The organism is Prevotella sp. P4-98, from assembly GCF_002251405.1.
In the GTDB taxonomy this organism is placed as follows: domain Bacteria; phylum Bacteroidota; class Bacteroidia; order Bacteroidales; family Bacteroidaceae; genus Prevotella.
This window is the reverse complement of the sequence record NZ_NPJC01000008.1, coordinates 1-57,671: the sequence shown is the minus strand read 5'-3', so window position 1 is coordinate 57,671 and position 57,671 is coordinate 1. Positions and strand designations below refer to the sequence as shown.

At 47.9% G+C, this 57,671-nt stretch carries 45 protein-coding genes, 1 tRNA gene and 3 pseudogenes (1 of these 49 running past the window's edge); 25 read left to right on the top strand and 24 right to left on the bottom strand.

What is annotated here, in order from left to right; translation table 11 throughout:
• Both CIK96_RS02145 and CIK96_RS02140 read left to right on the top strand, forming a co-directional pair.
• On the top strand, positions 1-156 hold the end of the coding sequence (locus CIK96_RS02145) for a chromate transporter (RefSeq protein ID WP_094389714.1). It extends 393 nt beyond the left edge of the window; only the last 156 of its 549 coding nucleotides appear in the window; the start codon falls outside the window, past its left edge; it ends in the stop codon at positions 154-156.
• Positions 153-728, top strand: a complete 576-nt coding sequence (locus CIK96_RS02140) for a chromate transporter (protein WP_094439369.1) — start codon at positions 153-155, stop codon at positions 726-728. Before CIK96_RS02145 ends, CIK96_RS02140 begins: the two co-directional genes overlap by 4 nt.
• A gap of 140 nt (positions 729-868) precedes the next feature.
• On the opposite strand, the gene CIK96_RS02135 is transcribed toward CIK96_RS02140, so the two are convergent.
• Entirely contained in the window at positions 869-1,252 is a 384-nt protein-coding gene (locus CIK96_RS02135; protein WP_094439367.1) for an FMN-binding protein, read from the bottom strand.
• A 277-nt stretch (positions 1,253-1,529) separates the two neighbouring features.
• Here CIK96_RS02135 and CIK96_RS13440 point away from each other — a divergent pair, with 277 nt between their 5' ends.
• The 8 genes and pseudogenes from CIK96_RS13440 (at position 1,530) to CIK96_RS02105 (ending at position 13,622) form a co-directional block, all read left to right on the top strand.
• Positions 1,530-1,730, top strand: coding sequence for a response regulator (locus CIK96_RS13440; RefSeq protein ID WP_254047056.1), 201 nt, complete (start codon positions 1,530-1,532; stop codon positions 1,728-1,730).
• A gap of 15 nt (positions 1,731-1,745) precedes the next feature.
• On the top strand, positions 1,746-2,288 hold the full coding sequence (locus tag CIK96_RS02130; RefSeq protein WP_254047055.1) for a hypothetical protein: 543 nt from the start codon (positions 1,746-1,748) through the stop codon (positions 2,286-2,288).
• Between the two features lie 229 nt (positions 2,289-2,517).
• A complete protein-coding gene (locus CIK96_RS02125; RefSeq protein WP_094439365.1) occupies positions 2,518-4,563 on the top strand; it encodes a glycoside hydrolase family 127 protein in 2,046 nt (681 codons plus the stop codon).
• Between the two features lie 239 nt (positions 4,564-4,802).
• Positions 4,803-5,441, top strand: coding sequence for a SprT-like domain-containing protein (locus tag CIK96_RS02120; protein WP_094439363.1), 639 nt, complete (start codon positions 4,803-4,805; stop codon positions 5,439-5,441).
• A gap of 238 nt (positions 5,442-5,679) precedes the next feature.
• Positions 5,680-6,039 (top strand): annotated as a pseudogene (locus CIK96_RS13665) (arabinosidase); the annotation flags it as partial.
• A gap of 507 nt (positions 6,040-6,546) precedes the next feature.
• Entirely contained in the window at positions 6,547-9,861 is a 3,315-nt protein-coding gene (locus CIK96_RS02115; RefSeq protein ID WP_094439389.1) for a glycosyl hydrolase family 65 protein, read from the top strand.
• The gene (locus CIK96_RS02110; protein ID WP_094439361.1) at positions 9,858-12,128 is read left to right on the top strand and encodes an alpha-L-rhamnosidase; all 2,271 of its coding nucleotides are present in this window, start codon (positions 9,858-9,860) and stop codon (positions 12,126-12,128) included. The genes CIK96_RS02115 and CIK96_RS02110 overlap by 4 nt, the downstream gene beginning before the upstream one ends.
• 9 nt (positions 12,129-12,137) lie before the next feature.
• The gene (locus CIK96_RS02105; protein WP_094439359.1) at positions 12,138-13,622 is read left to right on the top strand and encodes a sodium:solute symporter; all 1,485 of its coding nucleotides are present in this window, start codon (positions 12,138-12,140) and stop codon (positions 13,620-13,622) included.
• A gap of 218 nt (positions 13,623-13,840) precedes the next feature.
• Here CIK96_RS02105 and CIK96_RS02100 read toward each other — a convergent pair whose 3' ends face one another.
• The 7 genes from CIK96_RS02100 to rsmI form a co-directional block, all read right to left on the bottom strand.
• Positions 13,841-15,115, bottom strand: coding sequence for a DUF4302 domain-containing protein (locus CIK96_RS02100; protein WP_094439357.1), 1,275 nt, complete (start codon positions 15,113-15,115; stop codon positions 13,841-13,843).
• An 11-nt stretch (positions 15,116-15,126) separates the two neighbouring features.
• Positions 15,127-16,170 (bottom strand): putative zinc-binding metallopeptidase, encoded by a 1,044-nt coding sequence (locus CIK96_RS02095; RefSeq protein WP_094439387.1) that lies wholly within the window; start codon positions 16,168-16,170, stop codon positions 15,127-15,129.
• Positions 16,171-16,199: 29 nt separating this feature from the next.
• The gene (locus tag CIK96_RS02090) at positions 16,200-17,780 is read right to left on the bottom strand and encodes a RagB/SusD family nutrient uptake outer membrane protein (protein WP_094439355.1); all 1,581 of its coding nucleotides are present in this window, start codon (positions 17,778-17,780) and stop codon (positions 16,200-16,202) included.
• Between the two features lie 27 nt (positions 17,781-17,807).
• Complete coding sequence (locus tag CIK96_RS02085; RefSeq protein WP_094439353.1) at positions 17,808-21,113, bottom strand: SusC/RagA family TonB-linked outer membrane protein; 3,306 nt, start codon at positions 21,111-21,113, stop codon at positions 17,808-17,810.
• Between the two features lie 1,599 nt (positions 21,114-22,712).
• The gene (locus CIK96_RS02075; RefSeq protein ID WP_094439349.1) at positions 22,713-24,338 is read right to left on the bottom strand and encodes a C10 family peptidase; all 1,626 of its coding nucleotides are present in this window, start codon (positions 24,336-24,338) and stop codon (positions 22,713-22,715) included.
• A gap of 39 nt (positions 24,339-24,377) precedes the next feature.
• The gene (locus tag CIK96_RS02070) at positions 24,378-25,229 is read right to left on the bottom strand and encodes a lipoprotein (protein ID WP_094389703.1); all 852 of its coding nucleotides are present in this window, start codon (positions 25,227-25,229) and stop codon (positions 24,378-24,380) included.
• Positions 25,230-25,284: 55 nt separating this feature from the next.
• Positions 25,285-25,959, bottom strand: coding sequence for a 16S rRNA (cytidine(1402)-2'-O)-methyltransferase (gene rsmI, locus CIK96_RS02065; protein ID WP_094389702.1), 675 nt, complete (start codon positions 25,957-25,959; stop codon positions 25,285-25,287).
• Positions 25,960-26,290: 331 nt separating this feature from the next.
• Between rsmI and CIK96_RS02060 the strand changes: the two genes are divergently transcribed.
• The 4 genes from CIK96_RS02060 to CIK96_RS02040 all read left to right on the top strand — a co-directional run bounded on the left by CIK96_RS02060 (position 26,291) and on the right by CIK96_RS02040 (position 30,033).
• Positions 26,291-26,875: a thymidine kinase gene (locus tag CIK96_RS02060; RefSeq protein ID WP_094435283.1), complete on the top strand. Its 585-nt coding sequence runs from the start codon at positions 26,291-26,293 to the stop codon at positions 26,873-26,875.
• A gap of 41 nt (positions 26,876-26,916) precedes the next feature.
• Positions 26,917-28,326 (top strand): DUF4836 family protein, encoded by a 1,410-nt coding sequence (locus CIK96_RS02055; protein WP_094439347.1) that lies wholly within the window; start codon positions 26,917-26,919, stop codon positions 28,324-28,326.
• Positions 28,327-28,671: 345 nt separating this feature from the next.
• Positions 28,672-29,889 (top strand): ABC transporter permease, encoded by a 1,218-nt coding sequence (locus CIK96_RS02045; RefSeq protein WP_254047053.1) that lies wholly within the window; start codon positions 28,672-28,674, stop codon positions 29,887-29,889.
• A gap of 71 nt (positions 29,890-29,960) precedes the next feature.
• Positions 29,961-30,033 (top strand) — tRNA-Lys (locus CIK96_RS02040).
• 53 nt (positions 30,034-30,086) lie between these two features.
• On the opposite strand, the pseudogene CIK96_RS13435 reads toward CIK96_RS02040, so the two are convergent.
• The 3 genes and pseudogenes from CIK96_RS13435 to CIK96_RS02025 form a co-directional block, all read right to left on the bottom strand.
• A pseudogene (locus tag CIK96_RS13435) lies at positions 30,087-30,323 on the bottom strand (transposase); the annotation flags it as partial.
• A 182-nt stretch (positions 30,324-30,505) separates the two neighbouring features.
• Entirely contained in the window at positions 30,506-30,808 is a 303-nt protein-coding gene (locus CIK96_RS02030; RefSeq protein ID WP_094439341.1) for a type II toxin-antitoxin system RelE/ParE family toxin, read from the bottom strand.
• A complete protein-coding gene (locus CIK96_RS02025; RefSeq protein ID WP_254046783.1) occupies positions 30,805-31,071 on the bottom strand; it encodes a hypothetical protein in 267 nt (88 codons plus the stop codon). The genes CIK96_RS02030 and CIK96_RS02025 overlap by 4 nt, the downstream gene beginning before the upstream one ends.
• Before the next feature lie 547 nt (positions 31,072-31,618).
• Here CIK96_RS02025 and CIK96_RS02020 point away from each other — a divergent pair.
• The 7 genes and pseudogenes from CIK96_RS02020 (at position 31,619) to CIK96_RS01990 (ending at position 40,521) form a co-directional block, all read left to right on the top strand.
• On the top strand, positions 31,619-32,155 hold the full coding sequence (locus CIK96_RS02020) for a DUF4377 domain-containing protein (RefSeq protein WP_094439339.1): 537 nt from the start codon (positions 31,619-31,621) through the stop codon (positions 32,153-32,155).
• A 6-nt stretch (positions 32,156-32,161) separates the two neighbouring features.
• Complete coding sequence (gene lgt / locus CIK96_RS02015) at positions 32,162-32,998, top strand: prolipoprotein diacylglyceryl transferase (RefSeq protein WP_094439337.1); 837 nt, start codon at positions 32,162-32,164, stop codon at positions 32,996-32,998.
• A 353-nt stretch (positions 32,999-33,351) separates the two neighbouring features.
• Positions 33,352-33,558, top strand: a pseudogene (locus CIK96_RS13660) (hypothetical protein).
• A gap of 177 nt (positions 33,559-33,735) precedes the next feature.
• Positions 33,736-35,313: a glycoside hydrolase family 28 protein gene (locus CIK96_RS02005; RefSeq protein WP_094439335.1), complete on the top strand. Its 1,578-nt coding sequence runs from the start codon at positions 33,736-33,738 to the stop codon at positions 35,311-35,313.
• A gap of 251 nt (positions 35,314-35,564) precedes the next feature.
• Positions 35,565-37,631 (top strand): methionine--tRNA ligase, encoded by a 2,067-nt coding sequence (gene metG, locus CIK96_RS02000; RefSeq protein WP_094435205.1) that lies wholly within the window; start codon positions 35,565-35,567, stop codon positions 37,629-37,631.
• Positions 37,632-37,684: 53 nt separating this feature from the next.
• Positions 37,685-39,502: an aminotransferase class I/II-fold pyridoxal phosphate-dependent enzyme gene (locus CIK96_RS01995; protein WP_094389697.1), complete on the top strand. Its 1,818-nt coding sequence runs from the start codon at positions 37,685-37,687 to the stop codon at positions 39,500-39,502.
• The gene (locus tag CIK96_RS01990; RefSeq protein ID WP_094439333.1) at positions 39,499-40,521 is read left to right on the top strand and encodes an NAD/NADP-dependent octopine/nopaline dehydrogenase family protein; all 1,023 of its coding nucleotides are present in this window, start codon (positions 39,499-39,501) and stop codon (positions 40,519-40,521) included. The genes CIK96_RS01995 and CIK96_RS01990 overlap by 4 nt, the downstream gene beginning before the upstream one ends.
• Before the next feature lie 175 nt (positions 40,522-40,696).
• Here the strand turns inward: CIK96_RS01990 and CIK96_RS01985 are convergent, their stop codons facing one another.
• Positions 40,697-41,485 carry a phosphorylcholine transferase LicD gene (locus CIK96_RS01985; protein WP_094439331.1) on the bottom strand — a complete coding sequence of 263 codons (789 nt, stop codon included), beginning with the start codon at positions 41,483-41,485 and terminating at the stop codon, positions 40,697-40,699.
• Positions 41,486-41,571: 86 nt separating this feature from the next.
• Here CIK96_RS01985 and CIK96_RS01980 point away from each other — a divergent pair, with 86 nt between their 5' ends.
• Genes CIK96_RS01980 through CIK96_RS01970 form a run of 3 tightly spaced genes read left to right on the top strand, consistent with a single transcriptional unit; the run spans position 41,572 to position 44,944 of the window.
• Positions 41,572-43,017, top strand: coding sequence for a lipopolysaccharide biosynthesis protein (locus CIK96_RS01980; RefSeq protein WP_094389694.1), 1,446 nt, complete (start codon positions 41,572-41,574; stop codon positions 43,015-43,017).
• Entirely contained in the window at positions 43,014-43,931 is a 918-nt protein-coding gene (locus CIK96_RS01975) for a glycosyltransferase family 2 protein (RefSeq protein ID WP_094439329.1), read from the top strand. The genes CIK96_RS01980 and CIK96_RS01975 overlap by 4 nt, the downstream gene beginning before the upstream one ends.
• Complete coding sequence (locus CIK96_RS01970) at positions 43,928-44,944, top strand: hemolysin activation protein (RefSeq protein WP_094389692.1); 1,017 nt, start codon at positions 43,928-43,930, stop codon at positions 44,942-44,944. The genes CIK96_RS01975 and CIK96_RS01970 overlap by 4 nt, the downstream gene beginning before the upstream one ends.
• Positions 44,945-45,038: 94 nt before the next feature.
• On the opposite strand, the gene CIK96_RS01965 is transcribed toward CIK96_RS01970, so the two are convergent.
• The 10 genes from CIK96_RS01965 to CIK96_RS01920 form a co-directional block, all read right to left on the bottom strand.
• Positions 45,039-46,154 (bottom strand): glycoside hydrolase family 5 protein, encoded by a 1,116-nt coding sequence (locus tag CIK96_RS01965; RefSeq protein WP_094439327.1) that lies wholly within the window; start codon positions 46,152-46,154, stop codon positions 45,039-45,041.
• 631 nt (positions 46,155-46,785) lie between these two features.
• On the bottom strand, positions 46,786-48,201 hold the full coding sequence (locus CIK96_RS01960) for a DUF6080 domain-containing protein (RefSeq protein ID WP_094439325.1): 1,416 nt from the start codon (positions 48,199-48,201) through the stop codon (positions 46,786-46,788).
• A gap of 37 nt (positions 48,202-48,238) precedes the next feature.
• On the bottom strand, positions 48,239-49,603 hold the full coding sequence (locus CIK96_RS01955; RefSeq protein ID WP_094439323.1) for a DUF6080 domain-containing protein: 1,365 nt from the start codon (positions 49,601-49,603) through the stop codon (positions 48,239-48,241).
• Positions 49,600-50,184 (bottom strand): HAD family hydrolase, encoded by a 585-nt coding sequence (locus CIK96_RS01950; protein WP_094389877.1) that lies wholly within the window; start codon positions 50,182-50,184, stop codon positions 49,600-49,602. The genes CIK96_RS01955 and CIK96_RS01950 overlap by 4 nt, the downstream gene beginning before the upstream one ends.
• Positions 50,181-51,167, bottom strand: coding sequence for an acyltransferase (locus CIK96_RS01945; RefSeq protein WP_094439321.1), 987 nt, complete (start codon positions 51,165-51,167; stop codon positions 50,181-50,183). The genes CIK96_RS01950 and CIK96_RS01945 overlap by 4 nt, the downstream gene beginning before the upstream one ends.
• 1 nt (position 51,168) lies before the next feature.
• Positions 51,169-52,251, bottom strand: a complete 1,083-nt coding sequence (locus CIK96_RS01940; RefSeq protein WP_094439319.1) for an acyltransferase — start codon at positions 52,249-52,251, stop codon at positions 51,169-51,171.
• On the bottom strand, positions 52,251-54,065 hold the full coding sequence (locus tag CIK96_RS01935) for a phosphoethanolamine transferase (RefSeq protein ID WP_094439317.1): 1,815 nt from the start codon (positions 54,063-54,065) through the stop codon (positions 52,251-52,253). Before CIK96_RS01935 ends, CIK96_RS01940 begins: the two co-directional genes overlap by 1 nt.
• Before the next feature lie 30 nt (positions 54,066-54,095).
• The gene (nadD, locus tag CIK96_RS01930) at positions 54,096-54,677 is read right to left on the bottom strand and encodes a nicotinate (nicotinamide) nucleotide adenylyltransferase (RefSeq protein ID WP_094439315.1); all 582 of its coding nucleotides are present in this window, start codon (positions 54,675-54,677) and stop codon (positions 54,096-54,098) included.
• Positions 54,674-55,243, bottom strand: a complete 570-nt coding sequence (gene gmk, locus CIK96_RS01925; RefSeq protein WP_094389801.1) for a guanylate kinase — start codon at positions 55,241-55,243, stop codon at positions 54,674-54,676. Before gmk ends, nadD begins: the two co-directional genes overlap by 4 nt.
• A 7-nt stretch (positions 55,244-55,250) precedes the next feature.
• Complete coding sequence (locus CIK96_RS01920; RefSeq protein ID WP_094389802.1) at positions 55,251-56,126, bottom strand: YicC/YloC family endoribonuclease; 876 nt, start codon at positions 56,124-56,126, stop codon at positions 55,251-55,253.
• Between the two features lie 464 nt (positions 56,127-56,590).
• Between CIK96_RS01920 and CIK96_RS13030 the strand changes: the two genes are divergently transcribed.
• Positions 56,591-56,881, top strand: coding sequence for a hypothetical protein (locus tag CIK96_RS13030; RefSeq protein WP_144007465.1), 291 nt, complete (start codon positions 56,591-56,593; stop codon positions 56,879-56,881).
• Between the two features lie 93 nt (positions 56,882-56,974).
• Here the strand turns inward: CIK96_RS13030 and CIK96_RS01910 are convergent, their stop codons facing one another.
• Both CIK96_RS01910 and CIK96_RS01905 read right to left on the bottom strand, forming a co-directional pair.
• Positions 56,975-57,442, bottom strand: a complete 468-nt coding sequence (locus tag CIK96_RS01910; protein ID WP_094439311.1) for a nucleoside deaminase — start codon at positions 57,440-57,442, stop codon at positions 56,975-56,977.
• 137 nt (positions 57,443-57,579) lie between these two features.
• Positions 57,580-57,671: IS3 family transposase (locus CIK96_RS01905; RefSeq protein ID WP_144007349.1), on the bottom strand; the 92-nt coding region annotated here is incomplete at its 5' end.

Here is a 57,671-nt window from a genome sequence, read left to right as displayed (position 1 = left end):
GCTAAGAGTGCCCATCTCAATCGCTACACCCTATGGATTCCCATCGTGTCGGCACTGGCAATATGGCTATTGGGAGTATCGCCTATCTGGATTATCATTCTTGCGGGTGTGGGCGGCTATCTCTATGGTTTGACACAAAAGAATAAGAAAGCATGATATTCCTATACCTCTTCATCACATTCTTCGAAATTGGCCTCTTCGGATTTGGCGGTGGCTACGGCATGCTGTCACTTATCCAACATGAGACGGTGGAACATTGGCATTGGTTGTCGTCATCGGAATTTACCGATATCGTTGCCATCTCACAGATGACACCGGGACCTATCGGCATCAATTCTGCCACCTATTGCGGCTATACTGCTGTAAGCAATGCAGGCTATAGTAGCAGTATGGCAGTCTTTGGATCAGCGGTTGCCACGCTTGCTTTGGTATTGCCGTCGCTCATACTGATGATTCTCATCAGTCGTATGTTCATGCGCTACATGAACACCCATACGGTGCAATCGGTGTTTACGGGACTGCGTCCTGCTGTCGTTGGTCTTTTGGGTGCAGCTACACTCTTGCTAATGACTCCCGAAAACTTCTCAACTCCATCAGAGGATGCATGGCAGTTTTATATCAGCGTCGCCTTGTTTCTTGCCACTTTCTTTGGCACCAAGGTTGTAAAAATCAATCCTATCAAGATGATTGGATGCTGTGCCATTGCTGGCATTATCCTGTTTTATTGACCCTATTCAGACGATCTCCCACATCGTCGAATGAGGTAAATAAGCGATGGAAACAATAAGGTGCGAAACGGCTACAATGTCGTTTCGCACCTTATTGATAATACACATGTGCGAGAGAGCATTTCCCGCACGTGGTTTCGTTACTTGTGTTTCAGATAGTATGCCACGCCCCGACGCACATTTTCTTGTACGGCTTTCGACGATAACGTTGCTCCTGTCACACCATCCACTTGTGGCATTCCTTTCTTGCCCACAGGCTGTCCTGCGTATTTCGGCACCATCTGTTGGTTGACCCGTTGGAAGAATTTGGGTGTTTCCATGTTTCGCAATGGTTTCACCTGTACTATCTTGTTTTTCTTGATAGTAATCTCCAAGGGCGTAGTGCCACGATATCCCGTCACACTGGTAGCCAGCGTGGTGGTATTGATAATATAGGTGCCATTCTTTTCTTTACGCATCACCTCCTGTGCCGAAGCAGACGCCACGAGCAGAGCGATAAGGGTTGCCATATAGAGTCTTTTCATATTCTGTTGTATTGTCGTTGGTTTCTGTCTTGCAAAATTAGTGTAAAGCAGAGAAATCTCCAAATTATCAGATTGTTTTTCTGTCACATTACCTATAAATGGGGAGGACATTCTCCGGTTCTATCTATCAGCAATTTGGTGTTTTATAGGAGTAAGAATGCTGCCGCTTTATAATCTTTTGGATTTATTAAGTGTGCTTTTACAAAAGAATTGAGTAATTTTGCAGTTGCATGGTGAATACTCCATATCCTTTAGAAAAAAAGAGATAGAAAGGCGTATGATAAAGATATTGATGGTAGAAGATGATTTGGCGTTTGGAACGCTGATTCAAACATGGTTGAAGAAGAAGGGATTCGATGTGGTAAGAGCCACTTCGGTTAAGGCCGCTTTGCAATTGTTGAATGAAGACAGCAAGAAAGACTTGATATTGTCTGACCTTCGATTGCCCGATCATGATGGTCTGACGCTACTCAACTAGATTCAGAAACACAACATGCCGATTCCTTTCATTGTCATGACAAGTTATGCTGAAGTACAGAATGCGGTACTTGCTATGAAGTCGGGAGCGACGGACTATATTGCCAAACCATTCCATACCGAAGCACTCCAAGCGGTAATCGGCATCAACGGCAATACATCAGAAAAAACGTCTGGCCAAAAACTTAACACAGTCATTCCCGAACAATTCCGACAACTCACAGCCTTTGCAGATGATGATGAAGAGGCTGCGCTGGAAATCATCAAGAATGTAAAACTTGCACTCAACGAACACTTGCAACGTCTGCAAAACATATTGGACGAGGCAAACAATCCTACTACCAATGCCGCTGATACTCCTGATATCAAATCGTCCATCACACCAATCAAGCAGGTGGTTCATAAAATACTGCCAATTGCCACCATGATGCAGATGAAATCTCTTGATCAGCTAACCGCCCTGACACCCGAAAGCATCGATAAACTGGATGACAAACAAATTCGGGAACACCTGCAAATCATCATGACCGACCTGCACAACATCCTTCAGGACAAATAATGTCAGCATCGCTTTTGAGCGAAGAAGTGTGAAAGGAGAAATATCTCTACAACTTTGTTGCGAAGATACTAACAAAGAAAATTTGAGTTTTTCTTTTGCTTTTTCGCTCGCTTATTCGTATCTTTTGACCTGTCGGTCCAAGGTACTTCCGCTCGGAAAAACTCAAATATATTTGGTTTTTCACTCACTTAATCGTATCTTTGCAAGATGTAATCCTAAACTTTTAACAATGAAACAAATACTACTCTTGACAATGGCTACAATCGCTATAGTCAGCACACAAGCCAAAAACATCACCACACCAAAAGCCAATGGCTACCCCATCACCCAAGTGCCCTTTACTGCGGTGAAGGTTAATGCACAGACTTTTTGGGGTCAACGCATCAAAGCGGCACGCGAAGTAACCATCCCTTTGGCCTTCGAAAAATGCGAAGCAACCCATCGCTACGACAACTTCAAAATGGCTGCCTATACGTTGCAACACCCTGGTCACAACGGTCTGCAAACTCCCCAATGGGACGTCAGCAAGATGAAGTGTTTACCCTTCGACGATACCGATGTCTATAAAACCATCGAAGGAGCAAGCTATATACTCCAAACCTATCCCGACAACCGCCTCAAACAATATATCGACAGCATCCTCGATATTGTAGCTGCCGCACAAGAACCCGACGGTTACCTCTACACCGCACGCACCGTCAATCCTGCGCATCCACACCAATGGTCCGGAGCGAAACGATGGGTCGAGGAAGAAGCGCTCAGTCATGAACTCTACAACTTAGGTCACATGGTCGATGCCGCCTGCGCACACTATCAAGCCACAGGTAGCAATAAGTTTCTCAATATAGCTCGCCGCTATGCTGACTGCGTCATCCGCGAAGTTGGACCACGTCCCGGCCAAGTCTGTGTCACTCCAGGTCATCAGATTGCCGAGATGGCATTGACCCGGCTCTACCTGCTCACCGGCGACAAACGCTATCTCGACGAGGCTAAATTCCTGCTCGACTATCGTGGAAAGACTTCCACCCACACCATCTATTCCCAAAGCCACAAACCTGTCATCGAGCAGACCGAAGCATGGGGACATGCTGTCCGTGCCGGATATATGTATGCAGGAATGGCTGACGTGGCAGCCCTTACGGGCGACACCGCCTATATCAATGCCCTCAACGCCATCTGCAATAATATCGTCAGCCGCAAATACTATATCACCGGAGGTGTTGGCGCACGCCACGAAGGCGAAGCCTTTGGTGCCGACTATGAGTTGCCCAACCTTACTGCCTATAATGAGACATGTGCCGCCATTTCCATGGTTTATCTCTTCCATCGCATGTTCCTCATGCAAGGCGATGCAAAATATATCGACTGCATGGAGCGCACGCTCTATAACGGTGTCATCAGCGGCATGTCGGTTGACGGCGGTCGCTTCTTCTATCCCAATCCCCTGTCGAGCGATGGCAACACCGAGCGCCAACCATGGTTTGGATGTGCCTGCTGTCCGAGCAATATATGCCGTTTCATCCCGTCATTCCCAGGTTATGTCTATGCTGTCAAAGACCGCACACTCTATGTCAATCTCTTCACCGGCAATACGGCGCATGTAGAAATAGAAGGTAAAACCGTCGTATTGGAACAACAGACCGACTATCCATGGAATGGCGACATCAACCTTCGCATTCAGAAGAATCAAGCCAAAGCATTTGCCATGGCTATCCGTATTCCAGGCTGGGCTGTCAACACACCAGTACCCAGTGACCTCTACCGTTATACCGATTGTCAGACACGCAACTATCAGATTACCGTCAACGGAAAGCCTGTCGATGGGGTGAAGACCGACAAAGGATATCTCATCATTAACCGCGTTTGGAAGAAAGGCGATGTTGTTTTGCTCCATCTCGATATGCCGGTACGTACCGTAGTTGCCAATCCACAGGTGACCGACGACCGTGGCCGAGTGGCTGTAGAACGCGGTCCTCTGGTCTATTGTGCCGAAGCTGCCGACAACACCTCCCACAGCATCTTCCGTTTCCTCATGCCCACCAATCCACAGTTCAACGTGGTTGACCGCACCATCAACGGTCAACATCAGGTTTCGTTTGGTGTGAAAGCCATCGAAGTAGATGGTCAGACCGTTGATACCGATGCCGACGGCAGGGTGAAAGTCTCCGACACGCGCCTCACACTCATACCCTATTACGCATGGAACCACCGTGGTGCAGACGACATGGAAGTATGGTTGCCACAGAGTATCGAGGCATTGGGCAACTATCGCTAATATTCAAGTTTCGCAACTGAGGGAATTGATTGAAGTTAAAGAAGTTAAAGAAGTTATCACTCCCTACGGTCGTTCGGGAAGTTAAGAGACAATAGTTTTTGCCGTAAGACGTAGGACATTTGTCCCTTAACTTCTCTCTAACTTCCCTCTAACTTCTCTCTAACTTCCCTCTAACTTCCCTCTAACTTCCCTCTAACTTCTCTCTAACTTCCCTACATGTATAACAAACACAGGGTAGCATGACTGCACAAACGCTTCGCGAGTGGTTTACCACTTTCAACGCCCAGTATTTCGGCAATACTCTGCCGGAGCCCCACTTTGTGGTCAATCATGCCAAGCGCACCTTGGGACAGTTCAGCTGCCACAAGGTGCGGTGTGGTCTGTTGCCTGGCCGGTGGAAAACCACAGGCTATACCATCAAGGTGAGCGAGTTCTACCATACGAGCGACCACGACAGACAATCTGTTCTGCTCCACGAGATGATCCACTTCTATATTGCCTACACCCAGACTCGCGATACTTCTGCCCACGGGAAGGTATTCCGCCAATGGATGCAACGGCTCAATGCCGATGGATGGAACATCACCGTCACCTCTCGCAATGCCATGCTTGCCATTGTTCCCACTACCGACAAGCAACAATATCTCTTGCTTGCCATCCGGCTGTCGAACGGCAAATGTTACCTCTCGGTGGTCAATCCTGCCTATCGCCACCACCTTGAGCAGATGATCCACAACCATTGTCAAGCCGACGAGTTCCATTGGTTGCGTACCAACGACAGCCGCTATGCCGGGTGGTCTGCTGTCAGGACGCTACGAGGCAAGCACATCACCCAGGATGAATGGGAACGACTCATGAGCGAAACTGTGATTCTCTGACCTTTGGCATTACAAAATGCCACTTGATGCGTCTATATTATAAAGTATTCAAGTTCGCAACTGGGGGAATTGATTGAAGTAAAATGGAAGTTATCACTTCCTACGGTCGTTCGGGAAGTTAAGAGACAATAGCCTTTTGCCGTAAGACGTAGGACATTTGTCCCTTAACTTCTCTCTAACTTCCCTAACTTCCCTTAACTTCCCCACATGCGATAGTTCAGTAAAGTATAAACAAATCATGAAACGGACACTACTCGCTCTAATCTCCTTGTGCTGCCTCTCTACCATGGCAGTAGAGGCACAACACGACCTCTATGTATCCACCTCTTTCCACGAACCAGCCACCGACGGACTGCGCTTCATCTACAGTCGCGATGGATGGCATTGGGATTCTATCCCTGGCATCTGGCTTAAACCTGAGGTAGGTAAACAACGTGTCATGCGCGATCCATCAATCATCCGCACTCCTGATGGCATGTTCCATCTCGTATGGACATCAAGTTGGAAGGGTGACAGAGGCTTCGGCTATGCTTGTTCGAAAGACTTAAAGCACTGGAGCAAGCAACGTTTCATCGAGGTCATGACCGACACCACCACCGTCAACGTATGGGCTCCCGAACTCTTCTGGGACGACGACCGCCAACAGGCTGTTATCGTATGGGCATCGTGTGTGCCGGGCAAATTTCCACGAGGAATAGAGGATGAGAACAACAACCATCGTCTTTACTATACCACCACCAAGGATTTCCGCACCTTCACCCCTGCTCGCTTGATGATAGACCCTGGCTTCAGTTGTATTGATGCCACCCTCGTCAAACGGGGCAAGCGCGATTATGTGATGGTGCTCAAAGACAATACACGTCCTGAACGCGATATCAAGGTGGCCTATGCCAAGTCACCTTACGGTCCATGGTCGAAGGCATCCGAACCTTTCACCGGCAAACTGATGGAAGGTCCTACTACCGCTAAGGTCGATGGTGGATGGCTGATCTACTATGATCGCTATCGGTTGAAGGATTTCGGTGCACATTTCACCACCGATTTCAAAACCTTTGAAGATGTTTCCAACAAGGTCAGCGTGCCTGTTCTCCATAAGCACGGCACCATTTTCCGTGCTTCCGAAGCCATTGTGCGCAACTTGCTCAACGCTTCAGATGCCATCCACTACACCGGCAGCACCCTGAGCACCCCCTACCGCCACGATGGCGGTTTGTCGCCCGTGGTTGGTGTACACAACATCCAAGTGATGCAAGCCAACCGCGAATATCCTGCTAAAGCCAACAACGATGGTTGGACCTACAACCACCAACCCATGCTGGCATATTGGAACAATCGGTTCCATCTCAACTTCCTTTGCGATCCGAGCGACGAACACATACCACCTTCACGCACCATGTATCAGACGTCTGCCGATGGTTATACATGGAGCGAACCTGAGATTCTCTTTCCTGAAATACAGGTTCCCGAAGGATTCCAGAAACCAGGACGCTCTGAACGTGCCCACAATCTGGTAGCCATCATGCATCAACGTGTAGGTTGGTATGTCAGCAAAGACCGTCGCCTCTATGCCTTAGGCAACTACGGTGTGGCTTTCGACCGCAAAGACGATCCTAACGATGGCAACGGCATCGGCCGTGTCATTCGCGAAGTCAAAGCCGATGGTTCGTTGGGACCCATCTGTTTCATCTATCTCAACCATGGTTGCAAACCATTGGCAAACAAGAAAGGTGCCCTGCCGTTTCCTTATTACACCCAAGCCGACAAAAACTTACGTAAGGTGTGCCGAGAGATTCTCGACAATCCACGATACCGCATGCAATGGGTGGAAGAGGCTGACCGCAACGATCCGCTCATCCCACTCAACAAAGGTTACAAGGCATACTGCGACTACACTTTGCCCGACGGACGCTTAGCGGCTTTATGGAAACATGCGCTGACCAGTATCAGCGACGATGGCGGTCTGACGTGGTCACAGCCCGTGGCACGTGCTCGCGGTTTTGTCAACAGCAATGCTAAGATATGGGGACAACGCCTTTCCGACGGGTCCTATGCCACCATCTACAACCCATCGGAATACCGTTGGCCGTTGGGCATTTCCCTCTCCAACGACGGACTGGAATATACTACGCTCAATCTCGTGGTGGGCGAAGTGCCGCCCATGCGCTACGGTGGCAACTATAAGAGCTATGGTCCACAGTATGTCAGAGGAATTCTCGAAGGCAACGGAGTGCCCCAAGATGGTGACCTCTGGCTGACCTACTCTATGAATAAGGAGGATATCTGGGTGAGCCACATCCCCGTGCCTGTACAGACCAAAGCATCAGCGCATGCCCACGATGGGGAATTCAACGTGGGACAACTCGCCCAACTCCGCCAGTGGAACATCTATTCGCCTAAGCGTGCCGAGGTTTCATTGGTCAACGGATGGCTCACCATGGCAGACAGCAATCCCTTCGACTATGCCTGCATAGAACGTAAGATTCCTGCATCGAAGAGTCTGCGTGTGGCTTTCGACATCGAAGCACTGCAAAACGACCATGGTCTCCTACAGATAGAATTTCTCGACGAACAGGGTACCGCCTGCTCGCGTATCGAACTGACACCACAAGGAGAGATGCGTTGTAAAGGTGGTGCACGCTACGGCAATTTGGGAAAATACGAAACTGGCAAGACCTATCATATCGAAGCCGTACTCTCTACCGACAACCGGATGATACAGGTTTATGTCAACGGCAAGAAGGCAGGACAGCGCATGTTCTTTTCACCCGTAGCACATATCGAGCGTATTCTCTTCCGCACCGGTGCACGCCGCACCTTCCCTGATATCGACACCGATGCCGACTGGTATGGCACACTCGACCATGCAGGCGACGATGAACCGCTTGCCACCTACCGCATCAGCCATTTCCAGACTTCATCCGACGATGCTGATGCCCATGCCGTGGCATTACGCTATGCCGACTACAAGCACTATGTGGATGATTTCAACAGCATGGAGGATGAAAATATCATTCAGGCAATACCCAACAGCAAGGCATGGCAGTGGATGACCGATAACGTACCGCTGTTCGACTGCCCGCAGAAACAATTCGAAGAGATGTGGTATTACCGTTGGTGGACACTCCGCAAGCACATCCGACTCACTCCCGTGGGCTATGCCATGACCGAGTTTCTTGTACCTCGATCCTATGCCGATCAGTACAATCTGATTGCCTCTGCCGTAGGTCATCATATCATGGAGAGTCGTTGGTTGCGCCAAACCGACTACCTCGACCAAATCATGAACACCTGGTACAAAGGCAACAATGGCGAACCGATGAAGAAGATTGCCAACTATTCCTCGTGGATGCCACATGCCCTATGGCAACGCTATGCCGTAGATGGACGCAAAGACTGGATATGCAACATGTTGCCTTCACTCGAATGGGAATACAACCATTGGGAATCTACCCATACCCGAAAGGTCCAAGGACAGCAACTCTACTGGCAGGCTGACGTGCAGGATGCCATGGAAGAGACCATCAGCGGCGGACGTAGGAAGAAATATCTGCGTCCCAGCATCAATGCCTATATGTTTGGCAATGCCCAAGCTATCGGCAATATTGCAGCACTCAGCGGTGACCCAGCCAAAGCCGAGCGCTATTATGCCAAAGCCGATTCACTACAAAAGGCTGCACACACCCTGCTGTGGAACACCGACCAACAGTTTTTTGAAACCCACCGTGTCGATTCTTCGGCATGTGTTCGGGAGGCTATCGGCTTCCTGCCTTGGTACACACACATGGCGAAAGATGACAATCGCTATGGTGTGGCATGGCTGCAGGCTGCTGACACCAAGGGATTCTCTGCTCCCTACGGACTGACTACTGCCGAGCGCCGCCATCCTTTGTTCCGTACTCACGGTGTGGGCAAATGTGAATGGGACGGTGCCGTATGGCCCTTTGCCACCAGTCAGACGCTTACTGCCATGGCAAACTATATCAACGACTATACCGACCCTGTAGTGGGCGACTCGCTCTACTTCCGTGAAATGGAGAAATATGTAGAAAGTCAACACATGCGCGGACGCCCTTACATCGGCGAATATCTCGACGAGACTACGGGTTACTGGCTTAAAGGCGATCAAGAGCGCAGCCGCTATTACAACCATTCCACCTTCTGCGACTTGGTCATCACGGGAATCTGCGGTCTGCGTCCACGCACCGACGGAACATTAGAGGTGCGCCCCTTGTTGCCTGAAGGAAAATGGAACTACTTCTGTCTCGACAACGTAGCCTATCACGGTCGCTGGATCACCATCGTTTGGGACCATGACGGATCTCGCTACCACTTAGGCAAAGGACTGCGCGTCTATATCGACGGACAGTTGGCAGGACAACGTGACACCATCGGCAAACTCACCATCAACAACGCATTATGACTAAGCGCGGCATACTCTTCCTACTGTTCGCCATCACCCTTCGAGTGGCTGCCCAGTCGCCAACTTGCTTCGGCGAGGCACAATGGATTGGTGCCATCACCCGACAGCAGGCAAACATTCCAGAAGGCAGACACTACACGGGAGGCATATTGAAACAAACTCGCGCACTATGGAACGCTGCCGACACGTTGTCGCGCCGTAGCATCTATATCGCACGCAACTTCCAGCTCAAGAAACGGGTTGCCCATGCCACCGTGCAGATTGCCGGACTGGGATGCTACAAGTTGTCCATAAACCGCCGCACAGTAGGCGATGCTGAGTTTTCACCAGCATGGAGCGACTACGACAAGACGGTGTTCTACAATACCTATGAAGTGGATACCTGTCTGCAACGTGGCATGAATACCGTTCAGGTGCTATTGGGCAACGGATTCTACAACGAGCAGGGCGGACGCTATCACAAACTAAAGGTTTCGTTTGGACCACCCACACTACTGCTGGCACTACACATCACCTATCACGATGGCAGTAAAGAGACGATTGTCAGCGATGCCGCATGGCAGTGGAGTCTATCGCCCATCACCTTCAACAGTCTGTATGGTGGCGAAGACTACGATGCACGCATCTCCTCCACCACATGGCATCCTGTTGTGGTGCAACAGGCACCCAAAGGAATCCTGCGTCCTCAGTTGGCATATCCTGTCAAAGTGATGGAACACTATGAAGTGGCGCAAACTTTGCGTCGCGACTCTATATTGGTGTTCGATATGGGACAGAACCTTGCGGGATTTCCTGAGATTACCGTCAAGGGAAAGCGTGGTCAACACATCAAGATTACACCGGCAGAAACACTCACCGACGACCTGCGCTGCAATCAGAAGCAAACCGGTCGCCCACATTATTATACTTACACGCTTAGTGGAAAGGGCACAGAGACATGGCATCCTGTCTTCTCCTATTATGGATTCCGATACCTCCAAGTGGAGGGCGACATCGAGACTTTACGCCATATCCGATCTTGCTTTGTCTATAATGCAGCACCACGCACCAGCAGTTTTGAGTGTAGCAACCCACGCATCAATGCCACCCACCGCATCATCGACCGTGCCATACGCAGCAACTGGCAGGCAGTATGGACCGATTGCCCGCACCGTGAGAAACTGGGATGGCTCGAACAAGACTGGCTCAACGGCGAGGCATTGCTCTACAACTACGACTGCAGAACGATGATACAACAGACCATGCAGAACATGGCAGATGCCCAACACCCCAATGGGGCTATGCCTGAGACAGCTCCAGAATATACCGTGTTTACCGGCGACTGGGCAAAACCCTTCCTCGAATCGCCAGAATGGGGCGGGGCACTTATCGCGCTGCCGTTTCTCTATCAGCAATACTATGGTGACGATAGTCTCATCCGACAGTACTACAAGCCGATGAAGCGCTATGTCGATTATCTGGCGTCGCAAGACTCGTGTTACATACTGCGCATGGGACTTGGCGATTGGTATGACTATGGTCCCTGGCGTGCTGGTTTTGCGCGCAACACTCCCATGCCTTTGGTATCTACCGCACATTATTACTGGTGGAACCATCTGATGGGAGAAGCACGTGCCGATAGCATTCGAGAGGCTTTCAACCGCGAATTCTACAATCCGCAAACCCATCGTTATGCCTCTGGCAGCCAGTGTGCCCAAGCCATCGCACTCTGTATGAATCTCGTTCCCGATGGCGACCGTCAGGCGGTGTTAGATCAACTCGTGGCTGATATCCATCAGCATGGCGACCGATTGACCACGGGCGATATAGGCAACCGCTATCTCTTCAAAGCACTCATCGACGGTGGACAACGGGAGTTGCTCTACCGCATGCTCAACCACGACGAGGTACCAGGCTATGGCTATCAGATCAAGCAAGGCATGACAACACTCACCGAACAGTGGAATCCGAAGCATGGTGCATCGATGAACCACTTCATGATGGCTCATATTGAAAATTTCCTCATACCCGACCTGCTGGGCATACAGCGACGGGGCAACGACCTGCTGATAGCGCCTCACCCCGTGGGCGACATCCACTGGTGTAAAGGTTCTACGGCATCGGCACACGGCACCGTAAGCGTAGATTGGCGAATTGAGGGACACACTTTCTATATCGACATCATGATTCCGCAGGGTGACCATGCCACGCTGCAACTGCCCTACGGAGGTAGCGAACAGTTGGAAGGCGGCAGTCACCATCGTTCACAACAGATTCTACAACACTAACTATACCCTATGCATATTATCGACTTTATCGTATTTCTGCTATTCACCATCGGCATCGTGGTCTTCGGCTGTACCTTTTTCCGTCGAGGAAGTTCTGCCGATGAATTTACTTCTGCAGGCAAATCGCTGCCCGGATGGGTAGTGGGCATGTCTATCTTTGCTACCTATGTATCGAGCATCAGCTATATCGGCTATCCCGGTAAAGCCTATGCCAGCAACTGGAACGCTTTCGTTTTCTCGTTGTCCATACCGATAGCCAGTTGGATTGCAGCTCGCTATTTCGTACCTTTCTACCGCAAGAGCGGTTCGGTATCTGCCTACAGTTTCCTTGAAGAGAAGTTTGGTCCATGGGCTCGCCTCTATGCTTCGGCATGCTATCTGTTCACGCAAATAGCCCGTATGGGCAGCATCCTCTATCTGTTGGCAGTACCCATGTATATTCTGATGGGGTGGAATCTCCATGTGGTCATCATCGCCACCACCGTTGCCATCGTCATCTATTCGATGCTGGGCGGTTTGCGTGCGGTGATATGGGCAGATGCCATACAGGGCTTCATTCTCATCGGTGGTGCACTATTGTGTTTGCTGATACTGATATTCTCGTTGCCTGAGGGTCCTATGCAGATTATCGACATTGCCACCCACTCTCCCGAAGGCAACAAACTGTCGTTGGGATCGTTCGGTGCGAGTCTCACCGAGAGCACCTTCTGGGTATGTCTCATCTATGGCATCTTCACCAATCTGCAGAATTATGGCATCGATCAAAACTACGTGCAGCGTTATCATGCTGCCAAGAGCGACAGCGATGCACGCTTCTCTGCCCTATTCGGTGGCTATCTCTTCATACCGGTCTCTGCACTATTTTTCATGATCGGCACATCGCTCTATGCTTTCTACGAGTCGGGCACAGGTTATCTGCCCGACGATATTGCTGCCAAACCCGACTATGTATTCCCTTATTTCATAGTGGATAGTTTGCCCTTGGGACTGCGCGGGCTGCTCATTGCCAGTATCTTTGCTGCGGGCATGAGTACCGTATCGACCAGTGTCACGTCGGCAGCCACCATCATTCTGACCGACTATTTCCGTCCCTTATTGCCCCATTGGCGCCGTCGCAAGGGCAACACCAGCACTGCGTCGGGTCCCGAACTCGTTGTATTGCGCATCGCTTCAGTTGTCGTGGGCGTCTTGGGTGTCCTGGTAGCGCTTGCCATGTTGCAGGTAGAGAGTATCATCGATGCTTGGTGGACGTTGAGTAGCATTTTCTCTGGTGGCATGTTAGGATTGTTTTTCTTGGCTTGCACGCGACACATCGGTCGTCGTGCCGCCTTCATCGGTTGTCTTTCGGGCATCCTCGTCATCGGTTGGATATCGTTGGCTGGACCACTCAATCTGCCTGGACCACATCTCCATCCCTATCTCTCTATCGTGCTCGGCACGTGTGTCATCTTTATTGTTGGTTTCGTCATCACCCTGTTGTGCAGCAAATCGTGAAGTACCACACTTCGCTCATATCATGATTTATCGGCAAATCGTTTCTGCCATCATGTTGAGTTCCAGACATTCTTCGCGTGTCATCTTTCAGCGTTTGAGTATCATGTTTGATAGTGCGAGACAATGGTAATGATAATCTGGCATATAGGCAAGAAAAAAGGGTGACCCCATATAGGAGTCACACCTTTATTCATTTATAGACTTAAAGAGAATTTCTCTTATTCGCCTGCATCGTAGAAATCCAGACCGGGGAATACATCCATCCATTCACCTGGAGCATTAGCATCGGTGCGAGTCAAGCGGATGTATGATGGGTTCTTAGGATTGTCGGTACTCAATTCGAATGTTCCACGGAGGATACCATTGGTGATGTAATTATAACCTTTTTTATAATAGTACTGACCATTTCCATCGTAACCCTTCATAGCCAATGAGAGGTGAGTGCCATCAATCGGAGTTACTGTTGGAAGAAGCGTTCCTATATAGTTACCACTGCGGAAGAATACACCCCATCCAAGATTAGCGGCATTAGGATTCACACCGAATGCGATAAATATAACGTCCTCACCTTCTGCAGCACTGGCTTCCTCAGCTTTTGCAAAGTAAGCAGCGGCTTTTTTGCTCATCTTGCCCTTCTTGAACGACCAGAATGTGTTAGGATCAGTGAGCTGCTCTACGAGAGTAGGCAATACATAGTTCACGGTCCAACCCTTGCCGTCAGTCTTCCAAGTTTCATCAGCACCTGGAGTCAGCATGGTGATAGAGTCAGTACCAATCACAATTGGTTTCTTGAATTTCAAGCCCTGATCGGTAACGATGTATGGGATAAGCACATCTTTATCGGTTTCAGCATCGTGATAGGTGAAGGTACGATTGCTTCTTGCGATGGTCAGCGGAGCCTCGCCGCCAAAATCGATGGCATAGGTCTTGTAGCTCAACAGCTTTTCCATGTCTTCTACAGCCTTGAAGTAGTTGTCCCAGTTAAGGTCTTCTGCCACACGGGTCATCACAATCTTCTGACCGTGCTTCTTGCCCTGAAGTTCGAAGCGGTCTGCCTCTGCCTTGATGACACGGAACTCAAAGTCGCCTTCAAATCCCTTACCCTTGTCACCTACCTGCAATATGTTGGCAGGATCAGAGAAGATGTGGAAGATTTCATTATACTCGTCGAATGAGAGCAGTACACCCTGACTCTGCTCAAGTTTGAAGTGAGAGGTAGCACGAGTGCCCTCTTCAAAGAACTCGTTGGCAGCTGTTACGGTGTTGTCAGCATTGAACTTGACGAACATATTGTAACCACCATACTTGCTGGCGCCATAATACTCCATCAGCCAACCATTAGGTGCATCAACCAGCAGTTTCATGTCGGCATTGATAGCCTCCTGGATTCTGTCGGCAGACGACTTATCGAATACGTCATCCACTTCGTTGGAACATGCCACGAACGACAGACCAGCGAGAAGGACGAACAGAATGTTATAGATCTTTTTCATAGTCGGATTGCTTAATTAAGAGTTGTTAAATCCATATTCATAACCTCTGCCGAACGGCGGAGCACGATAGCGCGGAGCTTCTCAAGGTCGATACCCCAAGAGTCTTGCAGATAGCTGCGCACGATTTCAAGTTTGGCATTGATGATATCAGCACCTTGCGTTGAAGTGATCTTGGCATCTGTAATTTTTCTGAAACCAGCGCCTACCAAATCAGCATTAGTAGGTTCGCCCCAGAACGCAACTTGGATAGTCTCACCCTTGGCATTGAGACCTGTTACAGTATATTCAATACCTTTGTCGAGACGTGCTTTCCAAGATTCATCGCTTGAAGTGACGTAGTTGGCATAAACCTCAGCAAAGTCCTCATTGTATTCACCACTGGCATAACCGGTAACGAATCCTTCTTTAACAGCATCTTCGTCCTCCACGTTGATCCAGTCGGTAGAGTGATACTTACCGGCAGAGATGGTCTGGAAGTCGGTGCTGTAGTACTTCTTCTGTGTCAAGATGTGACAGAACTCATGGTGCATGGTGTGGAAGTACCAGTAGTTGAGGTCCAGAGGCAGTTTGGCATGCGCACGGAACGGCTCGTCCTGATTCACATAGATGTTGTTGAGGTCAAGCTCATTGAGACGGAAGAGAGTTACCTGAACACCACCTTCAGCAGTACCGAGCACGATTTCACCCTTACCGTTGTATTCTGGTGAACCGATAAACTGGAACACACGGAAAGCATTAGCCTTCAAGAAGTCTGCACCGCAAGCCTCTACATAAGCGTCGAGCCATACGTGTTTGATCATCTTGGCCATAGCCTTCGAGTTGGTGATGGTGGCAGGCACTACGTTGTAGTAGTTGTCTGTCAGCTTGTCGTTATACAGATAGTAGAGTTTGATATTGTATGGCTCCACGAAGTTGGTGTTGAGCCACTTGTCGAACTCGGTCTCGTTCTTCGTTTCGGTCTTGAAGATCGATTCGCTATTGGGATCGTCGTTGTCACACGACACGAATGCAACACTCATGAGCAGTGCAACGAGCGACATTGTAATATGTTTCATCATATCTTTATTCCTTTCGTTCGTTATAATTAATTCTGGGTTGCTGTCTCTCTGGGGTTAGGCTCAAGTCCAGCTTCTATGACGTCGTAAGGCAACTGGATAGCACCGCGAAGGTCACCTGCCTTGAAGACGAGATTGTCTTCGCCGTCAAGATGGTGGGTGAACTCAATACCCCAACGCTTGATGTCGAGCCAACGCTGACCTTGATAGATGGTGGTGATACGACGCATATGGAGCACTGTATAGATCATATTGGTCTGTGTGCCTTCCTCAACGGTGAAGCCCTGTGGGTTGAGCGGCTTCTTGATGCTCTCTTCGCTCACTGCACGTGAGGGAACCTCGGTCATGCGGATGGCATTGAGCGCTGTATTAACATTATCAACTGTGAGCGTCAAGAACTTGGGTGAAGTCACATCGCTGTGAGCGGTGAGCCATGTATTCATGTCGGCAAGAGCCTTGTCATAGTCTTTCTTCATGATGTAAGCCTCTGCACGTGTCAAGATAGTCTCGTCACCGGTGAAGACGGGGTCAACCACGTGGGCATAACCAGTCTGGTTGATCTTATCTTTGATTTCGAAGTCCTCGATCAAGCTGGGTATATACACGGCTTGGTTACTACCATACATGAGACGAGCTTCCTGAAGGGCATTCTTGGTTGCATCACTGGCTGATTCAGACCAAGGAGTTTTAGCCCACATAGTCTGTGATGTGATCACATCCCTGTTGTGGTTGAAACGCTTGTAACTTGACGAACCACGGTTGACACGTCCGTTGATAGAAACGGCATCGACAAACATGAGGTTGCAGTTCTCACCAGAACGGATCCATTTGTTGTGGATGTCATCAACACCAGCCAAAGGAGCATAGCTGTCCATGTCACGCAGCAGACTGCTTGGGTTTCCACCCAATGCCTTGGTAGCGTATTCGATAGCTTTGTCCCAGTTTTGGTAGAACAGGTTGAAGCGGGCAGCAAAGGCGTAAGCAGCCTTCTGGTTGAAGTGATACTTAGGTACGGTGAGATAACCATCGTTGAGCAGAGGAAGAGCCTCTTCGATATCAGCATTGATATTCTCATAGGTCTGACGCAGCGTTCCGCGCTCGTTGACAGATTCACCAGCTACTTTAGGATAAGGAATACCGAGGTATTCGTCAGCCTTAGAATCGTTCCATGCCATACAGAACATATTGGCATTCTGGAACATGGCAAAGGCACGGCAGAGCAGTGCCTCGGCACGCAGTGCCTGAGCATCAGCAGATTCATCGCCTGCCAACGCCTCAAGTGCCATATTGGCTACAGCCGCAGCCTCGTAGTTAGCATTCCAAACCTGCTTCGGGTCGTCGTTATTCTCAGTCTCAATGGGCTGCCATTTGTAGGCATTCATCTGGTTGGGCTGTGCGTTATAAAGTACACCATTGTCGCTCACGTTGTCGCCACTTATAAAGAAGACAAAGTTGGGCGAATGGTTGGGATAGGCCGATACGAGGAACTTCTTTGCCTTGTCGAGGCTGTTAACCTCGGCGCGATCATCGGGGAGCTTGTCGAGATAGCTGTCACACGAAGCAAGTGCGAGCATTCCTGCGGCCAGTGATAATATGCTAAGTTTTTTCATCTTATTGTTCCTTTCTATTAAGTTTGATTAAAGTCCAACTCTTACGGTGCAGGTGAACTGACGGGCCATAGGAACAGCCACACCACCGGTGTTGAAGAATTCAGGATCCTGTCCGTTGAGTTTCTTGTCTGAGTAGATCAGGAAGAGGTTGGTACCCTGCAGCTTGATGCTGGCACTCTTCAGTTTGAGAGCGTTGAGCCAAGTCTGTGGGAAGTCGTATGCCACTGAAATCTCCTTCATGCGGATGAAGTCACCCTTAGCAACGCGGTCGGTAGAACGGTTGTAAGCGTTGAAAGCATAAGAGAGCTTAGTGTCTGCCTGCAGCTGACGGAGGTCAGGAATAGCAGGGATAGTGGTTTTGTTCTCGTCACCAGAAACGGTCCAACGGTTCTTGAACTCCTTCGGCATAGCGTCGAGGTCAGAATAGCTGGCATAGAAAGCAGGATCAAGGCGTACCACATTGCCGAAAGCATAGGTAGCGAAGATGTTCAGGTGCCAGTTCTTATAAGTGAACGAGTTGCCGAGTGAACCGGTAATGGTAGGATCGGTAGGTCCTTCGTAAACGAGGTAGTCGATATCACGGCTCTGGAAGTAGATGTCGCTGGTTACCACCTCACCACTTTCATTAACTACCTGAGGAATACCATTGGCATTAAGTCCCTTGAAGTCGAATGAGAAGAGTGAACGGTAAGCATATCCCTTCTTAGCGAAACCGGTACCGGTTACCATGTCGATCAAACGTGAACGGTTGTCGAGTTCGGTAATCTTAGTCTTCACGTGAGAGAAGATGAAGTCGGTGTTCCACTTGAAGTCCTTGCTGACAATGTTCTTAGAAGAGATAGAAAGTTCCTCACCATGTGAACGCATAGAAGCGACGTTGGCAAACTCGTTGATAGTACCCTTGGTACCGTTGGTGGTACGCATACCGATCAAGTCGTAGTTGTTACGACGATACCAGTCGAACTGTACGTTGAGTCGGTTGTTCAAGAAGCCGAGGTCAACACCAATGTTGAGCTCATGTTTCTTTTCATAGGTCAGATCGGGGTTTGCGAAGTCGTAAATGTTAAGTCCAGACTCCTTATCGCTTGCGAATGGACGCCAGGGGTTGAACGACTGAATGATAGCCTGTGAGTTGGTCACAGCAGGTTTGTCACCAGTCAGTGAGTAAGAAGCCTTCAGGGTAGCGTGTGTCAACGCAGTCTTGAAAGTCTTCTGGAACCAAGGCTCTTCGTGAGCATTCCATGCACCAGAGACGTTCCATGTAGGCAACCAACGTGCTGAACGAGATTTACCCAGACGGTTAGAACCTTCGTAACGGGTAGTTCCGTTGATAACGTAGCGGCCCTTCCAAGAATAGGTAGCGGTGGCGAAGAATGAAACTTCACGACCATAGCTGTTGCTCAAGCTGTAGTACATAGCGTTCTGCTCTGCTGACTGCTTGAAGAAGAGGTAGTCGTATGATCCGAGGTAACCCATGTCATACTGCATACCTACACCGTTGAAGTAGCTGCGGCTACGCTGTGTATCGTTGATTTCCATACCACCATAGAGGTTCACGATATGGTCTTCGTTGAATACATCGTTATACTGTGCAGTAGCACGGAAGTCCCAGCTGGTCATCTTATACTTGGTCTCACGATAGAAGCCACCTACAGGAAGCACTGATACAGGCTTGGAGTTGGGTTTATCGGGATCGGTGTAGAGCCAAGGGTTGTTGTCACGGATGGTGGCATCGTCCATTGCACGGAATGACTGTGCCATATTAGAGTTCTCGTGAATCTCGTTGGCCTGAGTAGTGGTAGAGTACTTGTAGGCACCGAGTACAGTAAGCTCAACCTTCTTGATGGGCTTATACTTGAGTTCTGCCTGATATTTCAAATCCACTACGTCGAGGTTCATGAAGTTGTTTGCCAACTCATTGTGGATATTGAAAGGAGCATAGTTACGAGTATAGAACTCGTTAGGATCAAGCGCACGGCTTGAGTTGATCGCATAAGAGTAAGGGTTGATGTCGAAGTCACGGCTTACATTACCGGTCACCGCATCGACGCTCTGACTGGTAGTACCAGGAGCACGCTGGTTACGGTAGCTGGCATTGGCAATCATGTTGAGGGTGACCTTCTTGTTCACATTATACATGGCATTGATAGATGCAGTATAACGGCGAACCTTTGACTGCTCGGTCCATCCTGGGTCGTCCATGATAGAGAACGAGGTATAGTACTGAGCCTTGTCGGTACCTGTTGACATGCTGATAGAGTGGTTCTGCTGGATAGCATTAGAGAACAACTCGTCAAACCAGTTGGTGTTGCGCATCTCAGCCTCACGGAGGTAAGCATTCTTAGCCTCTTCAGTCTGAGACAACATGAACGAACCTGTTGCAGGATTGTAAGTGTTCATCAACTGATACATCTTACCATAGACACCGCTTGATGAAGCACGGTAGGTACGACCAAAGCTGATCAGACCATTGGCCTCCAACTCCTTGTAGATACCCATCTGCTCCTGCGAGTTCATAATGTTGAAGTTTGAATAAGAAGGCTTCAAACGCATGGTAAACTCACCGGTGTAGTTGATACGGGTCTGTCCAGACTTACCTTTCTTAGTGGTCACAACGATCACACCAGACATGGCACGTGCACCGTAGATAGAAGTTGCTGAACCGTCTTTCAGAATCTGGAACGATTCGATGTCGTCTGCGTTCAAACCAGCAATAGCAGAAGAAATCAATGTCTCTGCATCACCTGATGACAACTGGTCGGCATCAACCTCGGTCACATCTTCCATGATGACGCCATCAACAACCCAAAGGGGGCGTGATGAGCCATAGATAGACGTAGCACCACGAACACGAATCTTCGGAGCTGTACCGAAAGTACCACTTACGTTCTGCACCGATACACCAGCCGCACGTCCTTCAAGCGAGCGGGAGATATCTGCCACACCGTCCAACTTGGCCTTTTCGGCATCCACCTTAGTAGTAGAACCAGTAAAGAGTCGGCGGTCGGTCTTCTGCATACCGGTCACAACCACTTCCTGCAGTTCTGCACTGGAGCGGAGCGTCACGGTCATACCGTTCTTAGGTGTTACGGTCTGGGGTTCCATACCGATGTAACTGATAGTGATTTTCTTGCCTGATGGCACACTGATGGTAAACTTACCATCAACATCGGTCACTGTACCGGAGCGCTGGCCCTGTACGAGAACTGAAGCACCAATAATGGGCTGATCGTCCTCTTGAGAAATTACGGTACCAGTGACTTTTGTCTGGGCAAAGGCCATTCCAAGGCTGAGGAACAAGCCTGCCAAAAACATCATGAGTCTTTTTTCCATAAACACTCTCGTTAATTATTAAGTTATAATATTGATATAATTGATATTTCGTCTTGACCCGATCAACGGGAATTATGCTTTAATTATTCACTAATTATGCATATAAATTTCCACTCATTTCTTATTAAAGTTTGCACTTATTATACTTTGCTCACTATTTCCGTGCAAATATACAACATTTTTTCACAATAAACAAGGTTATTCTTAAAAAAAGTAGCATTTGCGCCTATTTTTTTTCGTTTTGACGAATTTTCGGCGAATTTATTAACGAAACTATAACTCTTCACGTGCGCACGCGTATAATATATAGGTATAAGTGTGTGTTCAGAAGACTAATGAATACTAACTATTCACACGATTCCACCCCATCCAACAATGCTACAAAAAAGCAAGATGTTTTACCTGCAAACCTGACTTCCGACAGATTAAAATTTGCCTGAATCCAATAATCTCCAACGCCATTTTCCTACGATACCACCAAAATAAGCCCACATCCACCTTCTCTCTGAACATCGCAGACAACGGATCTTATCAGCAGGAGCTGAAGATTGGTCAGGTGTTTAAAATGATCATGTAATTGATATTTTCCATACCAAATTTTGAGAGTATGTTCTCCGTGAGGAGAGCATACTTTTTTATTATACTGTAAATATATTAGATGCTCCTTGCATTACCGTTGTAAAGTTACCTTACTTACATTACACAAAATGGTAATATGGAGGACTCTTGTGTGGCTTTGCATGATTTTTATGGTGTGGCCTATGAGGATGGGGCTGTTGGGCTTGCGGCAGGGTGTTTGGGTGGACAGAGGATTATCTCTGTCGGTTGTCTGGAGAATAACAAAGCACTTGAAGCCCGTGAAGGGGTTTCTACATAGTTGGACCATAGAGATCCACAGGATGGACGAAATGGCTTTGTTCGCCTCGAAAATGCTCAGTGTGGACAGGAAGCAAGGGGTTCTACATCGGCAGAGTAGAAGCAAAAAGGCATTTTGCTGGTTTGTGGTTGCAGAAGGGTGTTTTGCCAGCCATGATGGTGGCATTTCGTCGAGTTTTCGATAGATTCTCGTCGGTTCCTCGATCGACGTTCGTTGCTCTTTCGTTCGTTTTTCGCTTGTTCCTCGTTCGGTCCTCGATCGGTCTTCGATAGACTAACGAATAAGCAACGAGAGACGAACGAGAGACGAACGAGGACCTAACGAGAAGTTAACGAGAACCGAACGAGAAGTGATCGGGAAATCGTGGGCCTTCTGTCGTGACCTGATAGCATGGGAATTTGTTGATTTTGTAAACATAAGCAGCATTTTAGTTGTTGGGTTATTTGTTTGATTTTTGGTTTAAAGGTTTCTTTCTTGTTTTTGAAATCATCCTCGGCTTGAAATACAAAGATACAACATGACACCCCCGAAATGCAAGAGTTTTGGCAGTTTTGATTCAATATTTAATATTCTTTAACTTTATTATAGATATTTTCACCCACACTAATGTAGTTCTTTTATAATTTGTTCCATTTCATGGCATCTTTTCTCGCCAAATGGGCAGAGGACAAGTAAACTTAACTCTGTCCATTTGGCTTAACGAAAACGTTTTTCTGATGTGTTTAGCGCATCACCTTACTGGTTTTGCCATTCTGCCGAATAATGGTCAATCCGCGGTGGTTGGCAGATACGCTACGACCCTGCATATCGTAATAGTGCACGCTGGTATCGGTCGCCACCTTAGCCTGATGAATGCCTGTAGTCTGTTCGGCGAGTTCGCAAGTGCCATCAGCAGACTTGGTCAATAGGCGTTCGTAGAACTTGCCACCCTGACCACGCACTGGTCGATAATCGGCATCCTTTACATCTTTTGCTACAAGACGCACGCGATAGGTGCCGGCTGTCAAGCCACTAAGATCATAGGTCTGACGTGCTGAGCCATTGTATCGGTCATAGGGGGCCAGATTGATATTGACATATTCGAAATATTGCTTTTCGGTGGAACCTTCTGCGGTATTCTCCAAAAGGACTCCTACTGTACCATCAAAATCCAGATGGCCTATATTGAAGAGAGTGATGCTCGATACACTAAGCTGTCCTTCGGGTGTGATCAAGAGACCTCTGAGCGACGAGGTACATCCCATGTGCGACTCAAAGGGCATTCCTGTCACAGCCTCTTTCTGTGGGATGAGTCGTGTGATGATTTCCTGTCCGGAATTAAAGGCAAAGCTGTTATCAGGATTTAGTTTGTCGATGGCATAATAACCATCACAAACACCATTCCATCCCCAGTTAACATAAATCATACCGTTGGCATCAACACCAGTCAGCAGAAATGCATGTCCACCTCGGCCTGAGTCATCACTGGCTCCCATGAAAATGGGGCGTCCTTCTGCCAATTCAGTATAGACAATATTCATCCATTCGCTGTCGGAATAGAAGTCGCGAAGCACATAATGGGTGGCATCCTCATTATAACCGAAGACCGTAGCAAAAGCTGCTGCCGCATCGTCTGAATAGGCACCGCTTCCGTTTGAGGCATAATTCATATTAACGGCACGACCACAGTCATAGACCAACTGTCCTACGTTCTGCTGCTGTTTTTCTGTTACGTCAGCAGCACGGGGATCATAAGGAATATTGTCCCAGTCGTAGTCGGATTTGATGTACTCCACCACAGTCTTTGAGGAATAGGCATTCAAGGTTTCATTATAAATCTCAGTAGTATAACGTCCAGGACCTTCTGCATGAGTGGGATAGGCATAATAGCGAAGCACTTGAGACATGGCTGTTGCCACACATCCGCAAGGCAGGTGTTCTCCCTTTACTGTTGGACAATAGTAGTTATAAGGCATATCCTGTCCCCATTTCGTTTGCACCAGATTATCAACTACCGTGAAGTCTGGTTGCTCATCGGCAGAATAATGTTGCTGTTGCAATGCCTTGTCGGTAGCTTTCAACCACCATTCCAATCCGCAAGGCAGATGTTTGGCATCGAAATTGGTTTTTGAATAACCTAACACCGCTCTGCCTTCGCTTGTTTTTCCCACGACGACAAATCCCTGCATGGCACTACGATAGATAGCATAGGTATTGGTTTCGGTGGCAAGTGTCACCATTCCATTGATACCCATCTGTTGCAACTGTCGATTGGCAATCTCTTTCATCACTTGTTGGCTTCTAACAATGGCAAAACCTTGCAACGATGTTATCATCGCCACCAACAGAAGAACTAAAGTCCGTTTCATTTAATCTTTATGTGTATGTATTGTGTTTATATCGTGTTTTTATTTCACCAATACCACGAGATACTTACTGGTGGACCAGAACAATTGTGGATTGGTGATGCGAAGCACATACTGCTTGTTGGCATCGCGGTCGAGCGTATAGCTGGCTTGCGGATGTGAGGTGAGTAGTTGTGCGCTACGCGAATAGAGGCGTATCTCCTTATCCACACGGATATCTATCTTGGTGAAATAGTCGCGATTGAAGTTTGACTGGAGTACTTTACCATCTACAATGATACGCTGTTCTTTGAGTTCTTTCTTTGTACCATAAACAAACCATGCGGTATTGAGCTGCTTGTCCTGTACAGAGATGGTTTGCGACTTCTGACTGCTTTCCTCTTTCAGCGATGACACATTGGTATTGAGGTTGGTCACCTCCTTATCGAGTTCACCGATGCGCACATCCTTGGCTTCAAGTTCTGCACGAAGCTGACGCATCTGAGCATCCTTCTCCTCCATCTGACGGGTGAGATTGTCGAGGGTGCGGCGCAGTTCATCACTTGCTACCGAACTTTGGCGAAGCTGGTTGCGCATTTTATTGATAAGTTCGCGATTGTGCTGCATGGTCTGCTGGATAATCTGAATATTTTCGCGAATGCGCTCCACAGCATTGGCACCCTCACCCTGTTGGGCAACGGTAACTCTATTCTGTGCCTGATTGATGGCACGGAAGCCCTCTTCGATATCATTGATGGTGGAAACCATGTCGTTGATCTCGTTATCCTTCTGTTGGATGATGCGATTGAGTGAATCGGTCTTTTGGGCTATCTTCACTTCTTCTGCTTTCGGACCTTTCTGTCCGCAAGCCACAAGCATCATGGCGCCAATGGCCAAAACTATCATCTTTTTCATAATTCTTGTATTTTGTCTTATTACCTATTTTATATTATACATAAGTGTTTTACTTTCATGTGGGCTTGCCTGCCAAGACTATGACAAACTCACCACGTGGGTCGTGCTCTTGAAAATGGGCAATGACTTCTGCCAAAGTGCCACGCACACTCTCTTCGTGTACTTTGCTAATCTCACGACAAGCACTAACCTGACGATCGGGTCCCATCACCTCTGCCAACTGTTGGAGAGTTTTCAATACACGGTAGGGTGACTCATAGAATATCATCGTGCGCTCTTCATCAACCAGCGACTGTAGTTTGGTCTGGCGTCCCTTCTTCTGAGGCAGAAATCCCTCAAAGCAGAAACGATCACAAGGCAGACCGCTACTAACCAATGCCGGCACGAATGCCGTTGCACCAGGCAAGGTTTGCACCTCTATGCCAGCACGCACCGCTTCACGCACTAAGAAGAATCCGGGATCGGAAATACCTGGTGTACCCGCATCGCTGATGAGGGCTATGGTTTGTCCGGCTTTGAGCCGTTCTACTATTGATGCACTTGTGCCGTGCTCATTGAATTTATGATGCGAAAGTAAATGCTGCTGAATCTGGAAATGTTTCAGCAGGTTACCGGAAGTGCGCGTATCTTCCGCCAACACGAGGTCGGCCTCTTTCAAGATACGGACTGCCCGAAAAGTCATGTCCTCCATATTGCCAACAGGCGTGGGAACGATATACAGGATACCCATAACAGGGGACAAAGTTACGAATAAGCATGGAAAACACAAAAAAAATTATTATTTTTCTTGTTGTTACGGGATGAAAGTAACTTTTATTCACTAAAGCTTATCACCTACGACACTCCTTTTACACAGCAGGAATAGAGAGAAATTAAAAACCAATGCCCCGTTTTCGTTAAGTCAAATGCGCTTAAGCAAGTTTGCTAAAACTCTGCCTTGGCGAGAAAACGAAGGCAGAAGCAAATCCTAATGACCGATTTGTGAGAAAATAGAAGTTTTTTATCGAAAGTAAGAGAAGATATTGATGTAATTCAAATAAAATGCCTACATTTGTAGCATGATTACAGAAAACATGATTGGTGAAGTGCGCCGCCCAGGCAGAATAGAGGTAGTATGCGGTTCGATGTTCTCAGGAAAGACAGAAGAACTCATACGCCGTTTACGCCGTGCCCAGTTTGCCAAACAGAAAGTCGAGATTTTCAAACCATCCATCGACACACGCTACAGCGATGAAGAGGTGGTGAGCCATGATCATAACACCATCTCATCAACTCCTATTGAGTCGTCTGCCAGCATTCTGTTGCTATCAAGTGACATCGATGTGGTGGGTATCGACGAGGCACAGTTCTTCGATGACGGTCTGGTGGACGTATGCAACCAGTTGGCCAACCGTGGTGTGCGCGTCATCGTGGCAGGACTCGACATGGACTTTAAAGGCATTCCTTTCGGACCAATGCCAGCACTCTGTGCCATTGCTGATGATGTAACGAAGGTACATGCCATTTGTGTAAAATGCGGTTCACTGGCGTATGTCAGCCACCGCACCGTTGACAGCGACCGTCGTGTACTCTTGGGCGAAACCATGGAGTATGAACCGCTCTGCCGCGAATGTTACAAGAAAGCACTTCAAGCCGAACAACAATAGCCTATTCATCTTTTATACAATAACCCTTAAACCTAAATGTTATGAAACAGAAAACGATGAAACTCGCCCTGATGCTCCTTGTAGCTGTTGTGGCATTCACCTCGTGTTCGAAATCCAGTAAGACAGCACGCTTCCTGCCTGACGATGCCATTACTATGCGCATCGATGTGAAGCAGATTCTCGACAAGAGTAAAGCTGCCGACAACGATGCCGTAAAACAGCAACTGGCAAAGAATCTGGAGGCTATGGGTAAGAATGAAGAAGCTAAAGCAGTATTGAAAGCTGTAGCTGAAGATCCTGCTAAGGCCGGTATCGACCTACGCCAACCCTTATGGGTAAGTACTAATGCCGATGGTAAGAATGCATTGCTGGTGGGCGAACTGCTCGACAAAGACGATTTCGTGAAGTTGCTTACCGCCTTGGATAAGGCTCCAAAAGAAAAAGACGGCATACAATATATCGGAGAAGGAACCAATGTGATTGCCTTCGACGATGACTGTTTCGTGGTTTCTGACGGCACCATCGACGATGTCATCAAGAAGTTCAATGCCGACACCAAGGGTACAATGGCAGAGAGTGACGACTTCAGCAAACTCGCTGATGCAAAAGGCATCATGCAGGTGCTCATTCCCATGGGTGTTACACAAAATCAGTTGACCGCAGAACAGAAAGCCTTACTGCCTAACGGTCTTGACATGAAGGACCTCTCAATACTCCTTGACCTGAGTTCTGAGAAGGGTTCTGTTACGCTTTCCGTAGAAGCCATTGCTAAGAGTGATGCTTGGAAGCAGAATATTGAAGAAGGAAAGAAGCTGATGCGCAATATCGACGGCGACTATGCCAACTACATCGCAGCAGACGGTATGTCTATTTTCTGCAATATTGACGGTAAAGCCTATTTCGACTATCTCGAGAAGATGGGTGTTTTCAAAAACCAAAAGACCATCAAATCCGACCAATTGGAAATGGCTAAGGGTGTACTGGGAACCATCGATGGCGACTTCACCGCAGGTATCAGCAAGTGGGAAGGCTTCATCCCCAACGTATGTCTCTATCTGAAGACCAAGGACAAGAAGATTATTGAAGCGCTCAACCAATTGGGCATCAAGAGCAGCAAAGAGATGAATTTTGGCGAAAAGGACGGTACTACCTATTTGGCTATTGGTGGCGAGCCATTTGCTGAAGCCAAGCCTGCTGTATCGAAAAGCAACCTCAAAGGCCACCGCGTGTATATTCATATCGGTGCACAGCTGGCAGCCAAAGCCATACAAGGATTCTGCACCCGCAGTCAAGCTAAGGCTGCCCAATCGGCTGTGGAGAGTATTAAGAGCATCGAGATCTACGACACAGCCGATACCAAGGTTGACTTCCGTGTCAATATGAACGATGCCGACAAGGATCCTGTAGAGACCTTAGCAGGCATCATGCTCGGACAGTTTGGACTCAACTAATAAATAACAGAACTTTCGCATGTGGGGAAGTTAAGGGAAGTTAGAGAGAGAAGTTAAGGGACAAATGTCCTACGTCTTACGGCAAAAGGCTATTGTCTCTTAACTTCCCGAACGACCGTAGGGAGTGATAACTTCCATTTTATGGCACCTTTTCTCGCCATGACAGAATTAAAGCGAGCTTTATTCTGCTCATTTGGCTTAACGAAAACGTTCCATTTTATGGCACATTTTCTCGCCATGGCAGACCTCGAACGAGCTCGGGTCTGCTCATTTGGCTTAACGAAAACGTTCTTTAACTTCAATCAATTCCCTCAGTTGCGAAACTTGAATAAATAACAGAACTACGTGAAGAGCCATCATCATCTGCTCTACAAACTGCTCAGCCGTGGAATGAATGCATGGCAGTTGGCTGGTTTTGTACTTGCCAACCTGTGTGGCATGACCATCGTATTGGCTGCCATACAGTTTGCCACCGATATCATTCCGATATTCTCCGGTGGAGACAGTTTTATGCGACCTGGGCAGATGGTGGTAGCTAAACACGTGAACACTATCGGCACGTTGACTGGCACAGCGCCAACCTTCTCACCAGAAGAAATAGAGGAGATGCGCCAACAACCATTTGCCACTCGTGTGGGAACTTTCACCCCATCTTGCTTTGGGGTGGTTGCTACCTTAGGTAGCCAAAGATTAGGTGTACAGTTTTCCACCGATATGTTTTTCGAGGCCGTGCCCGATGAGTTTATCGATGTGGATTTATCTCACTGGCAATGGCAATCAGGCGATACAGATATTCCCATCATTCTGCCACGCAACTATCTCAACCTCTATAATTTCGGCTTTGCTACCAGCCAAGGACTTCCCGCACTTTCTGAGAGTCTTGTACAAATGGTAAAGATCCGGTTGCTTTTGCGCGGTAGTAACGAAACTGTAGAGATGACAGGTCATGTAGTTGCCTTCTCCAAAAAGCTCAATACCATTCTGGTGCCACAACGCTTCATTGACGAAATGAATCGTCGGCTGTCACCCAACCGCAGCGCCACCCCATCACGTCTTATTATCAGCGTTGACAATCCAACAGACGACCGTCTCATTACTTTCCTTGACGACCGAGGATACGAAACCGAGGCAGACGATGCAGAATCAGCACGCACTGCTCTTTTTCTGCGCATTACCACTGGCATCGTCATTGCCGTTGGCCTCCTCATCAGTGCCTTGGCGTTCTATGTCTTGTTGCTCAGCATCTTCCTGCTCTTACAAAAGAACACGGAAAAGATAGACACCCTACTGCTCATCGGTTATCGACCTTCTACTGTGGCACGTCCTTACCACCTGTTGACACTGACCGTCAATACGCTGGTACTGGTCATCGCCATACTACTGATAGTCATGCTGCGCACATATTACATCCCACTTTTCGGCAGTCTCTATCCAAGTTTCAGTGCTGCGACACTTGCACCGAGCCTACTCACAGGCATCGCACTTTATATATTTGTCGGCATACTAAATTACGCTGCAATACGTCGCAAAGTACTCCATATTTGGCACATGCATAAAAGATAATTCAAAAAAATCAGAAAAATATTTGGTGGTTTCAAATAAACTTCGTACCTTTGCATCCGCTTTCAGGCAATGATCCGCTAGCTCAGTTGGTAGAGCACAACACTTTTAATGTTGGGGTCTTGGGTTCGAGCCCCAAGCGGATCACCTCAAGAAGAGAATCAGCAATGGTTCTCTTCTTTTGTTTTGGTATATGTATAGGCACTGTCACCTCGGAGCTGATTGCAGTCATTGGCATCCTCATAACCACAGAGAATCTGACCGATGCGCTGGCTCACTATCTCCATATAACTATGGTGTACGAACTCTTGTCTGCGGAAGTCAGGAATGAGATGTCCGATTTTCCATGCCAGAGCACCATGCATGTTACCCAACAATATCAATCCACCATTGGGAAACATGCCTGGAGCATTGAAATCAACACGTATTTTCTTGTTTTTGTTAGGAAGTGAGCTGCCATCCGTTACGGCACTCCTTTGATGTTTCTGGAAACTAGAGCCCTTTTTCTCCTTGGTAATGCTGATACTCAGCGAGGCTTTAGCCTCTAAACGATGTTGCCCATTTCCACGACAACTCAAAACTTTTAACGCCTTCAACATCAGTATCTGGGCGGGATATTTTAATCGTCGAGTCTCTTTAATTCTTTCTCGACTTTCTTCGTGTATGCCTGACCTCTTGATACAAGATACCTGAAATACACCACATCATCGACAATCTCAATATGAAAGGTAAAGAATGCACGGTAGTTACCGATGCGGATGCGGTAAACAGAATGGTAACCTACTAGGCGCGTGCAATCAGTTATATCCTCTATGCCTTCAGCGGACTTCACCTCCTTAATAACATCGAGAACACTGCCAAGCTGTTTGCCAGACAGTTTGTCAACGGCCTTGGAAAAGCTCTTTGAAAACTTTATCTTCATAGACCATATTTCTTCTCAAATGCTGCCTGTTCGTCCTCACTGAGCATTTCCATGCCTTCCGGGTCCGTCTGCTGAAGATACCTGTATATGGTAGCATCATCATAGGATTCAACCAATTCATCGAGGCTACGCTCAATGAATCGCTTCAGGTTGGTGCCACGGCTGGCGGCAATTACAGACAAGCCACGGAATGTATCTGGCTTAATATCTATGACCTTGCGACGCATGGCTGGCTTGGTGGACTTTCTTACTGTTGCTTCCATAATTCTCTTATTTTGGTGCAAAGATACATAATATATATGATATATACAAATATTTTATGTTTTTTCGTAAAGCAATCTGTCTTTTCAAGCAATAGTTCGTTAAATTTTGAGATAATGGCTCAGTGGAAATTTAGTGGGGGATAAGCATTACTCTTTGCAAGTCTATACAGAGTGAAGAACTCTTCATCAATGTTAGTGGTAATCCATAGGAGCGGAGAGCGTTAAAAACCTTATTATTTCACACACGCATACGCGCACACGATCACACGTACGCGCACACGCGTTGTCGAAAAATTCGACCACACGACCACACCTATAGCATAACATACAGTAAGTTAAAGCTTTAAAGTGTGTTCGAAGCCTAAAAGATATGGTGACTCGACCACACTTCGGAATGTTTCATAAAGATATGCATTTTTGGTTGCTCTTGCCAATCACCCGGGCGCCACGTTGCATAATTAATGTTAAGAAACCTTTTTAAAAAACAAAAAAATCAAATATATCAAAGAGAATTTATACTTTTGTCCATAAATCAAAACATAAGCTTATGAAAAATTTAAATTTTCTTTTCGCGATGTTACTAGCAATAACCGTTATTTTCTACATCTCATGTTCTGATAAAGAAAATTCGTATGATGAAACCTTAGTTGTTGCATCCGAAAACGTTAAGACAACGGAAGGCATTGCTTATTGGGTAAAAACAAGTAAAGAAAATAATTGGAGACGAATGCATCAAGGTATCTATAATTTCAATTACGAAAGTGGATATGAATATGTTATAAAAGTAAGGTTTTACAAGAACGAGAACCCTGGTCCTGACCAACCATCATATAATTGTTATCTTCTTTCTATTATATCAAAAGAAAAGAAAAATTCGGAAGTACCTCTTTTTACAACTGACATATCCTTAATCGGGAATCACTACGAAGTTGCATTTCCAAACAAAATGAGGGAAGTAATAACCCTACCATGTGGAATAAAGCTAGAGAAAGTTGATTTCAAAACCCGGACAGGGTATCGCAGGGCTAAAACGTTGTGCATAAGATATTTAATTTTGAGTTTTAACAATTTTAAGAGACACTAGTGAAAAATGGACTATATTCATTGGAATCCTTCTTTAGAAATATTTTCAATTTGGGGTGTTACTATACGTTGGTATGGATTACTATGGGTTGTAGGACTGCTTGGTTCTTCAATTATTGTCAATAAAATAAATAAGTATCAAAAGGAAAAATTATTGGTAGAACAACTGTTTTATTTTTGCTTTGTAGGTGTGTTGGCCGGTGCACGTATTGGTCATTGTATTTTCTATGATGCATCTTATTTCTTAAGTAGTTGGCCTCATTTTTTGGAAATTTTTATTCCTTTTAAAATCCTCCCAGCTGGAGATTGGATTTATACTGGGTATGCAGGTCTTGCATCGCATGGAGGTGTTATAGGTTTAGTATTAGCTCTATGTTTGTATTGTAAAATAAATAAGTTTTCTCCCCTTTTTGTACTTGATATGGTTGCATTTGCTGCGCCTTTTTGTGCTATGATGATTAGGTTCGGTAATTTAATGAATTCTGAGATTATAGGATGTCCTACTGATGTACCCTGGGCCTTCATCTTCGAGCGTGTGGATATGGTTCCCCGTCATCCGGCACAATTGTACGAAGCCTTGTTTTATGGTTGTGTTTTAGTTTTTGGCTTCATTTTATACCGAAAGACAACTTTTAAGAACATGGGTACTGGTTTTTATTTTGGATACTGTATTTCTACTATTTTTACTTTCCGATTTTTTGTGGAATTTCTGAAAGAAGTACAAGTAGATTTTGAACACAACATGTTCCTTGATATGGGACAAATATTGTCTATTCCACTTATTGTTATAGGTTTATATTTTTTATATGTGAGTTTATTCAAGAATTATTATAGTCATTCATAATAGTGAAATAATATGGGATTTCCACTATTGTGGGAGTTGACAGTTAAGATGTCTTTATTGCTCGTATGTTTGAGTGCAAACTGCTCCAGAAACTTTTCGAAGAATTTCATATAGCCCTTAATTCCGCAACACTATATTATAAATTAAACTTTTTAAGTACCTGAGCAACAAAAAGTTCTTAGCATAGCTAAGCGGCAAAGCCGGTTACTTGCTTTGGCAAGCGGCAGAGCCGAGCAGCTCAGGATTTTGCCATGCCGAAGAATTCACTTATCTTAGTGTTGCAAAAAATAAACAAGAGAATCCGACGATAGACATGGCAAAAATACAAATTAAATCTGAGAAGCTCACTCCTTTTGGAGGAATATTTTCGGGTCATACTGCGTATTGCCTTAAGTCACATTGTGGGGTAAGGGGATATTGTAGGCAGAAGTGGGTATTTCTGCCTCAATTTATCTGATAATTCAGTAATGAGAGGACGTTTAGACGCAAGAAGGACGTTGAAGGACTTTGTTGCGGATTTGAGGCATGCTAAAAAACTCCATAGTTCTGCAAATGGTTAGGTGCCGAACTCTTTCCAAGTGCATCCCGAACACATCCCGAACACATCCCGAACACTTAGAGTGAGATACGTAGGTAATTAACGACTTTTCCGCCCGAATATTTTGTATTGTGATAAATAGTCGCTAAATTTGCACACGAAACAACAATACCCATCTACTAAACAACAGATTATAAACATGAGAAAACTATTTGCCATTGTTGCCGCCTGCCTTATGAGCATGGGTGCCAATGCCGCTTGTGGCGACAACTACGATGAACTGTACACCAATCTCCCCTTCGAGATGAATAAGGTGACACGTCCACAATTTCCTGATAATGAGGTCAACCTCCGCGATTTCGGTGCTGTTGGCGACGGTTCTTCACTCTGTACCGATGCCTTCCGCAAAGCCATCGAAGCACTCTCTGCTAAAGGCGGTGGTCGTCTGACTGTACCTCAGGGCGTATGGTTTACCGGTCCTATCGTACTGAAAAGTAACATCAACCTCCATTTGGAGAAAGGAGCCATCATCCTTTTCTCACCAGACGATGCCCTCTATCCTTTTATCCATACTTCATTTGAAGGCCTCGACACCCGTCGTTGCCAGTCGCCTATTTCAGGCAACAACCTCACCAATGTAGCTATTACCGGTCAAGGTGCCATTGATGGAAATGGTGAGTTTTGGCGTCCTTTGAAGAAACAAAAGGTGACCGAAGCCCAGTGGAAAGCCATTACCTCACGTGGCGGTGCTTTCAAGCGTGCCGACTATTGGTTTCCTACCGAAGGTGCACTCAATGCTGACAACAATGCCAATATGAACGTGCCAGCCACTCCATCGAGCGAAGCCGAATGGAATGCTATGAAGCGTTTCCTTCGTCCTGTGATGATTAGCCTGGTGAGCTGCAAGAATGTATGGTTGAAAGGTGTCACCTTCCAGAACTCTCCTGCCTGGAATATCCATCCGTTGATGTGCGAGAATGTACTCATCGAAGATGTATTGGTACGCAACCCATCGTATGCACAAAACGGCGATGGCCTTGATTTGGAATCTTGCAAGAATGCTTTGATTGTCAATTCCACCTTCGACGTAGGCGATGATGGCATCTGCATCAAGAGCGGAAAGGATGCCGATGGTCGCAAGCGTGGCATTCCTTGTGAGAATGTTATCGTCAGCGGATGCACCGTATTCAAGGGCCATGGCGGTTTCGTAGTAGGTAGCGAGATGAGCGGTGGTGTGAAAAACATCATGGTCAGCGACTGCCAGTTCCTTGGCACCGATGTAGGTCTGCGCTTCAAGAGCACCCGTGGTCGTGGCGGTGTGGTTGAAAATATCTATATCCGCGACATGTCTATGTTCGACATTCAGACCGACGTCATCACCTTCGACCTCTATTATGGTGGCAAGTCTGCCGTTGAAGCATTAACCGATGGCGACGAGAAGAAGCAGCAGAGTGTGCCTGTATTCAAGGTTGACGAAACCACACCATGCTTCCGCAATATCAACATCCAGCATGTCATCTGTCGCACTGCTCGCCGTGCAGCCTATTTCAACGGTCTGCCAGAAATGCCAGTTAGCAATATCAACATCCGCGATCTTGAAGTAAACAACGTGAAAGAAGGTATCGTAGTCAACCATACGAAAGGTGTGACACTCAACGACATTCATGTTCAAACCACAGGTCACATCTTCAAGGCCAACAATTCGACCGACATCACCATCAACGGCAAGAGTTATAAGAAACTGCCCAAAGAAGGTCTTTCGCTCGATACCCTGTAAGAGAAACACTCACATACCATCACCGCCTGTCGATAGGATATAGATTCCTGCCGACAGGCGGTTTTCTTTTACTCCACGTTCGGAAATACAAAAGAAAATGGGATTTTCTTTTGTATTTCGCTCACTTAATCGTACCTTTGACGCGATGCGTCTAAGGTAGGCTGCACCTCAGAAATACAAAGAAAATGAGCCATTTTCTTTGTATTTCGCTCGGTTTGCACTACCTTTGCATTAAAATAACATATTATATAATGGCAGACAAGAAATTCAAGAGAACAACAGTGACAGCAGCACTGCCCTACGCCAATGGCGGTGTGCATATCGGTCACCTGGCAGGAGTTTATGTACCTGCAGACATCTATGTAAGATATCTGAGACTGAAAAAAGAAGATGTGATGTTTATCGGTGGTAGCGACGAACATGGTGTGCCCATCACTATCCGTGCCCGCAAAGAAGGCATTACCCCACAGGACGTGGTAGATCGTTACCATAAAATGATAAAAGACTCATTCCAAGAGTTCGGCATTTCATTCGATATCTATAGCCGCACCACCTCGGAAACACACCATAAGTTTGCAGCAGAATGGTTTCGCAAGCTCTACGACGAAGGCAAACTGACCGAGGAAACCTCTACACAACTCTACGACGAAGAAGCCAAACAGTTCTTGGCAGACCGCTACGTTACCGGCGAATGTCCTTATTGCCACAGCGAAGGAGCATACGGTGACCAATGTGAGAAATGTGGACGCGACCTGTCGCCCCTGGAACTTATCAATCCAAAATCGACCATCAGCGGTTCTACACCTGTGATGAAAGAAACCAAAAACTGGTATCTTCCCCTCAACAAATATCAGGACTGGCTGAAACAGTGGATTCTGGAAGAGCACAAAGAGTGGCGTCCCAATGTCTATGGACAATGCAAATCATGGCTCGACATGGATCTCCAGCCTCGCGCCATGACACGCGACCTCAACTGGGGTATTCCCGTTCCCATCGAAGGAGCCGACGGTAAAGTGCTCTATGTATGGTTTGACGCCCCCATCGGCTATGTTTCCAACACCAAAGAACTCTGCGAGAAAGAACCAGAACGCTGGGGCAACTGGGAAACATGGTGGAAAGACAAAGACACCCGCCTCATCCACTTCATCGGAAAAGACAATATTGTATTCCACTGCATTATCTTCCCCGTTATGATGAAAGCCCACGGCGGCTACATCATGCCCGATAATGTGCCAGCCAATGAGTTCCTGAATCTGGAAAACGACAAGATATCTACCTCACGCAACTGGGCTGTATGGTTGCACGAATACTTGGTTGATATGCCTGGCAAACAGGATGTGTTGCGCTATGTACTGACTGCCAATGCACCAGAGACCAAAGACAACAACTTCACTTGGAAGGATTTCCAAGACCGCAACAACAACGAGTTGGTGGCTATCTATGGCAACTTCGTCAACCGTGCGCTACAACTCAGCAAGAAATACTGGGGTGGCGTAGTACCTGCCTGTGGCGAACTGCAGGATGTTGACCGCCAGGCATTGGAAGAATTCAAGGACGTGAAAGGTCGCGTAGAGGCATTGCTCAACCAGTTCAAATTCCGCGAAGCACAGAAAGAGGCTATGAACTTGGCACGCATCGGCAATAAATACATCACCGACTGCGAACCATGGAAGGTTGCCAAGACAGATATGAAACGTGTGGAAACCATCCTCAACATATCTCTCCAACTGGTAGCCAACCTTGCAATCGCCTTCGAACCGTTCCTGCCATTCTCAAGTAAAAAGCTGCGCGATATGCTCAATATCACCTCATTCGACTGGGAACAGCTCGGTTCTACCGATTTGCTTGAGGCAGGCCATCAACTGGGCGAGCCCTCACTGCTGTTTGAAAAGATTGAAGACGATGTCATTCAGAAGCAGCTCGACAAGCTCGAAGCCACCAAGAAAGCCAACGAGGCAGCAGCCTATAAAGCCGCTCCCATCAAGGACAACGTATCGTTTGAAGACTTTGAGAAGCTCGACATCCGCGTCGGCCTCATCAAAGACTGCCAGAAAGTGAAGAAGTCGAAGAAGCTCCTTCAGTTTACTATCGACGACGGAACAGGCACCGACCGCACCATCCTCAGTGGCATTGCCGCATTCTACGAAGACCCTGCCGCCCTTATCGGCAAGCGCATCCTCTTTGTAGCCAATTTCGAACCACGCAAGATGATGGGTATCGAGAGCCAAGGCATGATACTCTCTGCCGTTGATTTCGACGAGAGTCTCAGCGTGGTAACTACCAGCAAAGACGTTAAACCAGGCAGCCAGGTGGGATAATCCCACTTTGGCTTGCCCAATAATCTCTATCAACACTCCCTAATACTCCACAGATGCAGGCTATCATCCTGGCGGCTGGCATGGGCCGCAGACTTGGCGAACTGACCCGCGACAACACCAAATGTATGGTGTCTGTCAATGGTGTGCGCCTCATCGACCGTTTACTCGGTCAACTTGCCACGCTGTCGCTCACTCGCGTCATCATCGTGGTGGGTTATAAAGGCGATGAATTGCGCCAGTATATCGGCCACCGATACGACGGACGCCTCAACATCGAATATGCCGAGAACCCCATCTACGACAAGACCAACAATATCTATTCCTTGTCGATGGTGAAGCAACAGATGACTGAAGACGACACGTTGCTCATCGAGAGCGACCTCATTTTCAGCGACCAGTTGTTCCGAATGATTCTCGACAACCCCTACCCCAACCTTGCCCTCGTTGCCAAATACGAGACATGGATGGACGGTACGATGGTAAGGATGGATAGCGATCACAACATTGTGAACTTCGTGCCGAAAAAAGCCTTCAACTATGCAGATGTTGACCAATACTACAAGACGGTCAATATCTATAAGTTCTCGCGCGAATTCTCATGCCATAAATACGTGCCTTTCCTTGAAGCCTACTGTTCTGCATTAGGCAACAACGAGTATTACGAGCAAGTGTTGCGTGTCATCACCCTTCTTGACAATGCCGAGCTCAAGGCTTTACCCATCGGCAACGAGAAGTGGTACGAGATAGACGATATTCAAGATTTGGATATTGCCGAGACCATTTTTGCCGAAGGCGACGAGATGCTCCATCGTTTCAACTATCGCTACGGTGGTCACTGGCGCTTCCCTAAGATGCTCGACTATTGCTATCTGGTCAATCCTTACTTCCCCACCACTCGCATGAAAGATGAGTTGCGTGCCAATTTCGACACACTACTGACCGAATACCCATCGGGTATGTTTGTCAACTCACTTCTTGCCGGCAAGTATTTCGGCATCCGCCAACAGTATGTTGTCGTGGGCAACGGTGCAGCCGAACTCATCAAGAGCATGATGGAACATGTGGAAGGACGCATCGGTGTGGTCTATCCCACCTTTGAGGAATATCCCCACCGCCTGCGACCCGAACAGATTGTGGCTTATCAGCCCGATCCACAGACCTTATCATATACTGCCGACGACCTCATCAACTTCTATGATGAGCATCCCATCGACAATCTGTTGCTCATCAATCCCGACAACCCTTCTGGCAATTTCATCCCAATGGATGGTTTGCTGCAACTCATCGAGTGGGCCAAACAAAAACATATCCGACTGGTCATCGACGAGTCGTTTGTGGATTTCAGCGATGATTTCGAGCACAACACCCTATTGCGCAACGACCTGTTGGAACAGTACGACGGTCTTATCGTAGTGAAGAGCATCAGCAAATCGTATGGTGTTCCCGGACTGCGTTTAGGCATCTTGGCATCTGCCGACAGCAGCCTCATCCAGTATATCAAGCGCGATGTCAGCATCTGGAACATCAACTCGTTTGGCGAGTTCTACATGCAGATATTCGGCAAATACGAGAAAGACTATATGGCAGCCTGCCACCGTTTCATTGCCGAGCGCAACCGCTTCGGTAAGTTGCTTCAGCAGATACCCTATCTGCGTGTGTTGCCTACACAAGCCAACTTCTTCTGTTGTCAGGTGACCGACCGCTATTCTTCTGCCGAACTGACCAAGCAACTCCTGTCGCGCTTCAATATCATGATCAAGGACTGTGATTCGAAAAACGGACTCAAGGGTCGCAACTTCATCCGCCTGTCGGTACGCGCTACCGAAGATAACGACCGGCTCATCGAAGCATTCCATATTCTCGCACAATGAAACGCATCTGTATCTGTGGCGGTGGCAATCTCGGACATGTAGTGGCTGGTTTCCTGGCTGCCAACGGCTGTGAGGTCACTCTACTCACCCGTCATCCCGAACGCTGGAGCCATACCCTCCACATCACGACTCCTGAAGGAACAACCCTTGAAGGACAACTTTCCACCATCAGTTCCACAGCCTCCGATGTGGTACCGCAGGCAGATATGCTACTTCTTGCCCAACCAGGTTTTGCCATCAGAAGTGTGTTAAGCGAACTGCGTGACGTTCTCCGCCCCGGCATCCCCGTGGGAAGTATCGTCAGCAGCACAGGTTTCTTTTTCGAAGCCATGTCACTTCTTCCTTCCACCACTCCCCTTTTTGGTTTTCAGCGTGTGCCCTTCATCGCCCGTACTGAGGTCTATGGACACAGTGCCCACCTGTTGGGTTACAAGTCGTCGCTGAATCTTGCCGTAGAAAGGGCAAGTAGAGAAGATGCCAACCGCATTGCCAGCGAGATACAACAACTATTCCATTGTCCCACACATCTATTGGCATCCCACTACGAAGCCAGTCTGACCAACAGCAATCCATTGCTCCACACCTCACGTCTTTACGACCTGTGGCACAACTGGCAAGAGGGCATCACCTACGAAAGCATACCAGAATTTTATTCCAACTGGACCGACAATGCCTCATCACTACTGATAGCGATGGATGCCGAGTTCATGCAATTGCTCGACAAGTTGCAGGTGACACCGGGTGCCATCCCCACCATTCTCGATTATTACGAGAGTACCGATGCACCATCGCTCACTCACAAACTACAGTCGATAGCAGCCTTCAAGGGCATTATGTCACCGATGGAAAAAGTCGGCACTACCTATATCCCCGACTTTCACAGCCGTTATTTCACAGAAGATTTCCCTTATGGTCTTGCCATTATCCATCGGCTGATACATGAGCACAACATCCCTGCGCCCCATATTGACCAAGTCTATGACTGGGGCATGAATCTCATCAGCCGATACAGCAACTGACCCTTTACGCCTTTCAGTCTTTACCAACGCGTAAAGAGAGGCGCCCATAAAATTCAGTTTTTCTAAAAATTTCGACCACTCGACCACCCATCACGATAACCATCTGTGGTATAATAGATTGCCGGTGGTCGATAGTTAACTGTTCGACCACCCATCGACCACCGACATAAGGGTGTTACAACCAATAGGCTTCAAACTTGTGGGTGACGCGCTGGTCCTCTGGCGGGAGAGCCATATAGTCGCCATAGGTATGTTCCAGATAGTCGCGATATCCCACCATCGCCTTGTAGGTACGGTCTTCAAACGGCATATCGACCACCGTATCCATATCTTCTGCGGGGAAACATCCCTTCATCTTCGGTCCCGCCTCGGTCATGTTGCATAGCGTTTCCGTAGGCGTTTTAAGCACGATAAGTTGTCTGATCCATCGTTCTATCATCGCCACAGATATGGGCAACAGCCGATAGACCCAATAGGCAAGTTGCGAATGGAGCGGATTGTCGTTTGAAATCTTGCAACGGCGTATTTTGTAGAGCAGTTTTTTCCATTTGAACACCCGTTGCCGCCGCTTCATATCATCCGTCACATAATCCACGGGAAACACATCGATATATACCCCAATCTCGTAGCCCTTTGTTTCTTTCTCCACCATACGTGTGCGCTGATCGACCACTTTGGCAAAGGTATAATAATAATGCGACTCCTTGTTGGGATCGAGCACCCGATAACGTCCTTCCTGATCAGCATAGCTGGCAAGGAAACGCTCATAGTCTTCTCTCGGCATATAGATGTCAATATCGTCGTCCCAAGGTATGTATCCCCCATGTCGCACCGCACCTATGAGCGTTCCGCTCGATAGCGAATAGCGCAGGTGATGTGTGTTGCAGAATCGATCGACGTCGTCGAGTATTCCCATCTGCAAACTTCGCAGTTCTTTGATATCTGTGATTTGTTGCATAGTCATTGCCTTATATTATAGGACAAAAGTACTATAAATATTTTGAACTTAAAACAATTATGCGTATTTTTGCATAATAAAACCGACGCGACATGGCAGAATCACTGAAAGACAAGACCGCCAAGGGTCTCATGTGGGGAGCGCTGAACAGTGGCACAACGCAACTGCTCAACCTCTTTTTCGGTATCTTTCTCGGTCGTCTGCTCTCTCCAGCCGACTACGGTTTGGTGGGTGTATTGAGTATCTTCTCGCTCATTGCCGGCAATTTACAGTCGAGCGGCTTCTCCACTGCCGTTGTCAACATGAAAGCGCCGCAACATCGCGACTACAATGCGGTATTCTGGTTCAACGTGTTGATGAGTGCCTGCCTTTACGGTGTATTATTCTTCTGTGCTCCGCTCATTGCCCTTTTCTTCCATCAACCAGAGTTGACGGTGCTGTCGCGCGTGGTCTTTCTGTCGTTCTTCATTTCTTCGTTTGGCATCTCTATGAATGCCTACATGACCAAGAATATGATGCAGCGCGAGATGGCTATCGTTTCTATAGCCGCCCTTATCATTTCGGGCATCACCGCCATCAGCATGGCACTGGCAGGGATGACCTATTGGAGTATAGCTGCCCAACAGGTTGTCAACAGTCTGGTATTGGTATTAGGTCGATTGTTCTTCATCAAGTGGCGTCCCACGTTTGATTTTGACTTCACGCCCATTCGCCAGACCTTCAGTTTCAGTATGAAAATCCTCGTCACGATGGTCATCACCACCGTTAGCAACAATATGTTGACCGTTATCTTCGGTAATATGTTGGGCATGCGCACAACGGGCAACTTCTTTCAAGCCAGCAAATGGAACACGATGGCCCATTCGCTCATCAGCAATACCGTGATGCAGGTGGCTCAACCTGTATTGGTGGAAATCCGCAACGAGCAGGAACGCGAGATCCGTATCTTCCGCAAAATGCTGCGTTTCACAGCCTTTTTCGCCTTTCCCGCCCTATTGGGTCTCTCGTTGGTGAGTCGCGAATTTATTGTGACCACCATTGGTGAAGGATGGCTTGATGCTGTCCCCATCTTACAGATTCTTTGCATTGGCGGCGCCTTCATGCCGTTTTACACGCTCTATCAGAACCTCGTGATCAGTCACGGACGTTCAGATATCAACATGTGGCTCAACATTCTGCAGATAGCTATACAACTGGGCATCATCATAGCCCTCAGCCACATGGGCGTACTGCACATGGTAGCAGCCTACACTGTGTTTAATATCGTATGGTTGGGAGTTTGGCAGATGGCAGCTCATCGGTTGACAGGCCTTCGCTTCATGCAGGTGTTTGCCGACCTCACACCGTTTTTCTTTGCCGCAGCCTTTGTCATGATAGCCACCCATTATGCCACATCGTGGATGACTATCGCCCCACTTCTGCTGTTGGCGCGCGTTGTTGTGGCAGGCATACTCTATCTTGTCGTCATGAAACTCGCCCATGCACAGATACTCGACGAGTGTCTGCACTATGTCACACATAAACATCATCAGGCATGAAAATATCCGTCATCGTACCTATATATAACAAGGTGGAATACATCGAACGCTGTTTCCGCCAGTTGCTCGCCCAAGATATGGACGATATAGAGGTTGTGGCTGTTGACGACGGCAGTACCGACGGGTCGGGCGACCTATGCGACCAACTCTCTGGCGATGCCCGCCTTCGGGTGTTCCACACGCCTAATCAAGGTGTGACAGCCGCCCGCCGCTATGGTGTGGAGCAAGCGCAAGGCGAGTATATCGTTTTTGTGGATAGCGATGACGAGCTCCTTCCGGGTGCCCTTCGCACACTCTACGATGCCATTAGCCAGACTTCAGCCGATGAAGTGATAGCCACCTTCTGCACCCACAACGGCATTCAGTCGCCTGTGGTCTATCAGGGTGAGGTCAATCCCACCGATTTGGTGCGTGCCATCATAGCCGGCAAGAATCGGTTTCCCGTGTTGTGGGCAGCCATTTTCCGCCGTACTATCTTGGAAGGATGCCTCGACACACCGCGCGACATCATTGAGGGTGAGGACAAACTGATGCAGGTGATGGTGCTGATGAAGCGCCCCAGGGTGTGGTTCATCACCGATTGCGTCTATCGCTATACGCTGGGCGTGCCCAACACACGGCGCCGCACTCTGGAACGCGAGATGCTCTACGACCGTCTGCTGCGTCAGACGCTTGCCCCGCAATGGTCTGAACTGCACAGCGCCTTTGTGCTTCACCAGTTGAAGGAATACGAGAAATTCATCTGCGACGGACACATGGAGGTCCGCCACAACTACTATATCAAGGCCATCGGCACACTGCCGACAGGCATTCCGCTCTACGACCGTGTGGTATGGGCATTGCCTCCGCTGCTCAGCCGACCTGTTATCAAACTCTATCGAACCATCATACAAATCAAACAACATCGATTATGAAGTATCCCGCACAGACAGACATTGCCGTTCTCATGCTGTTTTTCAACCGTCCCGACAGTTTGAGAGTGGTATTTGAACAAGTACGTAAGGCACGCCCCACTCGCTTGTTTCTCTTTCAAGACGGTCCTCGCAACAAGAAGGACCTTCCTGCCATCATGGCATGTCGTGAGGTAGTAGCGGAAATAGACTGGGATTGTGATGTACACCGCAACTATCAGGAGCAGAACTTGGGTTGCATGACAGCAGGATTCACATCCCACCGGTGGGCTTTCTCGCTTGCCGACAAGTGTATTGTATTAGAGGACGATGTCGTACCGACCGTTTCTTTCTTCCGTTTCTGCAAGGAGATGCTCGACCGATATGAGCACGATGAGCGTATTACCATGGTTGCCGGTTACAACATGGACGAGGTCACACCCAACGTGCCCAACGACTATTTCTTCACTTCAGCCTTCTCCATTTGGGGCTGGGCATCGTGGAGTCGTGTGGTCAACCAGTGGGATGAGCACTATACGTTTATGGACGACAAGTATGATATGCAACTCTTGCGCAACCTCATCAAGCGTCGCAAGATAAAGAAAGACTTCATCCGCACCTGTCAACTGCATCGCAGTTCGGGTGTTCCTCAGTTTGAGACCATCTTCTGGGCATCGATGTTGTTCAATTCCGGACTATCTGTCATGCCTGTGAAGAATATGATTAGCAACGTAGGGGCCACGGATGAGTCAGCCCACTATTCTGCTTTCAAGACGTTGCCACGCGGTGTGCGTCGTCAGTTCACCATGAAGAGCCACGAGATAGAGTTTCCTTTGCGCCATCCCCACTATGTCATCGAGGATGTGACCTATAAAGAGCGCATGTATCGCTATAATGCCTGGGGCCATCCATGGATCAAGATCGGTCGGTCTATCGAGGAACTGCTGCTCAACCTGCGCTATGGCAATTTCAAGCAGATCAGCAAGGCTGTCACCCGCCGCTTCCATATATTGACAGGCACCGACAAGGAGATTTGACCGCTGAAGGCGGCATGTTTCCCTCGCTATACTATCAGAAAAGCGACAAGCAGAACCCTCTGTTTGTCGCTTTTCCAATAATAGCGGTGTTTTATCACTTCTCCATAAGCAGTTCTACAAGTGGGCGATCCTTGTAAGTATGACGTTTCTGATCCCAGAAACCAAAGTCGGCATCATAGCACCATGTCGCCCACGCAATATTATACTCTTTGAAGACAGACAGCATATCCTCCGTCCACCGATAGGCAAGATCGCGGTTAACAGGCTCATAAACGCCCCACTCTCCACAGAAGAGCTGTACACCGTATTTCTTTGCCACAGCAATAGCGTCACGAAAATCTTGGCAGATGCGTTCTCTATCCCACACCTTGGTATATGGTTCGAATGTCGGACGCAAGTCGGCAGGAATAGCCTCATAGTCCTGTTGTGAGATAAGCTGTCCGGGATAGTTTACCTTTCCTTTATACTTTCCAATGGGAGTCCAGGGTGCGCCATAGTGTGTGAGCACCATTGGCTCATAATAGTGGAAAGAGAGAATGATATTCTTATCACCCTCAGGAATACGCAGATATTTGAAAGTTCCCGTACCCTGCCACTTGTTTGAACCAACAACCAATGTGCGTTGTGGCTCGCGTTTGCGGAGAGCTTTATGTACTTTGAATATCAACTGATTCCATTGTTCATGGTCGTCAGCAACAGGTTCGTTCATAAACTCGTATGCCACGGCATCGTTGCTATAGGCTTTGAGCACGTCAGAGAGTTGATACCACATGTTGATAAAGTCCTGTTGCGCCTTATCAGAAGTGAATAGCACATTGGCATTTGCTTTTCCTTCGTTGACAGCATTGAAATGGTGGGTTCTAATGATATGTAGATCGACAATAGTGCGTAGGTGGTATTTGCCTGCCCAATCGAGTGCTTGGGTGAGAAGATGCCATGCTTCGGGCAGTTTGTTACCCGCTTCATCCCAAAACTGTTCTTCGTCAATAGGCAAACGTACAAAGTCGAAGCCCAGTTGCGCCAGTCGTGCGAAGTCGTCTTCTTGTATGTGGAGTCTGCGTGCAACGCCACGTTCATTACTTTGCGACAACCAGTGACTGACATTGGTGCCTCGTTTGATAGTGAAATTGTTGGTGCCTTCGGATGTAGCTGCCATTGCCGATAGGGTCATTGCTACGATAGCGATAGTGAAAAGTGCAATTCGTTTCATTTGTTAGTTATAATATGAAGTTAGTACTGGATGGACTACAAAATTACGAAAACATTTTGTAACAACAGCACGGATTGCCATATTTTCTCTCGTCTTGCATTTCCCTACGTCCATTCCCCTACGTTTACAGCCATTGTTGGAAGCGAAGATAACTCGCTTGCCTACTGAATATTAGACCATCACAGACGGCACTTCCTTTAGCAAATTCATTGAATTTCCTCTGCAATTTCATTGAAATTCCTCTGCAATTTCATTGAAATTCCTCTGCAAATTCATTGAGATTGCTATCACAACCATGTTGCGTTGCATCGGCACATGACTTCTATGACGCTGCAAAGTACCATTTGTCGCACACCTTCCAAACGTGCACAAACCACTAACAGACAATATATTGCACTATCAGAAACAATACTTGCGTGAGCAAAACAATTTGATTTACTCAGCAAAACAATTTGATTTACTCAGCAAAACAATTTGATTTACTCAGCAAAACAATTTGATTTACTCAGCAAAACAATTTGATTTGCAGAGAAAGAGCCTGTCAACAGAAAAACTATGGACGCTGGATGGATATCTCATCCAACGTCCGTAAGTATCGTATAGGTAGTTTTTTTCAGTACGGTCACACGTTTCAGAGCGTTGCATTGATGGGCGATAGGAGGAAATCTACCAGCTGCACACCATTATAGAGAAGAAGGTAGATCGACAATACTGCGGTCAATAGGCGAAGCATCTGACGCGGTGTGCCCTGCAACCGATGGAACAATGCGGCTGTTGCAAAAGGCACTACGAAAAGCCAATGGGGGGCCATAATGAATATCTCATTGATGCCGAAACCTAAAACGAGATGGATGCCCATGTCGAAAACAAAATATGATAATGCCAACCACAACACTCTGTTGCGACGACCTACCCACAGTCCCACGATGAAAAGCAGTACGATGATGCCTTCAACTACATAGCTGATAGCCCAATCGTAGCGCACAAAGACGGGACGGAACACGAGCGTATCGCCCAGAAAATGCTGCTGGTGGAACTGTATGGCCTCGCCAAAGAGGTTTTCATAGGCTGTTTTCAGTCGCGGAGTGGTGGTATCGGTCCAGCTCAAGAAGCCCACTTTCTTCATCGGCTTACCTGTTTTGGCTGCCTGACGCGCAAGCACCTGATTGCGCTTCTGCTGTTTTTCCTCGGCTTTCTGACGTTCATCTACCGACAACGAAGCCATGAAACGCTGGCGTTCCTCTGCCTTTTTAGCCTTTGCGGCAGCCCGTTGCTGCTCTTTGGGCCATACGTAGGTGCGGTATTCCCAGCGCGAGAATCCCCATATCAATGCTGCCGGCAGCAGCACGCCAAGTAGCAAATGGCGCCAACGGAAGAACGAACGGCCATTGACCAATAGTGCCGAGAGGTAGGTCTTGATACCGTTGCTCAGCGTGACACCCGCTGTCACCACGAAAAGCAATGCGGTCTGCCACCCCGACAGTTGTCGCCCGGCATGGATGCAACGGCCCGACACATAGACGGTGAGCAGCAGCAAGAACATCGAAATGGTGAAGTGGTCGGGCACAATGACCGACAACAGGATATATGCCATCGAGAAATAATACGCCGACAGCAGTGTGGCATCGCCCTTGGGCAAGAGGAAAAACTCGCGCATGATGCGATAGGTGAACAGATAGGAATAGAGCGAAGCTGCCACGAGTGGCAGTGCTACGACATATTGCACACAGTTGACACCCGTCAATGCACTCAACATAGCATTGATGAGGAACAGGGGCCAGATGAAAAATGCCAATAGCGGATGACGATAAACATTATAGACGGTGCCCCAATCGGTAACGCCAAGATAGGTCAAGGGGTCGTAGCCGGAGAGATGGAACTCGCGCATAAAGACTTTCCAATAGGGTCCGAAGCCTTCTTGCATAAACAGCGGGGAGAGTCGCGCAATAAACAAGCCGTTGAGTGCCACTATCACCAGCAGGACGATGAGTGCCATCCAGCGCTCTTCCTTACGAATCTTGAAAATGTCGTTGAATATACTTATCATACCAAATTTTTATTTTGTTGCTTGAGAAATCATACACTTATTCATACCAGAAGGCGGTAGATACGATGGGCTGCTGCATCCAGTCGAAAAGGAGAGCGAGGTTGTGGCTCACCAAATAGACCATCAGTGCCAACGTGACGCCACGCAGCGCCAACAGCCACCGACCGTGAGCTCGCACAAAGAGAAACGACAGGGCGATAGGTACCACATAAAGCCAATGGGCTGCCATGATATACACTTCGTTGATGGCGAAGCCCAGGCCGAGGTGCATCAGTGCATCGGGCACGATGCCCAACAGGCACATCCATAGCAAATGGTGGTGACGTCCCATCCAGATACCTGCCACAAAGAGCAAAAGCAGAAGCAGTGAAACGGCATAGCGCCACACCGACTGATAGGACAGCAATACCGGGCGATAACTCGTCAGCACATCGTCGAGCACGTGAGTTTCGTGGAACTGGATGGATTCGCCCCAGAGGTTTTCGGTCATCGTGTCCCATCGGGAGGTCGAGATATCGGTCCATCGGAGCAGTCCGCCCTGTCCCAGCGCCTTGCCTTTATGGATGACCCATGGCGCATGCTTATAGCGTTGATGGTTCTGGTGTGCTTTCGCCATCATCTCTGCCTTGTGTTCTTCGAAGTAGCGCTGCTGTTCCTGCTGTTTCGGATAAACATAGATTCGCTCCTCCAGCATGCCTGCTCCAACCATCAATGCCGATGGAACGACCACCGCCAAAAGGAAGTAACGCCACTGGAAGAAGCGACGCCCACGGGCTATCCATTCGGCTGCAAACACCTTGACACCATTGGTCAGTGTCACACCGGCGGTTGCTACAAAGAGCAGAGCGGTCTGCCAGGTTTTCAGCACACGGCCTTCCTGAGCTGCACCGCCTATCAAATAGATGGAAAGAAGGATGAGACAGAGCGACAAACTGAAATGGTCGGGCACGAAAAACGTGACCTGGATGTAGGCAAAACTAAAGAACAACAGGGTCAGCAGGGCGGCATCTTCGGCTACGACACCCACCAGTCGGTGGATGATGCGATAGAGCAACCATGCCGACACACAGCCGCTAAACCATACGATCATGGCGGATATATAGAGTGCGGCATTGAAGCCGAACAGCGACATGACAACCTCGTTGACCGAAGCGGGCAATGCCATGAGATAGGGTAACAGCGGATGGCGCAACACATCATATTTCATGCCCCACTCGGTGAGTATCGCATAGTTGTTGGGATCAAAGCCAGAAACATGGAAGAGATACGACAAGCGCTTGGCATAGTCGGCGGCAACAACGGAAAACACCGCATCATACTTCATCACCATCAGCACGTTGAGCACCAACAGCAGCACGGCAACAACCGTCACCAGCATCTTTTCCACCTGTTTTTCTCTCATACTCGAAACGGTTTATAATGAGCCTCATCGGCAAAAGCAAGCATCTCACGGTCGCCACGGCTATCACCATAGGCGGTCAGGCGATATTGCTGGCGGTCGGGAAAGCGTTGCAACAGGCGGCGCACCTTCTCGCTGCCATAGCAATTAGGGGTGAGAAAACGACCGGTCAACCTGTCATGAGCCACCTCAACCTGTGTGCCGAGCACACAAACATGGGGGAAAAACGGCTGCACCCAGTTGTCGATAGAGGCACTGACGATGACCACCTGGCGGTCGGCATCGCAATCGCGTTGCAGCGATGCCATACCCTTTTCGCGCAGTATCGTGCGGTTGTCGGCAGCAAACTGCCGACAATGGCGGTCAAACTCCTGAAGCGTCATGCCTCGGAAGAAATGGGCAAACACCTTTTGCTTCGCTTTGTAGTTGGGATAACAGTGCAGTTTCATCAGCACCAACAAGGGCGAATAACACAGAAATCCCCACAGCATTGCCCATCGCCCATGCACATAACGGATGAAATCCAATAGCGAATCGCTCTTGGTCAGCGTTCCGTCGAAATCATATACCACTACTTCTTTCATAGCCATTGCAACAGTCGTTTCACAAATTGATGGAGCAACCACGCCAAGGGGATGGTCAGCACGATGGTCAACAGCGACGTGGGCCAGTAACTCAGGTGGTAGGGACTGAGCCAAGCCATCACAAAGTGGTTGTGGATGAGATATGCCTCCAGACTCAATCCGCCGAAGAAAGCCCAGAAACGGTTGACGCGTTGGGGCAGTCGGCGAAATATTCTATTGAGCAACAGAATGGCTGTCAGCGTCAAAGGGATATAAATCATGCGCTCTACGAAAAGTGGGAAACGCCCGTGAGATACCTGTTCGAGATAGATGCACGATGCAAAACATGCCACAAAGGTGATCAGGGCAAGCCATACGGCAGCACCGTCGATGCGCACTTCACGACGTACCATTTCACCGAAATTGATGCCAAGGAAGAAGATGGGCACGCGGCTCCAGAAGATTTCCAGATGTCCCACAGCATGGTGGACGGGTATGATCCACTGCACCATGACACACCACAACACCATCAATACCACCGACCAACGATAGATGGGGTGCTTGGTGATGAGTTTCATATAAGGTGGTGCCCAGAGATAAAGCATCATGATGGCGGGAATATACCAAAAAGTCAGCTCGTCGTGAAGCCAGAAATTCCAGTTGATGGTGATATTGCCTATCAGATCGATGATACTCCCGGTTTGCGGATTGAAGCGTGGAATATAGTAAAGCGATGCCATGATGAGCCACGCAGGCAAGATGCGCAACAGGCGACGACGATAGAAACTCCAGGTGGAAGGTTGCTTCACCCAGGAGAACCAAAGGCCTATGCCACTAAGAAAGAGAAATATATCGACGCCGATATTGCCACAGCGACGGAGGCCAAAAAACAAATCGGTGCGGGGTAATCCCACATGGAAAAGGATGATGAAGAGCATGGCGGCTCCCATCAGTTCGCCTCGGAAACGGCTGATATTTGCCAGTTCGATGTCCTTGGTACGCATACTATTTATCGCTTTGGGGTTGTGGTATCTGGTCTATCAATAGTCGCACCGCCCACGAAGCACCGATGACCACTACGACATAGAGCATCAGTCCGTCGTAAAGGTCGCCTCGCCATGCCACGGTGATAAAGAGTTTGCGGATGATGGGGTGTGCCACAAACATGGCGGCTGACAGACCACCAAACCATGCCAACACATGGCCTGCACCTGCAGGTATGCTCTTGACAAATGCCACACTACCCACAATGGCAATAACAGGAACCCACAGCCATGTCTGGAAGGTGTAGCTCATGACAAAAAGCAATATCAGCGACACCAGCAATATCACACTCCAAACACCGCGTCCCCATAGGGGCATCGCCTTGCGCCACTGCTCATAGCGTGCCCAGAGGATGCCCATGCCGAAGGGCACCATGCCGCCAATGAAGTTATAGCGCAGTCGATTGAGGGTCTCGCCCTCTGGGTCGCATACCATTTGGAGGATCCAGCAGACTGCCATCAGCGCTACGGTCCATCCGTAATGGCGGCGATAGAGCAGGAAACGATAGACGATATAGAGTTCTATCATCAGTCCGAAGAACCAATAGATGCCAGGCCAGATGATTTTATCGGGTGTGGGCAACACATTGATATACATCACCAACTGTGCCACTACATGATTCCAATGGAAGTGGAAACGCCCCGGAGTGACGGCATCGACCATGAGAAAGACGGTGAAACCCACGATGAGCATGCGCAAGAGTTTGAGATAATGGTAGCGCACAAACGACAAGCGGCGATCCAATGAATCGGCAGGGGCACTGCCACGCTCGTATTTCATCACCAGTCCGAAACCGCTGAGAAAGAGGAATACGGGTACACCGTAATGGCCAAAATACGAGAGCAGATGGGCAGGAAGCAGACTGTCGGGACTGGACAGCGCTTGCATCAGGCGGTCATTATTAGAGGTGAAAAACTGATACTCATTCTCCTTGACTATCGATCCCACGAAGTGACAATAGTTATGGAGCACGATGGCGATGATGGCAAGACCGCGCAAGGCGGCGCATTCGGTGCGCGTAAGGAGCGTAGGAGTGGTTTTCATCAGCGTGATATCTTGTTCAGATGGTTATAATCGGTGGTCATCTTCAGCACTCGTGGCCGTTGGGTGTTATACTCGGCATTGAGCACATCATAGTTTTTACGATAGTAATTGGAGTGGATGCCACCAAGGAAAAGCAACGTATGGGGCAGCGCATCGGTCATCAGCGGACGATGGCGATACTCCTGTATGGCTTTCCATCCGTAGGGATGGGTCATGCGGTATTCATCGGAAGCCCATATCCAGAAAGGTATCTCAAATTCCTCGCGTGCCAACCGATAGTCAATATCGGCAGAATGCATGCGACCATAGAAGGGAAGACTGCCGTTAAAGCACTCCTCACCATGGTCGGGCACATAGATGACGATGGCATTTTCGTTTTCAAAGCGACGGATAATCTGATCGACCACAGAGTCGTTGTAGAGCACAGCATTATCATAGTCGGCATTGATCTGCTGACGTTGTGGCGACAAGTCTGTGCGGTTATAGTCGGCAGGAGTAAACTTCCGACGGGTTTTCATCGGGAAGCGCGCACGGTAATCAACGTGCTGGCCCATGAGATGGAAGATGGTGAGCTGGTGGGGATAGCGTTTCTTTGCCACCATGCGGTCGTAGTCTTCAAGCAATCCTTCGTCGTAGCGATGGAGTTTGGAGTTGCGCTCGTCGAAGAGTGCACGGCTCAGCGTGGGATTGTTTAAGAAGAAGCCGCCACTGAAGTCATATACTTCTTCACCCGATTTGGGTAGGAATTGATTGGTAAGGAACTTCACGTGATAGCCAGCTTTGCGGAAAACCTGCGGAAAGAGCGGACTGTCGCACCACTCTCCATCGTCGCCAATACAGTGAAGTGAGAACATGTGCTTGAAAACAAAGCTTGTCAAGTTCCATGGAGCTACCACATCGGTGAACGCCACAAGGGTGCTATCCTGCATGCGCTGTAGCTGTCGGGGGGTAGTGGGCCGCTGGTAGCCATAGAGTTGAGAGCGATGACGGTTGTAACTCTCGCCGATGATGAGTACGATCTGCGGACTACGGAAGTCGCAACTCTCTACGCTGACATGCTCGGAAGTGGCAAGAAGACGATCCACCTGCTTCGCTGCCAATCGGTTGGCATAGAGACTAAACATCAAACGGTAGATGGGGAGATAGAGATTGGCACACCCCTTTTGGGTCAGTTCGTGTTCCACCTCTCCCAGATTGTGCTTGCTCATCAGGCGTACCGTGGCACACTTGTTGTCCCAACAACGGGAACCGCAATGGATGAAAAAGGCAAAGGCAGCGATTCCTGCCAGTGCACTGAGCATCCATACCACTGGGGGAGCGAGTCGTGGACCAACCATTTTATTGCTCCGCAACTGTTGTGCCACCATATTCCATACCAGATGGAGCAGCGCGATAAGCAGTATGAGTCCTGTTTTAGAGGTGATGAGATCCCATCCGACATAAGATTGCAGAAACTCGCCGGCTTCGCGTCCGGTGGTTTCGAAGAAGAGCATCAGCATGGTGGGGGTCAAAGTGGATTCGAAATGCACATAGCAGAACATGTCGATGAGTGCCACCGCATAGAATATGAAAGCCAGAACGGCACGGATGACACGGCGCACTTTACGCGGGATTACCGCCAGGATGGCACACAACAGATAGAGATCGAAAAACAATTCGACAGCCGACAGCTCGTAGGGAACGGCACCGCGCAGGTGCAGTCGTATCTCTGTCTGTGTGCAGCAATATCCTAATGCATACATGAAGACAAAGAAGGAGGCATTGGATCGGATAGGCCTCCAAAGCATGCTGATGATTCGCAACAATTTCTCCATGATGATAATTTACTTATTTTTAGTTATCTTTTATTGATGATAGAATCGTTCTACATCGGCAATAATACTATCGGGCACCATTCCAATGATGCTTTCGCCTCGTTGTATGCGGGCTCTGATAGCGGTGCTCGACACGTCAAGGAGCGGTGCATTTACCACGGTGAGGTGACAACAGGCATGGTCATCGTCGGCAGGAACCATCGTACTTCCGGGGCGTGGATAAACGATGATGGGGTATTTCCTACGGATGTCGTCAGCGCGATACCAGCGATTGAAGAGATCCCAATTATCGCCTCCGATGATGAGCGAAAACACATGGCCGGGAAAATCGGCGGTCAATGCCTCGAGAAGATTCCAGGTGTAGGACGGTCGGGGCATGTGCATTTCGTAGTCGCTGACGTTGATATGAGGGTGACCCTGAAGGGCTTTCTCAGCCAATGCCAGTCGCTTCTGGTCATCAAGCAAGTCGTTTTGCTGCTTCAGGGGATTGTGGGGTGACACCATCAGCCATATCTCATCGAGGCTGGTGTGGCGGAGAATCTCTTCCGCGAGTGCCACATGTCCACAGTGGATAGGGTTGAACGACCCTCCAAAGATGCCGATATGCTTCATCCGAGGAAGTCTTTGAGCAGTCGGAGTGCCTCTTGTTTGGCTGTTTCGAGGTCGTCGTTGACCACGATATGGTCAAATTTCGGGGCGAAGGTCAATTCGTATTCTGCCTTATCCAAACGCTGTTGGATGGCTTCGGGAGTATCGGTGGCGCGTCCTTCAAGGCGGCGGCGCAGTTCTTCTACCGATGGGGGTTGGATGAAAAGGCTCATGGCTTCATCGCCATAATACTTCTTGATGTTTACTCCACCCTTCACATCGACGTCGAAGACGACATTCTGGCCTGCTTCACGCTGGCGTTCCACCTGTGCTTTGAGTGTTCCATAGAAGCGGTCGGTATAGACCTCTTCATATTCAAGAAACTCGCCATTGGCTATTTTCTGACGGAATTCGTCGGGTTGCAGAAAGAAATAATCCACTCCATCCTGCTCTGTTCCGCGTGGTTGGCGACTGGTGCAGGATACGGAGAAATAGAGCTTCAGCTCTGGATGTTGCTCCATCAGCCAACGCACGATAGTCGATTTGCCGCTGCCGGATGGGGCTGAAACGATGATGAGCTTTCCTTTCATAGGCGATCTAGAGTGCGTTGAGCACTTGTTCTTTGATTTGTTCCAATTCGTCTTTCATCTTCACCACAATGTTCTGCATCTCTGCCTGATTGCTTTTCGAACCGGTGGTATTGATTTCGCGACCCATCTCTTGGGCGATAAAGCCGAGCTTTTTACCCTGTCCGGCATGGTCTGCCATGGTCTCGCGGAAATATTTCAGATGGTTTGCCAAGCGCTGTTTCTCTTCGCTGATATCCAGTTTCTCGATATAGTAGATGAGTTCTTGTTCCAAACGGTTCTTGTCGTATTCGGCAGAAGGTATCTGTTTGAGTCCATCTACAATGCGAGTACGAATCTTCTCCACACGACTTTTCTCGTAGGGTTCGATGCTTTGGAGCAGTGCTTCGATATTGTCGATCTTCTCAGCAAACTTCTTTTGCAGAGCTGCACCTTCCTGAATACGGAAGTCAACAAGGTTTTTGATGGCCTGCTCGACTGCTTGTCGTGCCACTTCCCACTCTTCATCGGTCAGTGTTTCCACTTCTGTCTTTGCCATAACATCGGGCATGCGGGTCAGTGTCTGCAACCAATCCACCTGCTGTCCGATAGCATTAGCCTCAACAAAAGAGCGCAACTGATCGTAATAGTTCTGCATCAATGCGGTGTTGATGGTAGTGGCATCAACTGTGACATCCTTTTCTACCCAGAGTGACATTTCCACTTTTCCGCGCAGCAAATGCTTTGCTATGAGTTGGCGCACCTCCATTTCTTTCTCACGATAGAGTGGTGCTATACGAGTGGTTAGGTCAAGTTGCTTGGAATTGAGCGACTTGATTTCCACATTAATCTTCTTTTCTTTGAATGCTACTACGGCTTTACCGTAGCCTGTCATTGACTGTATCATGCTGTCGTTATCGTTTTTTCGAGCAATTGTTATCTGTTGCTACACTCTTGTTTACCTAATATTATTCTTATAGTACAAATCTCTTTCTCTATAATATTAGGTGCAAAGGTAGTGCAAACCGAGCGAAATGCAAAAGAAAAACTCGTTTTTCTTTTCATTTCCGAGGTGCAGCCTACCTTGGACCGCAGGTCAAAGGTACGATTAAGTGAGCGAAATACAAAGGAATAGGTATTCATACCTGTTTTACGAACTCTGACGGAATGACCATATTGATCGCTGATTAATATCTCATCATCATCATCTGATTTTCTTTTTGATGATTTTGTAGAGCCTCTATCTGAGAAGAATATCAACGGTATAATAACCAAAACGAATATGGAGGCTATCATTGTCAAGTATAGCATCTCAACAATAGCTGCTCTGAAACTACCGAGTTGCTTTGTTCGCAAGAGAAGTAAAAGGACTTGATATACCAAGAGTGCCCCTACCATGATATCCAGATTAGAGGTAAAGTAATAGGTGATGCCACATACTGTGGCAGCTATAAGTGGGCGAAAACACTTTGCTCCTATATCTGCAACATCCATATCAGCCATCTTATCGAACATGCCTGGGACATCTACACCAAAGAATGCAAACAGTATATAGCCTCAATGTATCATACCGAGTTTATTCAGGTATTGGGGAGAATCCCACACTGTAAGGTCTTCGTCGGTTACAACCCAACGGCGTTGCGCATCAATACAGACTACTGAGATGTAAGACAAAAGGATAAATAGAATTGTGCGTTTCAACATAAAGATATTTATTGTTTGGGGATTATATAATCAACAAATATCATATCCATATTAGTATTCGGTCTTATCTGTCTTCTCGCGCCACATCTCAAAGGCTCGTTTAGCCTCGTGTTGCATCACTATTTCACTGGGTTTCTTACGATATTCAGGCTTCAGTTCGAGTTCTTGGTAGATGAAATCGTCGTCGAAACCAATGTCGGCAGCATCTTTTCTGTCATTCGCATAATAGATTTTGTCGAGGTGTGCCCAATAGATAGCACCCAAACACATAGGGCATGGCTCGCATGAGGTATAGATTTCGCACCCTGTCAAATCGTATGTTCCCAACACTTTTGTTGCTTTACGAATGGCACTAACCTCTGCGTGTGCAGTCGGGTCAAGGTCTATTGTGACGCAATTGGATGCTTCTGCCACAATCGCTCCATCTTTCACAATGACAGCACCAAATGGTCCACCACCATTCTTCACACTATTTTCCGATAGTTCAATGGCTCTTGCCATAAAGTCGTTCTTATTCATATTCTATTTCTTTCTTTTTTGCCACAAAGATACGATTTAGTGAGAGAAGAACAAAGAAAAACTCAGTTTTTTTATTTGTTCTTCCGAACGTGAGTATCGAAGTGAAGTGACCCCAAGAAGTTGGACGGGTTAAACATTTACGTATTTAATTGAGTCATTCTGTATTGTACTGGACTCATACCATTTAACTTGATTTTTATTCTTTTATTGTTATAATAGTCAATATATT

What these genes read in the sequence shown, in the direction of transcription:
- rsmI (WP_094389702.1), bottom strand. Translation starts at nt 25,959, where the DNA reads ATGGGTATCCTGTATATCGTTCCCACGCCTGTTGGCAATATGGAGGAC.
- CIK96_RS02005 (WP_094439335.1), top strand. Translation starts at nt 33,736, where the DNA reads ATGAGAAAACTATTTGCCATTGTTGCCGCCTGCCTTATGAGCATGGGT.
- CIK96_RS02110 (WP_094439361.1), top strand. Translation starts at nt 9,858, where the DNA reads ATGACTAAGCGCGGCATACTCTTCCTACTGTTCGCCATCACCCTTCGA.
- CIK96_RS01985 (WP_094439331.1), bottom strand. Translation starts at nt 41,485, where the DNA reads ATGACTATGCAACAAATCACAGATATCAAAGAACTGCGAAGTTTGCAG.
- CIK96_RS01910 (WP_094439311.1), bottom strand. Translation starts at nt 57,442, where the DNA reads ATGAATAAGAACGACTTTATGGCAAGAGCCATTGAACTATCGGAAAAT.
- CIK96_RS01970 (WP_094389692.1), top strand. Translation starts at nt 43,928, where the DNA reads ATGAAGTATCCCGCACAGACAGACATTGCCGTTCTCATGCTGTTTTTC.
- CIK96_RS01980 (WP_094389694.1), top strand. Translation starts at nt 41,572, where the DNA reads ATGGCAGAATCACTGAAAGACAAGACCGCCAAGGGTCTCATGTGGGGA.
- CIK96_RS01975 (WP_094439329.1), top strand. Translation starts at nt 43,014, where the DNA reads ATGAAAATATCCGTCATCGTACCTATATATAACAAGGTGGAATACATC.
- CIK96_RS02100 (WP_094439357.1), bottom strand. Translation starts at nt 15,115, where the DNA reads ATGAAAAAGATCTATAACATTCTGTTCGTCCTTCTCGCTGGTCTGTCG.
- CIK96_RS02130 (WP_254047055.1), top strand. Translation starts at nt 1,746, where the DNA reads ATGCCGATTCCTTTCATTGTCATGACAAGTTATGCTGAAGTACAGAAT.
- CIK96_RS02020 (WP_094439339.1), top strand. Translation starts at nt 31,619, where the DNA reads ATGAAAAATTTAAATTTTCTTTTCGCGATGTTACTAGCAATAACCGTT.
- metG (WP_094435205.1), top strand. Translation starts at nt 35,565, where the DNA reads ATGGCAGACAAGAAATTCAAGAGAACAACAGTGACAGCAGCACTGCCC.
- CIK96_RS01920 (WP_094389802.1), bottom strand. Translation starts at nt 56,126, where the DNA reads ATGATACAGTCAATGACAGGCTACGGTAAAGCCGTAGTAGCATTCAAA.
- CIK96_RS01945 (WP_094439321.1), bottom strand. Translation starts at nt 51,167, where the DNA reads ATGCGTACCAAGGACATCGAACTGGCAAATATCAGCCGTTTCCGAGGC.
- CIK96_RS01995 (WP_094389697.1), top strand. Translation starts at nt 37,685, where the DNA reads ATGCAGGCTATCATCCTGGCGGCTGGCATGGGCCGCAGACTTGGCGAA.
- gmk (WP_094389801.1), bottom strand. Translation starts at nt 55,243, where the DNA reads ATGAAAGGAAAGCTCATCATCGTTTCAGCCCCATCCGGCAGCGGCAAA.
- CIK96_RS01960 (WP_094439325.1), bottom strand. Translation starts at nt 48,201, where the DNA reads ATGATAAGTATATTCAACGACATTTTCAAGATTCGTAAGGAAGAGCGC.
- lgt (WP_094439337.1), top strand. Translation starts at nt 32,162, where the DNA reads ATGGACTATATTCATTGGAATCCTTCTTTAGAAATATTTTCAATTTGG.
- CIK96_RS02030 (WP_094439341.1), bottom strand. Translation starts at nt 30,808, where the DNA reads ATGAAGATAAAGTTTTCAAAGAGCTTTTCCAAGGCCGTTGACAAACTG.
- CIK96_RS02135 (WP_094439367.1), bottom strand. Translation starts at nt 1,252, where the DNA reads ATGAAAAGACTCTATATGGCAACCCTTATCGCTCTGCTCGTGGCGTCT.
- CIK96_RS02090 (WP_094439355.1), bottom strand. Translation starts at nt 17,780, where the DNA reads ATGAAAAAACTTAGCATATTATCACTGGCCGCAGGAATGCTCGCACTT.
- CIK96_RS02075 (WP_094439349.1), bottom strand. Translation starts at nt 24,338, where the DNA reads ATGAAACGGACTTTAGTTCTTCTGTTGGTGGCGATGATAACATCGTTG.
- CIK96_RS01965 (WP_094439327.1), bottom strand. Translation starts at nt 46,154, where the DNA reads ATGAAACGAATTGCACTTTTCACTATCGCTATCGTAGCAATGACCCTA.
- CIK96_RS02105 (WP_094439359.1), top strand. Translation starts at nt 12,138, where the DNA reads ATGCATATTATCGACTTTATCGTATTTCTGCTATTCACCATCGGCATC.
- CIK96_RS13440 (WP_254047056.1), top strand. Translation starts at nt 1,530, where the DNA reads ATGATAAAGATATTGATGGTAGAAGATGATTTGGCGTTTGGAACGCTG.
- CIK96_RS01990 (WP_094439333.1), top strand. Translation starts at nt 39,499, where the DNA reads ATGAAACGCATCTGTATCTGTGGCGGTGGCAATCTCGGACATGTAGTG.
- CIK96_RS01935 (WP_094439317.1), bottom strand. Translation starts at nt 54,065, where the DNA reads ATGGAGAAATTGTTGCGAATCATCAGCATGCTTTGGAGGCCTATCCGA.
- CIK96_RS01940 (WP_094439319.1), bottom strand. Translation starts at nt 52,251, where the DNA reads ATGAAAACCACTCCTACGCTCCTTACGCGCACCGAATGCGCCGCCTTG.
- CIK96_RS02120 (WP_094439363.1), top strand. Translation starts at nt 4,803, where the DNA reads ATGACTGCACAAACGCTTCGCGAGTGGTTTACCACTTTCAACGCCCAG.
- CIK96_RS02095 (WP_094439387.1), bottom strand. Translation starts at nt 16,170, where the DNA reads ATGAAACATATTACAATGTCGCTCGTTGCACTGCTCATGAGTGTTGCA.
- CIK96_RS01955 (WP_094439323.1), bottom strand. Translation starts at nt 49,603, where the DNA reads ATGAGAGAAAAACAGGTGGAAAAGATGCTGGTGACGGTTGTTGCCGTG.
- CIK96_RS02070 (WP_094389703.1), bottom strand. Translation starts at nt 25,229, where the DNA reads ATGAAAAAGATGATAGTTTTGGCCATTGGCGCCATGATGCTTGTGGCT.
- nadD (WP_094439315.1), bottom strand. Translation starts at nt 54,677, where the DNA reads ATGAAGCATATCGGCATCTTTGGAGGGTCGTTCAACCCTATCCACTGT.
- CIK96_RS02055 (WP_094439347.1), top strand. Translation starts at nt 26,917, where the DNA reads ATGAAACAGAAAACGATGAAACTCGCCCTGATGCTCCTTGTAGCTGTT.
- CIK96_RS02085 (WP_094439353.1), bottom strand. Translation starts at nt 21,113, where the DNA reads ATGGAAAAAAGACTCATGATGTTTTTGGCAGGCTTGTTCCTCAGCCTT.
- CIK96_RS01950 (WP_094389877.1), bottom strand. Translation starts at nt 50,184, where the DNA reads ATGAAAGAAGTAGTGGTATATGATTTCGACGGAACGCTGACCAAGAGC.
- CIK96_RS02140 (WP_094439369.1), top strand. Translation starts at nt 153, where the DNA reads ATGATATTCCTATACCTCTTCATCACATTCTTCGAAATTGGCCTCTTC.
- CIK96_RS02125 (WP_094439365.1), top strand. Translation starts at nt 2,518, where the DNA reads ATGAAACAAATACTACTCTTGACAATGGCTACAATCGCTATAGTCAGC.
- CIK96_RS02025 (WP_254046783.1), bottom strand. Translation starts at nt 31,071, where the DNA reads ATGGAAGCAACAGTAAGAAAGTCCACCAAGCCAGCCATGCGTCGCAAG.